Annotated in this window: 63 protein-coding genes (2 of these 63 cut by a window edge); 39 read left to right on the top strand and 24 right to left on the bottom strand. The window is 66.8% G+C overall.

The genetic code is table 11. The features are described from left to right. From ubiB to ACSFCA_RS07445, 13 genes are all read left to right on the top strand, one after another. On the top strand, nt 1-109 hold the 3' portion of the coding sequence (ubiB, locus tag ACSFCA_RS07505) for a ubiquinone biosynthesis regulatory protein kinase UbiB (RefSeq protein ID WP_258353250.1). It extends 1,457 nt beyond the left edge of the window; the window shows 109 of its 1,566 coding nt (coding positions 1,458-1,566); the start codon falls outside the window, past its left edge; the stop codon is at nt 107-109. A 13-nt stretch (nt 110-122) separates the two neighbouring features. Next, nucleotides 123-1,571 (top strand): high affinity choline transporter 1, encoded by a 1,449-nt coding sequence (locus ACSFCA_RS07500; RefSeq protein WP_435459361.1) that lies wholly within the window; start codon nt 123-125, stop codon nt 1,569-1,571. Nucleotides 1,572-1,673: 102 nt separating this feature from the next. Beyond that, nucleotides 1,674-2,009 (top strand): FmdB family zinc ribbon protein, encoded by a 336-nt coding sequence (locus ACSFCA_RS07495; protein ID WP_258353251.1) that lies wholly within the window; start codon nt 1,674-1,676, stop codon nt 2,007-2,009. A gap of 9 nt (nt 2,010-2,018) precedes the next feature. After that, entirely contained in the window at nt 2,019-2,651 is a 633-nt protein-coding gene (locus ACSFCA_RS07490; RefSeq protein WP_258353252.1) for a DUF502 domain-containing protein, read from the top strand. A gap of 38 nt (nt 2,652-2,689) precedes the next feature. Continuing rightward, on the top strand, nt 2,690-4,495 hold the full coding sequence (gene aspS, locus ACSFCA_RS07485; protein ID WP_093057480.1) for an aspartate--tRNA ligase: 1,806 nt from the start codon (nt 2,690-2,692) through the stop codon (nt 4,493-4,495). A gap of 15 nt (nt 4,496-4,510) precedes the next feature. Further along, nucleotides 4,511-4,987 carry a dihydroneopterin triphosphate diphosphatase gene (gene nudB, locus ACSFCA_RS07480; RefSeq protein ID WP_093057481.1) on the top strand — a complete coding sequence of 159 codons (477 nt, stop codon included), beginning with the start codon at nt 4,511-4,513 and terminating at the stop codon, nt 4,985-4,987. Beyond that, nucleotides 4,984-5,748 (top strand): endonuclease/exonuclease/phosphatase family protein, encoded by a 765-nt coding sequence (locus ACSFCA_RS07475; protein ID WP_435459362.1) that lies wholly within the window; start codon nt 4,984-4,986, stop codon nt 5,746-5,748. The genes nudB and ACSFCA_RS07475 overlap by 4 nt, the downstream gene beginning before the upstream one ends. Nucleotides 5,749-5,821: 73 nt before the next feature. Next, nucleotides 5,822-6,553, top strand: a complete 732-nt coding sequence (gene folE, locus ACSFCA_RS07470) for a GTP cyclohydrolase I (RefSeq protein ID WP_093057483.1) — start codon at nt 5,822-5,824, stop codon at nt 6,551-6,553. Between the two features lie 3 nt (nt 6,554-6,556). Then, nucleotides 6,557-6,979: a BLUF domain-containing protein gene (locus ACSFCA_RS07465; protein WP_093057484.1), complete on the top strand. Its 423-nt coding sequence runs from the start codon at nt 6,557-6,559 to the stop codon at nt 6,977-6,979. Nucleotides 6,980-6,989: 10 nt separating this feature from the next. Next, on the top strand, nt 6,990-7,871 hold the full coding sequence (locus ACSFCA_RS07460) for an EamA family transporter (RefSeq protein ID WP_258353254.1): 882 nt from the start codon (nt 6,990-6,992) through the stop codon (nt 7,869-7,871). Between the two features lie 4 nt (nt 7,872-7,875). Next, complete coding sequence (locus tag ACSFCA_RS07455) at nt 7,876-8,700, top strand: DUF429 domain-containing protein (protein ID WP_435459363.1); 825 nt, start codon at nt 7,876-7,878, stop codon at nt 8,698-8,700. 124 nt (nt 8,701-8,824) lie between these two features. Further along, complete coding sequence (locus tag ACSFCA_RS07450) at nt 8,825-9,022, top strand: CsbD family protein (RefSeq protein WP_258353256.1); 198 nt, start codon at nt 8,825-8,827, stop codon at nt 9,020-9,022. 65 nt (nt 9,023-9,087) lie between these two features. Continuing rightward, on the top strand, nt 9,088-9,606 hold the full coding sequence (locus ACSFCA_RS07445; RefSeq protein ID WP_435459364.1) for a BON domain-containing protein: 519 nt from the start codon (nt 9,088-9,090) through the stop codon (nt 9,604-9,606). Nucleotides 9,607-9,704: 98 nt separating this feature from the next. On the opposite strand, the gene ACSFCA_RS07440 is transcribed toward ACSFCA_RS07445, so the two are convergent. The 6 genes from ACSFCA_RS07440 to ACSFCA_RS07415 all read right to left on the bottom strand — a co-directional run bounded on the left by ACSFCA_RS07440 (nt 9,705) and on the right by ACSFCA_RS07415 (nt 13,288). Next, on the bottom strand, nt 9,705-10,259 hold the full coding sequence (locus tag ACSFCA_RS07440; protein ID WP_093058056.1) for a ferritin-like domain-containing protein: 555 nt from the start codon (nt 10,257-10,259) through the stop codon (nt 9,705-9,707). After that, entirely contained in the window at nt 10,256-10,762 is a 507-nt protein-coding gene (locus ACSFCA_RS07435) for a hypothetical protein (RefSeq protein ID WP_435459365.1), read from the bottom strand. The genes ACSFCA_RS07440 and ACSFCA_RS07435 overlap by 4 nt, the downstream gene beginning before the upstream one ends. Then, nucleotides 10,749-11,132: a hypothetical protein gene (locus tag ACSFCA_RS07430; RefSeq protein WP_258353259.1), complete on the bottom strand. Its 384-nt coding sequence runs from the start codon at nt 11,130-11,132 to the stop codon at nt 10,749-10,751. The genes ACSFCA_RS07435 and ACSFCA_RS07430 overlap by 14 nt, the downstream gene beginning before the upstream one ends. Nucleotides 11,133-11,173: 41 nt before the next feature. Next, nucleotides 11,174-11,551 (bottom strand): hypothetical protein, encoded by a 378-nt coding sequence (locus tag ACSFCA_RS07425; RefSeq protein WP_093058053.1) that lies wholly within the window; start codon nt 11,549-11,551, stop codon nt 11,174-11,176. A gap of 53 nt (nt 11,552-11,604) precedes the next feature. Next, nucleotides 11,605-11,769 (bottom strand): DUF1328 domain-containing protein, encoded by a 165-nt coding sequence (locus tag ACSFCA_RS07420; RefSeq protein WP_007837165.1) that lies wholly within the window; start codon nt 11,767-11,769, stop codon nt 11,605-11,607. A 199-nt stretch (nt 11,770-11,968) separates the two neighbouring features. Further along, nucleotides 11,969-13,288: a CHASE3 domain-containing protein gene (locus ACSFCA_RS07415; protein WP_435459366.1), complete on the bottom strand. Its 1,320-nt coding sequence runs from the start codon at nt 13,286-13,288 to the stop codon at nt 11,969-11,971. A 131-nt stretch (nt 13,289-13,419) separates the two neighbouring features. Here ACSFCA_RS07415 and ACSFCA_RS07410 point away from each other — a divergent pair, with 131 nt between their 5' ends. Next, nucleotides 13,420-14,052 carry a response regulator gene (locus tag ACSFCA_RS07410; RefSeq protein WP_007837167.1) on the top strand — a complete coding sequence of 211 codons (633 nt, stop codon included), beginning with the start codon at nt 13,420-13,422 and terminating at the stop codon, nt 14,050-14,052. A gap of 52 nt (nt 14,053-14,104) precedes the next feature. Here ACSFCA_RS07410 and ACSFCA_RS07405 read toward each other — a convergent pair whose 3' ends face one another. Continuing rightward, nucleotides 14,105-14,518 carry a response regulator gene (locus tag ACSFCA_RS07405; RefSeq protein ID WP_258353261.1) on the bottom strand — a complete coding sequence of 138 codons (414 nt, stop codon included), beginning with the start codon at nt 14,516-14,518 and terminating at the stop codon, nt 14,105-14,107. Nucleotides 14,519-14,764: 246 nt separating this feature from the next. Between ACSFCA_RS07405 and ACSFCA_RS07400 the strand changes: the two genes are divergently transcribed. Further along, nucleotides 14,765-16,783: an AsmA family protein gene (locus ACSFCA_RS07400; protein ID WP_435459367.1), complete on the top strand. Its 2,019-nt coding sequence runs from the start codon at nt 14,765-14,767 to the stop codon at nt 16,781-16,783. On the opposite strand, the gene ACSFCA_RS07395 is transcribed toward ACSFCA_RS07400, so the two are convergent. From ACSFCA_RS07395 to gpmA, 3 genes are all read right to left on the bottom strand, one after another. Further along, nucleotides 16,780-17,544, bottom strand: coding sequence for a HesA/MoeB/ThiF family protein (locus tag ACSFCA_RS07395; protein WP_258353263.1), 765 nt, complete (start codon nt 17,542-17,544; stop codon nt 16,780-16,782). The two genes, ACSFCA_RS07400 and ACSFCA_RS07395, sit on opposite strands and share 4 nt — an antisense overlap. Nucleotides 17,545-17,557: 13 nt before the next feature. After that, entirely contained in the window at nt 17,558-19,000 is a 1,443-nt protein-coding gene (locus tag ACSFCA_RS07390; RefSeq protein WP_258355242.1) for a S41 family peptidase, read from the bottom strand. Between the two features lie 124 nt (nt 19,001-19,124). After that, the gene (gene gpmA / locus ACSFCA_RS07385) at nt 19,125-19,868 is read right to left on the bottom strand and encodes a 2,3-diphosphoglycerate-dependent phosphoglycerate mutase (protein ID WP_093058049.1); all 744 of its coding nucleotides are present in this window, start codon (nt 19,866-19,868) and stop codon (nt 19,125-19,127) included. Nucleotides 19,869-19,973: 105 nt separating this feature from the next. On the opposite strand from gpmA, the gene ACSFCA_RS07380 reads away from it, so the two are divergent. From ACSFCA_RS07380 to nadA, 6 genes are all read left to right on the top strand, one after another. Further along, the gene (locus ACSFCA_RS07380; protein WP_371127403.1) at nt 19,974-20,357 is read left to right on the top strand and encodes a rhodanese-like domain-containing protein; all 384 of its coding nucleotides are present in this window, start codon (nt 19,974-19,976) and stop codon (nt 20,355-20,357) included. 21 nt (nt 20,358-20,378) lie between these two features. Next, nucleotides 20,379-20,639, top strand: coding sequence for a glutaredoxin 3 (gene grxC, locus ACSFCA_RS07375; RefSeq protein ID WP_258353264.1), 261 nt, complete (start codon nt 20,379-20,381; stop codon nt 20,637-20,639). Between the two features lie 127 nt (nt 20,640-20,766). Then, the gene (gene secB / locus ACSFCA_RS07370; RefSeq protein ID WP_435459368.1) at nt 20,767-21,231 is read left to right on the top strand and encodes a protein-export chaperone SecB; all 465 of its coding nucleotides are present in this window, start codon (nt 20,767-20,769) and stop codon (nt 21,229-21,231) included. 34 nt (nt 21,232-21,265) lie between these two features. After that, nucleotides 21,266-22,306, top strand: coding sequence for an NAD(P)H-dependent glycerol-3-phosphate dehydrogenase (locus tag ACSFCA_RS07365; protein ID WP_435459369.1), 1,041 nt, complete (start codon nt 21,266-21,268; stop codon nt 22,304-22,306). Between the two features lie 25 nt (nt 22,307-22,331). Then, the gene (gene nadC / locus ACSFCA_RS07360; RefSeq protein ID WP_435459370.1) at nt 22,332-23,210 is read left to right on the top strand and encodes a carboxylating nicotinate-nucleotide diphosphorylase; all 879 of its coding nucleotides are present in this window, start codon (nt 22,332-22,334) and stop codon (nt 23,208-23,210) included. Between the two features lie 7 nt (nt 23,211-23,217). Beyond that, nucleotides 23,218-24,336, top strand: coding sequence for a quinolinate synthase NadA (gene nadA, locus ACSFCA_RS07355; protein WP_258353267.1), 1,119 nt, complete (start codon nt 23,218-23,220; stop codon nt 24,334-24,336). Between the two features lie 127 nt (nt 24,337-24,463). On the opposite strand, the gene ACSFCA_RS07350 is transcribed toward nadA, so the two are convergent. The 7 genes from ACSFCA_RS07350 to ACSFCA_RS07320 form a co-directional block, all read right to left on the bottom strand. Beyond that, entirely contained in the window at nt 24,464-24,826 is a 363-nt protein-coding gene (locus ACSFCA_RS07350; protein ID WP_435459371.1) for a 6-pyruvoyl trahydropterin synthase family protein, read from the bottom strand. A 38-nt stretch (nt 24,827-24,864) separates the two neighbouring features. After that, on the bottom strand, nt 24,865-25,503 hold the full coding sequence (gene queE, locus ACSFCA_RS07345) for a 7-carboxy-7-deazaguanine synthase (protein ID WP_435459372.1): 639 nt from the start codon (nt 25,501-25,503) through the stop codon (nt 24,865-24,867). Continuing rightward, entirely contained in the window at nt 25,500-26,339 is an 840-nt protein-coding gene (panC, locus tag ACSFCA_RS07340; RefSeq protein ID WP_435459373.1) for a pantoate--beta-alanine ligase, read from the bottom strand. The genes queE and panC overlap by 4 nt, the downstream gene beginning before the upstream one ends. Nucleotides 26,340-26,354: 15 nt before the next feature. Continuing rightward, nucleotides 26,355-27,251, bottom strand: coding sequence for a 3-methyl-2-oxobutanoate hydroxymethyltransferase (gene panB, locus ACSFCA_RS07335; RefSeq protein ID WP_435459374.1), 897 nt, complete (start codon nt 27,249-27,251; stop codon nt 26,355-26,357). 68 nt (nt 27,252-27,319) lie between these two features. Beyond that, nucleotides 27,320-28,894: an L-aspartate oxidase gene (gene nadB, locus ACSFCA_RS07330; protein ID WP_435459435.1), complete on the bottom strand. Its 1,575-nt coding sequence runs from the start codon at nt 28,892-28,894 to the stop codon at nt 27,320-27,322. Between the two features lie 33 nt (nt 28,895-28,927). Further along, nucleotides 28,928-29,764: a segregation and condensation protein A gene (locus tag ACSFCA_RS07325; protein ID WP_093058037.1), complete on the bottom strand. Its 837-nt coding sequence runs from the start codon at nt 29,762-29,764 to the stop codon at nt 28,928-28,930. Nucleotides 29,765-29,839: 75 nt separating this feature from the next. Beyond that, the gene (locus ACSFCA_RS07320; RefSeq protein ID WP_258353272.1) at nt 29,840-30,046 is read right to left on the bottom strand and encodes a DUF3460 family protein; all 207 of its coding nucleotides are present in this window, start codon (nt 30,044-30,046) and stop codon (nt 29,840-29,842) included. A gap of 69 nt (nt 30,047-30,115) precedes the next feature. On the opposite strand from ACSFCA_RS07320, the gene ACSFCA_RS07315 reads away from it, so the two are divergent. Next, on the top strand, nt 30,116-30,592 hold the full coding sequence (locus ACSFCA_RS07315; protein WP_093178701.1) for an outer membrane protein assembly factor BamE: 477 nt from the start codon (nt 30,116-30,118) through the stop codon (nt 30,590-30,592). Nucleotides 30,593-30,604: 12 nt separating this feature from the next. Here ACSFCA_RS07315 and ACSFCA_RS07310 read toward each other — a convergent pair whose 3' ends face one another. Continuing rightward, nucleotides 30,605-32,284, bottom strand: a complete 1,680-nt coding sequence (locus ACSFCA_RS07310) for a SulP family inorganic anion transporter (protein ID WP_435459375.1) — start codon at nt 32,282-32,284, stop codon at nt 30,605-30,607. 160 nt (nt 32,285-32,444) lie between these two features. On the opposite strand from ACSFCA_RS07310, the gene ACSFCA_RS07305 reads away from it, so the two are divergent. Further along, nucleotides 32,445-34,160, top strand: a complete 1,716-nt coding sequence (locus ACSFCA_RS07305; protein ID WP_435459376.1) for an enoyl-CoA hydratase-related protein — start codon at nt 32,445-32,447, stop codon at nt 34,158-34,160. A gap of 20 nt (nt 34,161-34,180) precedes the next feature. Here the strand turns inward: ACSFCA_RS07305 and ACSFCA_RS07300 are convergent, their stop codons facing one another. Then, nucleotides 34,181-34,384, bottom strand: coding sequence for a hypothetical protein (locus tag ACSFCA_RS07300; RefSeq protein WP_258353276.1), 204 nt, complete (start codon nt 34,382-34,384; stop codon nt 34,181-34,183). Between the two features lie 36 nt (nt 34,385-34,420). Then, complete coding sequence (metG, locus tag ACSFCA_RS07295; protein WP_435459377.1) at nt 34,421-36,511, bottom strand: methionine--tRNA ligase; 2,091 nt, start codon at nt 36,509-36,511, stop codon at nt 34,421-34,423. A 102-nt stretch (nt 36,512-36,613) separates the two neighbouring features. Here metG and ACSFCA_RS07290 point away from each other — a divergent pair, with 102 nt between their 5' ends. The 6 genes from ACSFCA_RS07290 (at nt 36,614) to ACSFCA_RS07265 (ending at nt 40,859) form a co-directional block, all read left to right on the top strand. Next, nucleotides 36,614-37,249 carry an LbetaH domain-containing protein gene (locus ACSFCA_RS07290; protein WP_435459378.1) on the top strand — a complete coding sequence of 212 codons (636 nt, stop codon included), beginning with the start codon at nt 36,614-36,616 and terminating at the stop codon, nt 37,247-37,249. 32 nt (nt 37,250-37,281) lie between these two features. Then, complete coding sequence (locus ACSFCA_RS07285; protein WP_093077415.1) at nt 37,282-37,704, top strand: hypothetical protein; 423 nt, start codon at nt 37,282-37,284, stop codon at nt 37,702-37,704. Between the two features lie 74 nt (nt 37,705-37,778). Further along, complete coding sequence (locus tag ACSFCA_RS07280) at nt 37,779-38,813, top strand: isocitrate/isopropylmalate dehydrogenase family protein (RefSeq protein WP_435459379.1); 1,035 nt, start codon at nt 37,779-37,781, stop codon at nt 38,811-38,813. Between the two features lie 28 nt (nt 38,814-38,841). After that, nucleotides 38,842-39,543, top strand: a complete 702-nt coding sequence (locus ACSFCA_RS07275) for a phosphodiester glycosidase family protein (protein WP_435459380.1) — start codon at nt 38,842-38,844, stop codon at nt 39,541-39,543. 47 nt (nt 39,544-39,590) lie between these two features. Then, complete coding sequence (locus ACSFCA_RS07270) at nt 39,591-40,268, top strand: YceH family protein (protein WP_435459381.1); 678 nt, start codon at nt 39,591-39,593, stop codon at nt 40,266-40,268. Nucleotides 40,269-40,355: 87 nt separating this feature from the next. Further along, nucleotides 40,356-40,859 (top strand): hypothetical protein, encoded by a 504-nt coding sequence (locus ACSFCA_RS07265; protein ID WP_258353282.1) that lies wholly within the window; start codon nt 40,356-40,358, stop codon nt 40,857-40,859. Here ACSFCA_RS07265 and ACSFCA_RS07260 read toward each other — a convergent pair. Further along, entirely contained in the window at nt 40,828-41,298 is a 471-nt protein-coding gene (locus ACSFCA_RS07260) for an Lrp/AsnC family transcriptional regulator (RefSeq protein ID WP_258353283.1), read from the bottom strand. The genes ACSFCA_RS07265 and ACSFCA_RS07260 overlap by 32 nt on opposite strands. Before the next feature lie 84 nt (nt 41,299-41,382). Between ACSFCA_RS07260 and ACSFCA_RS07255 the strand changes: the two genes are divergently transcribed. Both ACSFCA_RS07255 and ACSFCA_RS07250 read left to right on the top strand, forming a co-directional pair. Beyond that, nucleotides 41,383-42,570 (top strand): M20 aminoacylase family protein, encoded by a 1,188-nt coding sequence (locus ACSFCA_RS07255; protein ID WP_435459382.1) that lies wholly within the window; start codon nt 41,383-41,385, stop codon nt 42,568-42,570. Nucleotides 42,571-42,575: 5 nt separating this feature from the next. Further along, the gene (locus ACSFCA_RS07250; RefSeq protein WP_435459383.1) at nt 42,576-43,820 is read left to right on the top strand and encodes a diaminopropionate ammonia-lyase; all 1,245 of its coding nucleotides are present in this window, start codon (nt 42,576-42,578) and stop codon (nt 43,818-43,820) included. A gap of 18 nt (nt 43,821-43,838) precedes the next feature. On the opposite strand, the gene ACSFCA_RS07245 is transcribed toward ACSFCA_RS07250, so the two are convergent. Next, nucleotides 43,839-45,035 carry a patatin-like phospholipase family protein gene (locus ACSFCA_RS07245; RefSeq protein ID WP_258353286.1) on the bottom strand — a complete coding sequence of 399 codons (1,197 nt, stop codon included), beginning with the start codon at nt 45,033-45,035 and terminating at the stop codon, nt 43,839-43,841. 75 nt (nt 45,036-45,110) lie between these two features. Here ACSFCA_RS07245 and apbC point away from each other — a divergent pair, with 75 nt between their 5' ends. The 3 genes from apbC to ACSFCA_RS07230 all read left to right on the top strand — a co-directional run bounded on the left by apbC (nt 45,111) and on the right by ACSFCA_RS07230 (nt 48,995). Continuing rightward, nucleotides 45,111-46,202 carry an iron-sulfur cluster carrier protein ApbC gene (gene apbC, locus ACSFCA_RS07240; RefSeq protein ID WP_435459384.1) on the top strand — a complete coding sequence of 364 codons (1,092 nt, stop codon included), beginning with the start codon at nt 45,111-45,113 and terminating at the stop codon, nt 46,200-46,202. A gap of 14 nt (nt 46,203-46,216) precedes the next feature. After that, nucleotides 46,217-47,161: a LysR family transcriptional regulator gene (locus tag ACSFCA_RS07235; RefSeq protein ID WP_435459385.1), complete on the top strand. Its 945-nt coding sequence runs from the start codon at nt 46,217-46,219 to the stop codon at nt 47,159-47,161. A 136-nt stretch (nt 47,162-47,297) separates the two neighbouring features. Next, on the top strand, nt 47,298-48,995 hold the full coding sequence (locus tag ACSFCA_RS07230) for an OFA family MFS transporter (protein ID WP_258353289.1): 1,698 nt from the start codon (nt 47,298-47,300) through the stop codon (nt 48,993-48,995). A gap of 12 nt (nt 48,996-49,007) precedes the next feature. Here ACSFCA_RS07230 and ACSFCA_RS07225 read toward each other — a convergent pair whose 3' ends face one another. Next, the gene (locus ACSFCA_RS07225; protein ID WP_435459386.1) at nt 49,008-49,550 is read right to left on the bottom strand and encodes a hypothetical protein; all 543 of its coding nucleotides are present in this window, start codon (nt 49,548-49,550) and stop codon (nt 49,008-49,010) included. A 111-nt stretch (nt 49,551-49,661) separates the two neighbouring features. On the opposite strand from ACSFCA_RS07225, the gene ACSFCA_RS07220 reads away from it, so the two are divergent. After that, nucleotides 49,662-50,009, top strand: coding sequence for a winged helix-turn-helix domain-containing protein (locus tag ACSFCA_RS07220; RefSeq protein WP_093058016.1), 348 nt, complete (start codon nt 49,662-49,664; stop codon nt 50,007-50,009). Next, nucleotides 50,006-50,503, top strand: a complete 498-nt coding sequence (tsaA, locus tag ACSFCA_RS07215) for a tRNA (N6-threonylcarbamoyladenosine(37)-N6)-methyltransferase TrmO (RefSeq protein WP_435459387.1) — start codon at nt 50,006-50,008, stop codon at nt 50,501-50,503. The genes ACSFCA_RS07220 and tsaA overlap by 4 nt, the downstream gene beginning before the upstream one ends. A gap of 166 nt (nt 50,504-50,669) precedes the next feature. Here the strand turns inward: tsaA and ACSFCA_RS07210 are convergent, their stop codons facing one another. Next, nucleotides 50,670-50,912, bottom strand: a complete 243-nt coding sequence (locus ACSFCA_RS07210) for a hypothetical protein (protein WP_093077393.1) — start codon at nt 50,910-50,912, stop codon at nt 50,670-50,672. Nucleotides 50,913-51,020: 108 nt separating this feature from the next. On the opposite strand from ACSFCA_RS07210, the gene modB reads away from it, so the two are divergent. The 3 genes in view from modB to ACSFCA_RS07195 are tightly spaced (at most 27 nt apart) and all read left to right on the top strand, a layout consistent with a single transcriptional unit that may run on beyond the window. Further along, the gene (gene modB / locus ACSFCA_RS07205) at nt 51,021-51,704 is read left to right on the top strand and encodes a molybdate ABC transporter permease subunit (RefSeq protein WP_258353293.1); all 684 of its coding nucleotides are present in this window, start codon (nt 51,021-51,023) and stop codon (nt 51,702-51,704) included. A 27-nt stretch (nt 51,705-51,731) separates the two neighbouring features. Beyond that, nucleotides 51,732-52,481 (top strand): molybdate ABC transporter substrate-binding protein, encoded by a 750-nt coding sequence (gene modA, locus ACSFCA_RS07200; protein WP_435459388.1) that lies wholly within the window; start codon nt 51,732-51,734, stop codon nt 52,479-52,481. After that, on the top strand, nt 52,478-52,579 hold the beginning of the coding sequence (locus tag ACSFCA_RS07195; RefSeq protein WP_258353295.1) for an ABC transporter ATP-binding protein. It continues 687 nt past the right edge of the window; only the first 102 of its 789 coding nucleotides appear in the window; it begins with the start codon at nt 52,478-52,480; its stop codon lies off the right edge, out of view. Before modA ends, ACSFCA_RS07195 begins: the two co-directional genes overlap by 4 nt.

Here is a 52,579-nt window from a genome sequence, read left to right as displayed (position 1 = left end):
TCAGCAGAAGCGCACCAACCGGTTGCTGCAAATCATCGTCAGTAGTGGCATAGGTTTTGTATTGGGGTTGCTCGTAATGCAAGTGCTGATGCGCGTGCGCTTTTTCTAGAGGAGTCTCCGCCGTGTTGTTGACGCTGGTCATCGTCTATCTGCTGGTCACCATCGCAATCGGCCTCTATGCCGCCAAGCGGGTGAAGAACACCACCGACTTCGCCATTGCCGGGCGGCACCTGCCGCTCTTCATGATCGTCACGACCACCTTTGCCACGTGGTTCGGCTCCGAAACGGTGCTCGGCATACCGGCCAAGTTCATCGAGGGCGGGCTCAACGGCGTGGTCGAAGACCCGTTCGGCGCGGGCACCTGCCTGATCCTGGTGGGCCTGTTCTTCGCGGGCAAGCTCTACCGGATGACGCTGCTGACCATCAGCGACTACTACCGCGAGCGCTACGGCCGCACGGTGGAAGTGGCCTGCTCGCTCATCATCATGCTGAGCTACCTGGGCTGGGTGTCGGCGCAGGTCACGGCGCTGGGGCTGGTGTTCAACCTGCTGTCGGGCGACGCCATCAGCATCCCGGTGGGCATGGTGATCGGGGTGGTCTCGATCCTGGCCTACACGCTGTTCGGCGGCATGTGGTCGGTGGCGGTGACCGACTTCATGCAGATGATCATCCTGGTAGCTGGCCTGGCCGTCATCGCGATGTTCGCGGGCAACATGGCCGGCGGCGCCGACAAGGTGGTGGCCTTTGCCGTGAGCAAGGATCTCTTCAAGTTCTGGCCCGAGCCGAGCTGGCACGACATGGTGTTCTTCTTTGCGGCCGCCATCACGATGATGCTGGGCTCTATTCCGCAGCAGGACGTGTTCCAGCGCGTGATGTCGGCCAACAGCGTGAAGGCGGCCCAGCGCGGCCCGGTGATCGGTGGCGTGGCGTACATCCTGTTCGCCTTTGTGCCGATGTTCCTGGTGGCCAGCGCGTTGCTGATCATGCCGGAGCAAACCGCCACGCTGCTGAAGGAAGATCCGCAGAAGGTGCTGCCCACGCTGGTGCTGCAGAAGATGCCGTTCGTGATGCAGGTGCTGTTCTTTGGTGCGCTGCTGTCTGCCATCAAGTCGACCGCCTCGGCCACCTTGCTGGCGCCCAGCGTCACTTTCACCGAGAACATCTGGCGCCAGTTCCGCCCGGCCGGCACCGACCGCCAGAACCTCATGACGATGCGCATCACGGTGCTGCTGTTCAGTGCCGCCGTGCTGGCCTACGCGATCCGCATGCAGGGCACGCCGATCTACGAACTGGTGTCGGGTGCCTACCAGGTGCCGCTGGTGGGGGCCTTCGTGCCGCTGGTGTGCGGCCTGTACTGGCGCCGCGCCAGCACCCAGGGAGCAGTCGCTTCGATCGTCCTGGGCATCGGCGTGTGGCTGCTGTTTCTGTGGATGCCCTGGGGCAGAGCGTTCCCGGCCCAGTTGGCGGGCGTGCTCTGCTCGTTCGTGGGCATGGTGGCCGGCTCGCTGCTGCCGCAATGGTTGGCGAACACTCACACGCCGCACCGCCCGCTGGCCACCGAGCCAGCCTGAAGCCCGGGCTCGGCGGTCGGGCTGGGCGCCCTTTGGCAGGGGCACCCCTATAATCGAGGGCTTTGCGAGCGGCAGCTGCGCCGCTTTTTGACCTCATTTCCCATGCCCATCTACGCCTACAAGTGCAGCGCCTGCGGCTTTGCCAAAGACGCCCTGCAAAAGATGTCCGACGCGCCCCTGACGGTGTGTCCGGCGTGCGGTGCGAGCGCATTCGAAAAGCAGGTCACGGCCGCCGGCTTCCAGCTCAAGGGCTCGGGCTGGTACGTGACTGATTTCCGTGAGGGCGGCGGCAAGAAGGCCGAGCCTGCCACGGCGCCCGTGTCGAGTGACGGTGCCAAGTCCACCGAATCTTCCTCTTCCGCCGCCGCGCCGAGCCCCGCTCCGGCGCCCGCGGCACCGGCCCCAGCGCCGGCTGCTGCTGCCAAGAGCGGCGACTGATCGAACACCATGCTCGCCCTGCGCAAATGGTTGCTGTCCGGCCTGCTGGTCATCGTGCCGCTGGTCATCACGCTCGGCGTGCTGAACTGGATCATCGGCACGCTCGACCAGACGCTGTGGCTGCTGCCCGAGCAATGGCAGGTCTGGCTCAGCGACCACAAGGTGCGCGGCCTGGGCGTGCTGCTCACGCTGGCGATCCTGCTGGTGGTGGGTGCCACCGCCAGCAACTTCGTCGGCAAGCGCCTGCTCGGCTGGGGCGACGCCGTGGTACGGCGCATTCCGGTGGTGCGCTCGATCTACTCCAGCGTCAAGCAGGTGTCGGACACGCTGTTCTCCGAGAACGGCAATGCCTTTCGCACCGCGGTGCTGATCCAATGGCCGCGCGAAGGCGTGTGGACCATCGCCTTCGTCACCGGTGCGCCCGGCAACGAAGTCGCTGAACACCTCGGCGAAGAGGAATTCCTCAGCGTCTACGTGCCGACCACGCCCAACCCCACGGGCGGCTACTTCGTGATGCTCAAGCGCAGCGACTGCATCGAACTGAAGATGAGCGTGGACGAAGCGCTCAAGTACATCGTCTCGATGGGGGTGGTCGTTCCAGGCGGCCCCACCACGGTGGCGGTGAAATCTTCCAACTCATAAAAAACGAACGCGCCCACAAGGCGCCGGAATGGATTCCTATGGCCATGCGTACTCACTATTGCGGTCTCGTGACCGAAGCCCTGCTGGGCCAAACCGTCACCCTGTGCGGCTGGGTCAACCGTCGTCGCGACCACGGCGGCGTGATCTTCATCGACGTGCGTGACCGCGAAGGTTATGTGCAGGTGGTGTGCGACCCCGATCGCGCCTCCACCTTCGCCGTGGCCGAGAACCTGCGCAACGAGTTCTGCGTGCAGATCACGGGCCTGGTGCGCGCGCGCCCCGAAGGCACGACCAACGACCAGCTCAAGAGCGGCAAGATCGAAGTGCTGTGCCACGAACTGAAGGTGCTGAACCCGTCGGTCACGCCCCCGTTCCTGCTGGACGACGACAACCTGTCGGAAACCACCCGCCTCACGCACCGCGTGCTCGACCTGCGCCGCCCGGCCATGCAGCGCAACATGATGCTGCGCTACAAGGTGACGATGGAAACGCGCAAGTTCCTCGATGCCAACGGCTTCATCGACATCGAGACGCCAATGCTCGGCAAGTCCACGCCCGAAGGCGCGCGCGACTACCTCGTGCCCAGCCGCGTGCACGACGGCAGCTTCTTCGCGCTGCCGCAGTCGCCCCAGCTGTTCAAGCAGCTGCTGATGGTGGCCGGCTACGACCGCTACTACCAGATCGTGAAGTGCTTCCGCGACGAAGACCTGCGCGCCGACCGCCAGCCCGAATTCACGCAGATCGACATCGAGACCTCGTTCCTCGCCGAAGAGGAAATCCGCGAGATGTTCGAAGGCATGATCCGCAACGTGTTCCGCAACGCCGCTGGCATCGACCTGCCGGTGTTCCCGACCATGACGTATGCCGACGCAATGTTCAAGTACGGCTCGGACAAGCCCGACCTGCGCGTGAAGCTCGAATTCACCGAGCTGACGGAACTGATGAAGCGCGTCGAGTTCAAGGTGTTCTCGAATGCCGCCACCATGACCGGCGGCCGCGTGGTGGCGCTGCGTGTGCCCGGCGGCGGCGCCGAAGGCGGCCTGTCGCGCGGCGAAATCGACGCGTACCAGGAGTTCGTCAAGATCTATGGCGCCAAGGGCCTGGCCTATATCAAGGTCAACGACGCGCAAGCCGGCCGCGAAGGCCTGCAGAGCCCGATCGTGAAGAACCTCGACGACAGCACGCTGGCCGAGATCATCGCCCGCACGGGTGCGCGCAACGGCGACATCCTGTTCTTCGGCGCCGACAAGGAAAAGGTCGTCAACGACGCCATCGGCGCGCTGCGCGTCAAGATCGGCCACAGCGCCTTTGGCAAGAAGGCGGGCCTCTTCGACGACCGTTGGGCACCGCTGTGGGTGGTGGACTTCCCGATGTTCGAGTTCGACGAGGAAGGCCAGCGCTGGAGCGCCGTGCACCATCCGTTCACCGCTCCGAAGGATGGCCATGAAGACCTCATGGACACCGCTCCCGAGAAGTGCATTGCCAAGGCCTACGACATGGTGCTCAACGGCATCGAAATGGGCGGCGGCTCGGTGCGTATCCACCGCGAGGAAGTGCAGAGCAAGGTGTTCCGCGCGCTGAAGATCAGCGCCGAAGACGCGCAGCTCAAGTTCGGCTTCCTGCTGGACGCGCTGCAGTACGGCGCGCCGCCGCACGGCGGCATTGCCATCGGCCTGGACCGCCTCGTCATGCTCATGACCGGCGCCGAGTCGATCCGCGACGTGATCGCCTTCCCCAAGACCCAGCGCGCGCAAGACCTGCTGACGCAGGCGCCGAGCCCGGTTGACGAGAAGCAGCTTCGCGAGCTGCACATCAAGCTGCGCAACACGCCCCAAGCTGCCTGATGCTCTGAGGCTCCCATGACGACCAGCCCTCGACCCTGGAAGATCCCGGAGTCGGTGCTGGTCGTGATCCACACGCCGGCGCTCGATGTGCTGCTGATCCGGCGTGCGGATGCCGAGACCGACTTCTGGCAGTCGGTCACCGGCAGCAAGGACGCAGCCGACGAGCCGCTCGCGCTCACCGCGGCGCGCGAGGTGGCCGAGGAAACCGGCATCCAGTGCGGCGAAGGCACGGCGCTGGCCTCGCAACTGGTCGACTGGCAGCTGCGCAACGTCTACGAGATCTATCCGCGCTGGCGCGCCCGCTACGCGCCCGGTATCACCCACAACACCGAGCACCTGTTCGGCCTGTGCGTGCCTGAGCGCATTACGCCCACACTCGACCCGCGCGAGCACACCGACTGGCGCTGGCTGCCGTATCACGAAGCGGCGGATGCCTGCTTTTCCCCATCGAATGCCGAAGCCATTCTGTTGCTGCCAGAATTTGCGCGATGAACCAGCCGGCAGCAGCAACGCAGAACCTCCGGGTCGCGACGTACAACATCCACAAGGGTGTTCAAGGCATCGGACCCGCACGGCGGCTCGAAATCCACAACCTCGGCCACGCCATCGAGCAGCTCGACGCCGACATCGTCTGCTTGCAGGAAGTGCGCAAGATGAACCGGCAGGCGGCCGCCCGTTTCGCGCGCTGGCCCGAGTTGCCGCAGGCCGATTTCCTCGCGCCCGAGGGCTACACCGCCGTCTACGAAACCAATGCCGTCACGCGCCACGGCGAGCACGGCAATGCGCTGCTCACGCGCTGGCCGGTGCTGCGAATCAACCATCAGGATATTTCCGACCACCGCTTCGAACAGCGCGGGCTGCTGCACGTGGTGATCGACGTGGAGGGCCGTCGGGTGCACACCATCGTGGTGCATCTGGGGCTCATCAAGGGCAGCCGGGTTCGGCAGATTGCCCGCCTGCGCGAGTTCATCGACCGCGAGGTGCCGCCCGACGAGGCCGTCGTGGTGGCGGGCGACTTCAACGACTGGGGCGCGCGCATGCGCTATGCCATGAACGCCATGGGCCTGCGCGACACCAGCGACCTGCGCGGTCCGCGCACGCTCACTTACCCCTCGCGCCTGCCGGTGGCGCAGCTCGACTTCGTCTACGGACGCAGGCTGGAGCCGCTGGCCTGCAACGTGCCGCGCGGCCCCATCTGGGCCCGCATGTCCGACCACCTGCCGCTGGTGGCCGATTTCACGCTCCTCAATTGATAGCATTGCTCCAAGAAGGGACGGGCGTTGCGGGCCCGAATGTCTGGAGCCATTCACTGGTACGATCCCCGCCATGCTGAGGAAAACCGACGTCGACCCGCGCCCCGATCGAAACGACGATGACGAGGGTACGCCCGTCTCCGTGAAGATCCGTGAGCGCCTCACCGCGGCGCGCAAGCGCTTCAACGCCAACGACAACATCGCCGAGTTCATCGAGCCCGGTGAGCTGGAGGCCTTGCTCGACGAGGTCGAGGTCAAGATGAAGGGCGTGCTCCAGAGCCTGGTCATCGACGTCGAGAACGACCACAACACCGACAACACCGCACGGCGCGTCGCCAAGATGTACCTGAACGAGGTGTTCCGGGGCCGCTACGTGGCGCCGCCCTCGCTCACCGAGTTTCCCAACGCCGAGCACCTGAACGAGCTGATGATCGTCGGCCCGATCACCGTGCGCAGCGCCTGCTCGCACCACTTCTGCCCGATCATCGGCAAGCTCTGGATCGGGGTGATGCCCAACGAGCACACCAACGTGATCGGCCTGTCGAAGTACGCACGCCTGGCCGAGTGGGTCATGGGTCGTCCCCAGATCCAGGAAGAAGCCGTGGTGCAACTGGCCGACCTGATCCAGGAAAAGACGCAGCCCGACGGCCTCGCGCTGGTCATGGAAGCCGAGCATTTCTGCATGGCCTGGCGCGGCGTGAAGGAAATGGACAGCAAGATGATCAACTCCGTGATGCGCGGCGTGTTTCTCAAAGACCCGAGCCTGCGCCGCGAATTCCTTTCTCTCCTTCCCCGAAAGAGCTGAGCCATGCTGGTCCGACTTCTCTACGCCAGCCGCGCCGTCGACACCAGCCCCGAGGCCATCGAGGCGATCCTCGCGCAATCGCGCACGCACAACACGACCTGCGGCATCACCGGCATCCTCTGCTACGGCGCCGGCACCTTCCTGCAGGCCATCGAAGGTGGCCGCATGGCCATCAGCGAGCTCTACGGCCACATCCAGCGCGATGCGCGCCACAAGGATGTGGTGCTGCTGCACTACGAAGAGATTTCCGAGCGCCGTTTCGGCGGCTGGACGATGGGGCAGGTCAACCTGTCGAAGCTCAACGCATCGACGCTGCTGAAGTACTCCGAAAAGCCCGAGCTCAACCCGTATGCGGTGTCGGGCAAGGTTTCGCTGGCGCTGCTCGAAGAGCTGATGGCCACTGCCGCCATCGTCGGTCGCCACTAGTCCGGCAGGGGTGCCACTCTCCGCATTCGCGCTGATCCTGCTCGCCGGGATCGTTCACGCAGGCTGGAACATCGCCGCCAAGAAGGCGAATGGCGATGCACGTTTCAGCTTCCAGACCAGCGTATTCAACATGCTCATCTGGGCGCCCGTGGGCATCACGCTGGGCTGGAACGTGGTGCCAGGCTGGGGCCTGACCGAGTGGGGCTTCGTCGTGCTCAGCGGCGTGCTGCACATCTTCTATTTCATCGTGCTGCTGCGCGGCTATCGCAAGTCTGACCTCACGGTGGTCTACCCGCTCGCGCGCGGCTCGGGGCCGCTGCTGTCGTCGCTGGTGGCGGTGCTCTTCCTGGGCGAGAAGATCAGCCTGGTTGGCGTGGCAGGCATTGCAGGCGTGGTGGGCGGCGTGTTTCTCGTTGCGGGTGGGCCCAAGCTGTGGCGCAAGGCGCATGACCCGGCGCAGCGCGAGCGCGTGCACAAGGGCATCCGCTACGGTGTGCTGACCGGTGGCTTCATCGCGGCGTACACCGTGACCGACAGCTACGCAGTCAAGTTTCTCGCGATGTCGCCGATCCTGCTCGACTACTTCGGCAATCTCGTGCGCATGGTGCTGCTGGCGCCCGTTGCGCTGAAGGACCGCGCGACCACCGCGCGCATGTGGCGCGAGCAGTGGAAGTACGCGCTGCTGGTTGCGGCGGTCAGCCCGGTGTCGTATGTGCTCGTGCTGTACGCGGTGCAGCAGGCGCCGATCTCGCACGTCGCGCCGGCGCGCGAGGTCTCGATGCTGTTCGCCGCACTGATCGGCGGCCACCTGCTGCGCGAAGGCGACCGGCTGCTGCGGCTGCTGGGCGCGCTGTTCATCGCTGCCGGGGTGGTGGCGCTCGCGATGGGCTGAAGCCATGGTGCTGTTCGGCTGCGACTTCTCCAGCGCGCCGACGGCACGCAAGCCGATCGTGATTGGGGTTGGTGAACTGGCCGGTGCCGACCGCGTCAGGCTGACCAGCCTGCATCGCTTCGCGACGCTCGACGCATGGGGCGAATGGCTGTGCGCCACGCCGTCCTGGACCGGCGGTTTCGACTTTCCCTTCAGCCTGCCGCGCGAACTCGTCGAGCATCTGCGATGGCCGTTGCAGTGGGAGCCGCTGATGGCTCACTACGCCAGCCTGAGCCGTGCCGAAATCCGCGAGACCTTCGCCGCGTTCTGCGCGGCGCGCCCGGTCGGCGGCAAGTTCGCGCACCGTGCGACGGACGGGCCGGCGGGCTCCAGCCCTTCGATGAAGTGGGTCAACCCGCCGGTGGCGTACATGCTCCATGCGGGCGTGCCGCGCCTGCTGGCGGCCGGTGCGCGCATTCCTGGCCTGCACGCAGGCAGCGGTGCCGACCGCATTGCGCTGGAGGCCTATCCCGGCCTGCTGGCGCGCGAGCTGATCGGGCGCCGCAGCTACAAGAGCGACGACCTGCAGAAGCAGACGTCCGAGCGGCACGCCGCACGCGATGACCTGCTGGCCGCGCTCGAGGCAGGGACAACCCGCCTCGGCCTGCGGCTTTCCATCACCAAGCCGCAGCGCGCCGAACTGCTGGCCGATGCCCGCGGAGATGACATCGACGCGGTGCTGTGCCTCCTGCAGGCAGCCTGGGGCCTGCAGCGCGCCGGCAGCCCCGGTTTGGGCCACGGCCTGCCGGAGGGGCTCGACCCGCTTGAAGGATGGATCGTCAGCGCCTGAGCCTTGTTGTCCTACACCGCTTCGGGCTTCCGTCGGCATTCGCCGTCACCGGCCGGGGCCTAGATTGAAATCAGTGGGTCATTTCGGCCCACGGATTTCACTACCCGAACAGGAAGGAAGCGACATGAACAAGGACCAAGTGGCAGGCCGCGTCGAGGAAGCCAAGGGCAAGCTGAAGGAAGCCGCCGGCAAGGTCGTCGGTAACGAAAAGCTCGAGGGCGAGGGCATTGCCGACCAGGCTGCCGGCAAGGTGCAGAAGACCTACGGCGACGTCAAGGAAAAGGCCAAGGACGCGATCAAGTCGGGCGCCGACAAGTTGTGACCGAACAGGGCGGCGGGCACACCCCGCAGCCCTTTTCCATCTCCGTGAGTGACTGGAGGATTCCCATGAACAAATCGAATCAACACATCGCCATGCCGCATTCGCGCGCGTGGCTTGCCGTGCTCGTGGCCGGCGCGGCGCTGACGCTGGCCGCCTGCGACAAGTCCGACAACCGCACTGCGGGCGAGAAGCTCGACAGCGCAGTGGCAAAGACCGAGCAGGCCGCCGATACAGCGGCCGCCAAAACCGGCCAGGCCGTCAAGGACGCCACGGCCAAGGTCGAGTCGTCCGGCACCACTGCCGAGGTGAAGGAAGGCATGGCCAATGCCAAGGAAGCTGCCAAGGACGCCGGTGCAGCGGTGAGCGCGACGGTGAACGATGCCGCCATCACGGCTTCCGTGTCCGCGGGCCTGGCCAAGGATCCGGACCTGAGCGCGATCAAGATCAACGTCGACACCAAGGCCGGCGCGGTGAGCCTGAAGGGCCCGGCACCCACGGCGGCAGCCAAGGCGCGCGCCGAAGAGATCGCCAAGGGCGTGCAGGGCGTGACGTCGGTGGACAACCAGCTCGAAGTGAAGGGCTGATCGATCGCCCTGGCGAGCTTTACTCGTCCGCCCATGAAAAAGCCCGGTCGAACCGGGCTTTTTCATGGGCGGGGCACGCAGCCCTCGATTGGTTCAGTTCAGTGACCGAGCCAGTCCTTCAGCTCGTCGGCATGCTCTTCCTCGTCCGAGAGGATGTCTTCGAGCATGCGGCGCGTGGTCGGATCCTTGTCGCCGATCAGCGCGATCATCTGGCGATACGACTCCACCGCGATGCGCTCCGCGATCAGGTTGGCGCGCACCATCGATTGCAGGTCGGTCGACTCGTCGTAAGCCGCATGGCTGCGCTCCAGCAGGTGCGAGGGCGCAAAGTCGGGCTCCCCGCCGAGCTGCACGATGCGCTCGGCAATGCGGTCGGCATGGCCCGACTCTTCGTTGGCATGCACCAGGAACTCGTCGGCGATGGCGGGCGACTCGACGCCGTTGGCGGTGAAGTAGTGGCGCTTGTAGCGCAGCACGCAGACCAGCTCGGTGGCCAGCGCATCGTTCAGCAACTGGACGACGTCGTCGCGCCAGGGGCCGTAGCTGGGGGTGACGGCGCCGTCGTCGAGGCTCTTGCGCGCGGCATCGAGGCCGCCTTGGTCGAGCACCAGGTGCTTGTGTCCGTTGGTCTTAGAGGAAACATCGGCTTTCATGGAGGGTCCTTTCGTGGGGGGCTTGGGGTCTTCTGCATCAACGTGTTGACCAGGTCAGCCACGTCGGATGTCTTCAGTACCGCCGCCAGCACGGCCGTGGCCGACAACAGTCGCCATGGCCTGACGAGCACCAGCACCGCGCCGGTGGCAGCGGCCGCCGCCATCAGCTTGGCCGGCTCCTTGCGCGCGTAGTGCTCGAGCAGCGGACGCGCCAGCTGGCCGACCGCATGCGCGGGATGCCGGCGCCACCAGCGCTCCACCACGCTGCGGCCCACACCGAGCCACACGTTGTTTCTTCCTCCTCCTTCTCTTCTTTCTCTTTCTCCTCGCGGGTTGCGCGGGTGCTGGTCATGCGGCGGCGCAGCCGAGGTTTCGTGCTGCGCATATTCCAGATCGTCGTTGTCGGGTGCGTCCGCGCCGTCGTTCAGCTGCCGCACAAGCGCGCGGCGCGAGAGGGCCAGGCGCTGCTGCGGAGTAAGGAGATGACGTTCAGCGTTGGCCATGGCGGGCTCCGGTGTCGCGCAAGGCCTGCAGGTCGGCGTCGAGCTGAGAGCGCAGGTCGTCGAAACCGTAGCCTGGCACGGGCCGCGTCGCATACCACGCGCAAATGGCCGCGATCACCACCGCCACGGCCGGCACGGCCACCAGCACCCAGTGAAAGCTGCCGTGCATCACGCCGAGCAGCACGGCCACGCCTATGAGCCCGAGGGCCAGCGTGGCGCTGGCCACTGCCAGCAAGGCCGCGACGAGCCGGGCGACGAGGCCGCGCCCCGCCTGCGCGGATTCCTGGCGGACGAGGGCGGCGTAGTTGGCGAGATGTTCAGCAACGAGATCCGGATGCCCGAGCACCGTGGAAAAAATCGGATGAAGCATGGTGCCGGGAACCGGTGCAGCGACGGAAATTCAGCGGCGAATCAATAGTCGTCCCGGCTGCGGCGGCTGGCCAGCACGATGAGTGCCGTGATAGCTGCGCCGGCGGCTGCGGCCAGCAGCACCGAGCGCACCGGCTGGTCGGAGATGTAGCGGCCGGTGACGTCGGCGGCCTGTTCGATGCGGCGCTGTGCACGCGCGCTGGTGGTGGACGCGGCGTCCAGGCCGCGCTGAACGGCTTGCTGCACGCGGGCTGCCAGCTGCTCGACGCCCGGTTCGGCATCGCGTTGCAGGTCGCGGACCTTTTCGCCCGCCGCATTCACCGCGTTCTGTGCGTAGGCGCGGGTGGTTTCGACCGCTTCACGCGCGGTCTGGCGCACGTCGTCGGCGAGTTGCGAGGGAGTCTTGGTCGTCGTGTTCATGTGAGGTCCTTTCCGGAAAAATGAAATGCGCAAGCCTGTTGATCGTAACGACGCTACTTGCGTCGTAGCAAGCCGGCAAGGAAGCTCGCAATAGCGAGGATCGCGAAGATCACGAAAAGGATCTTGGCAATGCCCACCGCGCTGGCGGCGATGCCGCCGAACCCGAACAGGGCTGCGATCAGGGCGATGACCAGAAACACCACGGCGTAATGCAGCATGTGGAACTCCTTCGAGGCTTGCCTCGTCGTTATGAAAAACCATCGCATCCGCAGCCTCGCGCAGAGGCTTCGGATGGCATGGGTGCAACCTTAAGTGGGGGCATGCCCTCGACCTGTCAGCGGCCAGGGGCGGGGTGCGTAGGAGATGGCCGAGTCGCTCTGCGCCGGTATGTGCAGAAGTGCCGCTCCTGCAGGCGGCTCAGGCCGGCTTGACGACGGGGAGCATGGCGCTCAGGCGGGTGCCCTTGCCTGGCGTCGACGAGACCGTGAGCTTGCCGCGCGCCGCCTCCACCCGGTGCCGCATGCCCGCGAGGCCGTGCGTCGACGGGCGCATGCGCTGCGTGTCGAAGCCCTTGCCGTTGTCTGCCACTTCCACGATGACGTGGTTGTCGTAGTTCTTCAGCACGATGGTGGCTTCGCTGGCCTCGGCGTACTTGCTGATGTTGGTGAGGCTTTCCTGGACCATGCGGTAGATGGTGAGCTGGCGCGACTCGTCCATGGTCACCGGCTCCAGCACCATCTCGACCTGCAGGCCGGAGCGTTCCCCGAACTCGCGCCCCAGGATTTCCAGCGAGGCGACCAGCCCCAGGTTGGAGAGCGAAGACGGCCGTAGGTCTTCGATGATGCGGCGCTTGAGCGCGATGCCGCTGTTGAGCAGGTCGGTCAGGTGTTGCAGCCGCTGGATCGCGTCAGGCGAGTCCGCCAGCCGCGACTTCAGCCGCGCCACGTCCAGCTTGGCGGCGGTGAGCAGAGAGCCCAGCTCGTCGTGCAGCTCGCGCGCAAGATAGCCGCGCTCGGTCTCGCGCACGTCCTGCAGGTGGGTGGCCAGCTCGGCCAGCGAGGCGGTGCGCTCGCGCACCTCGTCTTCCAGCGCATTGCGCTCGCGCTGCAAGGCCTCCTGCTGGCGCTCGCCGATGGAGTGCAGCGCGTGCGTCTGGCGCAGGTACAGGAAGAAGGCGAAGAGCGCTGCCAGCGCCACGATGGCGGTGCCGATGCGCGCCAGCTGCAGCGAGCGCAGCACCTGCTCCTGGCTCTGGTGCAGGGTGACGTTGCTGATCTTCACCAGCTCGCCCGCCGTCGCGCGGATGGAGTCCATCTCCTCGCGGCCCACGTCGGTCGTGATGACGAACTTCCAGGCGTCTTCCTTGCCGTCCTGGCGCAGCCGCACGCTCATGTCCATCTCGGCCACCTTGCGCAGCACGTGCTTCGACAGCTCGGCCAGCTGGGTGAGTTCAGCCGGGCGGCCGGCGTACAGCCGGCGCAGGGTCGCGAGCTGGCCGTCGACCTGCTTGACCGCGTCGTCATAGGGTTTTCGGTAGCTCGCCTCGCCGGTCAGCAGGTAGCCTCTTTGGCCGGTTTCGGCATCCAGCATGTTCTGCAGGATCTGGTTGAGCGCGCCCCGCATCTGCTGCGCCTCGTCGATGTCGGCGAGGGCGCGGCTCGACTGCCGGTAGCCGGCCTCGTTGATGCCGACGAGGGCCAGCGCAGCCAGCGCCGCGAGCAGCAGGCTCACGGCCATTCTTGGAGGGGCTAACCAGTGCATGAAACTTTCGAGGCTGCGTACTACGCAAGTTCGTGAATAATTGACAACAATCAGGGACCCGGTATGTTGCGACCCGCATGTCCGCAACACAACGAAGAAAGTAACAGATGATCAAAATCGGAATTGTGGACGACCACGCCATCGTGCGATCGGGCCTCCGGCAGTTCTTCTCCGAGCACGTGGACCTGCGCGTGGCGGGTGAAGCAGCCAGCGGCCGCGAGGCCATCGAGCTGGTGCGCACCACGGAGCTGGACGTTCTGGTCATGGACCTTTCGATGCCCGGTCAAAGCGGTATCGACGCGCTCGCCATGATCCGCGCCAAGGCGCCGGACGTGGGCATCCTCATACTGAGCGGATACCCCGAAGAGCACTACGCGATGAACCTGATCCGCCAGGGCGCGAGCGGCTACCTCAACAAGGAGTGCGATCCCATCGAGATCGTCAACGCCATCCGCACCATCTCGCTGGGCCGCCGCTACATCACGCCCGCCGTGGCTGAACTGCTGGCCCGCCAGCTTGACCGCAAGGACGACGCCGCGCCGCACGAGCAGCTCTCGGAGCGTGAGTTCCAGGTGTTCCTGAAGCTCGCCAAGGGCGAGACTGCCGGCGACATCGCCAAGACGCTGTCGCTGTCGGTGAAGACGGTGAGCACCTACCGCACGCGCCTGATGGAGAAGATGAACCTCTCCTCCAACAGCGACCTCACCTACTACGCGCTGAAGAACAAGCTGATCGACTGAGATCGGCCAGGGAGCGGAAAGAGTGGGGAGGGGGCCCAACGCGGCTTCTTCCTCAACCCGCCCCGGGAGCCCCGGGCGAGGGGTGCAAGGCCTTGGCCTGCAAGATGCAGAAGTCGACCAGCGCGTCGATTTCGTTCGACTTGTCGAACACCGCGTCGACCCCGAACTCGGCGCAGCGCCGCCGGATGTCGGGCGTCGCATAGTTGCTGAGCACCACCACTTTCTGCACCGGTTTGCGCGACTGGCAGGCCTGGAGCACGCCCAGGCCACTGCCCTGCTTGAGAAAGAGATCGACGATGACGAGGTCCCACTCGCCATCGTGGCCGAGCAGCCATGCGCGTGCGCCGCTTTCGGTTTCGGCAAAGCCGACGACCGTGGTGGAGGTGAGTTCTTCCAGCGTGCCAATGAGGTTTTCACGGATCGTGAGGTTGTCTTCGACGACGTAGGTCTGCAATCTGGAATCCATGCCGAACCGCGCTTCCTCTGAGGTTGGCAGGCGCATCCGCAGCGCCCCTCTGGTGCAAATGCCTGCCAGCGTGGACTTTGAGGCGTTGCGGTGGCAGATCATGCAAGCTTCGGCGCGTGGCTCTTGTAGGCGGGTTCCGACGCATGCATCCGCGAAGCCTGCAAGGTGCATTCGTAGGCAATGCCTCACGGTTTCTGCGGCCCACCGCCGACCCGGGCGGCGCGATCATCCGAGTTACAACGACCCATGGCAACGAACGCAATGAACATCCTGCGCAACCGACCGCTCTGGCAGAAGCTGGTGGCTTGCGTCGTGCTGCTGTTCGCGGCGCTGGTCATCGGGCTTGCCTTCTTTCCCTGGGACATGCTGCGCGAGCCGGTCAACCGCTATGTCAGCGAGAAGACCGGGCGCAAGTTCGAGATCACGCGGCGGCTCGACGTGGGCCTTGGCTGGCGGCAGGCCACGGTCAAGTTCGACGGCATCGAGTTCGCCAACCCCTCGTGGGCGCGCGACCCTTACCTGGTCAAGGCAGACCGCGCCGAGTTCGACATCCGCATCTGGCCGCTGATCGCCAGCAAGATCGTCATTCCGCGGCTCGCGCTCTTCTCGCCCACGCTGGGCCTGCAGATGGAGGCGGACGGGCGCCGCACCTGGGCGCTCGGCAAGGACACCTCCGATGGCGGCACCGTGCCCAGCATTGGCCTGATGCAGGTCGACACCGGCGCGGTCGACTTCCTGGCCAAGCACCTGGGAGTCGACCTGCACGCCGACCTGAGCTACGACAGCAGCCGCGGCGAGATGCCGCTCAATTACCGCATCAAGGGCCGCTACAAGGGGCAGCCGCTGACCGCCAGCGGACGCACCGGCAACGTGCTGCAGATCAACGCCGCGGGTGCGCCGCCGTTTCCGATGGAGATCAACGCGGCCGCCGGCCAGACACAGCTGAAGGCCGCCGGCACCGTGGCCGAGCTGTCGGGGCTCGACGGCATCGACGCAAAGTTCGAGATCAAGGGCCAGACGCTGGGCGCCCTGTTCCCGTTGCTGGGCATCGCGCTGCCGCAGACCTCGCCCTATGCCCTGAGCGGCAACCTGGGCAAGCGCGGCAAGCTGTGGGCAGCCACCGGCCTCAAGGGCAGGCTGGGCCTGTCCGACATCGCCGGCGACATGCGCTTCGACCAGGCCGGCCAGCTTCCGCATCTGGCGGGCGACCTGCGCTCGCGCGTGATGGACATGGACGACCTCGGCCCGCTGATCGGCCTGCCGCCCACGGCGCGCACCGCCAGCACCGTGGAAGGCGTAGCCCCGCCGCCCACCATCACCCAGGTCAAGCGTCCGGGCGGCAAGGTGCTGCCCACGGCGCCGCTCGACTTCGAGCGCCTGCGCGCGATGAATGCCGACGTGAAATACACGGCAGACCGCATCCAGAACGTGCGCGACATCCCGCTCGATCGCGGCAGCGTGCAGGTCAAGCTGGCCGATGGCGTGCTCACGCTCGACCCGCTCGATCTGGGCGTGGCCGGAGGCAAGCTGGGCGGTGCGATCCGCATCGACGCATCGAAGAACCCGGCGGACATCCGCGCTTCGCTCGACGTGCGGGCGATGCAGCTCGCCCGCCTGTTCCCCAAGCTCGAAACCACGGGCAACAGCGTGGGGCGACTGGACGGGCGCATCAACCTCTCGGGTTCCGGCAACAGCGTGGCCAACTGGCTGGGCGGCGCGTCGGGCGACGTAGCGGTCATTTCGGGGCGTGGCCAGTTCGGCAACCTGCTGCCGGTGTTCGCGACGCTGGTGGGCGGCGACATCATCAAGTTCCTGCTGCGCGGCGATCGCAACGTCGAGCTGCGCTGCGCGGCCTTGGCCTTCGACGTGAACAAGGGGCTGATGACTGGACGCACGCTCGTGGTGGACACGACCAACGCCGTGTTCATCGCGACTGGCCAGGCCAACCTGGCGACCGAGGGGCTCGATTTCGTGGTCCGGCCGGAGCCCAAGAGCAAGAGCATCCTGTCGATTCGTACGCCGCTGGTGGTGAGCGGCACTCTCGGCGATCCGAAGGGCGGCGTGGAGGTTGGGCCCCTTGCCGGGCGCGGGCTGGCCGCGTTGGCGCTGGGCGCCATCAATCCGCTGCTGGCGCTGGCCGCGACCATCGAGCCCGGTCCGGGCGTGGATTCCGATTGCAAGGGCGTGCTGGCGCAGGCCAACAAGCCCACGGCCGGGGCGGCGGCCAACGGCGCTGCCCGCGCAAAAGGGGCAAAGCAGCCCTAGAGGGGAAGAGCGGGGCGCTGCGCGCAGACGCTGCAGTGCGGGTCGCGCGCCACGCGCAGCGTGTCGAAAGAGGTGCTGCGCCCGTCGAACATCAACAGCTTGCCCGCCAGCGACGGGCCGATGCCGGCAAGCAGCTTCAACGCCTCGCTGGCCTGCAGCGTGCCGATGGTTCCGACCACGGGGCCGAACACTCCGAGCACTGCACAGCGCGTTTCCTCGAAATCCGCATCGGGCGGGAACAGGCAGGCATAGCAGGGTGAGGCGGCGTCACGCGTGTCGTAAACGCTCAGCTGGCCATCGAAGCGGATCGCCGCGCCCGCCACCAGCGGCTTGCCGTGGGCCACGCAGGCGCGGTTGACGGCCTGCCGGGTGGCGAAGTTGTCGCAGCAGTCGACCACCACGTCGGCCTGTGCGACCAAGCGCGACAGCAGCGCCTCGTCGGCGCGCAGGGCGTGGGTTTCGATGGCGATGTCGGGGTTGATGTCGCGCATGGCCTGCGCGGCGGATTCGACCTTGGCGAGGCCCACACGCGCGTGGGTGTGGGCGACCTGGCGCTGGAGATTGGTGAGGTCGACCTCGTCGTCGTCGACCAGCACGATGTGGCCGACCCCCGCTGCCGCAAGGTACAAGGCCACCGGCGAACCCAGTCCGCCGGCGCCTATGACGAGAACCCGTCCGGCACTGACGCGCTCTTGCCCGTCGATGCCGAATTCCTCCAGGAGGATGTGGCGCGAATAGCGCAGCAGCTGGCTATCTTCCATGCGCCACCGGCTCTCAGTTCTCTTTCTTCTCTTCCTTGTTGTCGACGATGACCTGCGTCTTGCTGACCAGCACCGGCTGGCCCTTCAGGCGATTGAGCGCCTGCACCAGCGGGAAGTCCTTGTCGGTGCCGAACTCGGGCACCTTGCGGTCCTGCGGCGGCTTCTTGGCTTCTTCCTCGAGGCGCTTGCGGGCTTCGTCGCGGGCCTTTTCGCGTTCCGGATCCTTGACTTCGGGGCCCTGACCGCTGGCCAAGTGCTTTTCGAGGTCGGCCTCGCGCATGCGCAGGGCGGCAAACGGGCTGCCTTCGGCACTTTCGTCGATCAGCACGTTGGGCACGATGCCCTTGGCCTGGATCGAGGTGCCGCTCGGCGTGTAGTAACGCGCCGTGGTGATCTTCAGGCCGGTATCCGGGCCGAGCGGGCGCACTGTCTGCACCGAGCCCTTGCCGAAGGTCTGGCTGCCCATGATGGTCGCGCGCTTGTGGTCTTGCAGAGCACCGGCGACGATTTCGCTGGCCGAGGCCGAGCCTTCGTTCACCAGTACCACCAGCGGCACGCTCTTGAGCGCGGCCGGCAGGCTGCGTAGCGGGTCGCTGCCCGAACGGCGCTGGTAGAACTCCGGCGCCGCCTTGTAGACCGACTTGCTTTCGGCCAGCTGGCCGTCGGTGGTGACTACCGTGACGTTCTCGGGCAGGAAGGCCGACGACACTGCCACAGCCGCGTCGAGCAGACCGCCCGGGTCGTTGCGCAGGTCGAGCACCAGGCCCTTGAGGTTCGGGTCTTCCTTGTACAGGTCGTCGATCTTCTTGACGAAGTCGTCGACGGTGCGTTCCTGGAACTGCGACAGGCGGATCCAGCCGTAGCCGGGCTCCATCATCTTGCCGCGGACCGACTGCGTGCGGATCTCTTCGCGCGTGATCGTGACCGGGAAGGTTCGGCTCTCGTCCTTGCGGAAGATGGTCAGCAGCACCTTGGTGTTGGCTTCGCCGCGCATGCGCTTGACCGCCTCGTTCAGCGACAGGCCGCGCACGGCGGTGTCGTCGATCTTGGTGATCAGGTCATTGGGCTTCAGGCCGGCGCGGAAAGCCGGGGAGCCTTCGATGGGCGAGACGACCTTGATGAGGCCGTCTTCCTGCGAAATCTCGATGCCCACGCCGACGAAACGGCCGGTGGTGCCTTCCCTGAATTCCTTGAAGGACTTCTTGTCGAAGTACTGGGAATGCGGGTCGAGCCCGGCAACCATGCCCGAAATGGCGTCGGAGATGAGCTTTTTCTCGTCGACCGGCTCGACGTAGTCGCTCTTGACCATGCCGAAGACGGCAGCGAGTTGCTGCAATTCCTCGAGCGGCAGTGGCGCAAGCGAACCGCGTGCGACTGTCTGCAACGAGACGGTGGTCAGGACGCCTGCTACGGCGCCGGCGGCGACCCAGCCGGTGATCTTCAGTTTCTGGCCCATCATGAGTGGTTGTCCTTGTCGGCGGCTGTCGAATCAATATACACAGCTTGGAAGCAATTTGTTTGCCGGGGTTCCACGGATGGAGCGCCGGGCAGGGGCATTCAGGGCGGTCTTTACCGTCTTTTCAGCCCTTACCTTGCGATGCCACCGCTGCGGCTGCCTTTTCGGCGGCTGCGGCATCGCCTAGATAGTAGTGGCGCAGGGGCTTGAGGTCATCGTCGAGCTCGTAGACCAGCGGAATGCCGTTCGGGATGTTCAGGCCGACGATGGCGTCGTCGGAGATGCCGTCGAGGTACTTCACCAGCGCCCGGATCGAATTGCCGTGGGCCGCCACGACCAGGCGGCGCCCGGTGCGGATGGCAGGCGCCATCGACTCGTTCCAGAAGGGCAGCACGCGCGCCACCGTGTCTTTCAGGCACTCGGTCAGCGGAATCTGTTCAGGCGCCAGCTTGGCGTATCGCACGTCGCTGCGCTCGCTGCGCGGGTCATCGGCTTCCAGGGGCGGGGGCGGGGTGCCATAGCTGCGGCGCCAGACCAGCACCTGCTCGTCGCCGTACTTCTTGGCGGTTTCGGCCTTGTTCAGGCCTTGCAGGCCGCCGTAATGGCGCTCGTTCAGGCGCCAGGAATGGACCACCGGCAGCCAGGTGCGGTCGAGCTCGTCGAGCGTGTGCCACAGGGTGCGGGTGGCGCGCTTGAGCACGCTCGTGTAGGCAACGTCGAAGTCGTAGCCTTCGGCCTTGAGCAGCCGGCCGGCCTGCTTGGCCTGCTCCACGCCGGTCTCGGTCAGGTCGACATCGGTCCATCCGGTGAAGCGGTTTTCTAGATTCCAGGTGGATTCGCCGTGACGGATCAATACCAGTTTGTGCATGTGGGAGGCCTTTGGCTGCGCTTGCGAAACCTCGCATTCTAAAATCCCCGGTTTGCCATTCAAGGAACCCCCGTGAAATTGATCGAATTCGTCACCGCGAACTGGATGCTGATCCTGATCGCGCTCAGCTCGGGAGCCATGCTGGCCTGGCCGCTGGTGCGGGGGGCGGGCGGCGGAACGCTCACGGCGCAGGGTGCCGTGCAGCTCATCAACCGCGAGCGCGCGGTGCTTGTCGACGTGCGCGAGGCGGAAGAATTCGCCACCGGCCACATGATCGGCGCCAAGAACATTCCCCTGAACCAGCTCGAGGAAAAGCTCACCGGCGCGGTCAAGAACAAGACCGTGCCGCTGCTGCTGGTGTGCGCCACCGGCGCCCGCGCCCAGCGCGCCGTGGCCATGGCCAAGAAGCTGGGCTACGAGCAGGCCCAAGCCGTGGCCGGCGGGCTGAAAGCCTGGAAAGACGCTAACCTGCCCGTTGAAAAGGCCTGAAATCTCCCCGAGATAGAGCGTATGCAAGCAGTCAAGATGTACACCACCGCCGTTTGCCCCTACTGCACGCGTGCGAAGCAAATCCTGAAGTCCAAGGGCGTCGAGCAGATCGAAGAGATCCGCATCGACACCGACCCCCAGGCCCGCAACACCATGATGGAAGTCACCCAGCGCCGCACGGTGCCGCAGATCTTCATCGGTGACACCCACGTGGGCGGCTGCGACGACCTGATGGCACTCGACAGCCGCGGTGGCCTCGTTCCGCTCCTGCAGGGCGCCTGAAACACAAAGCAACCGGCGTCACGGAAGTGGCGCGGTCGCCGGGCGATAATCGCCCGCTCATCCATCTGCAGCCCGCTGCGGGAACCTCTCCCCGGCGGGCATTGTTTTGATCCTCGAAAGTTCAGCCATGGCCGACCAGCAAGCCCAAGATCCCGTTTTCCAGATCCAGCGCGTCTACCTCAAGGACCTGTCGCTCGAACAACCCAATTCGCCCGCGATCCTGCTGGAGCAGGAGCAGCCCACCGTCGACATCCAGCTCGGCGTGGACGCCCAGCCCGTGACCGACGGCATCTTCGAGATCACCGTGTCGGCCACCGTGCAGACCAAGATCGGCGACAAGACCGTGTTCCTGGTCGAAGCCAAGCAGGCCGGCATCTTCGAAATCCGCCACCTGCCGGAAGAGCAGATGGGCGCCATCCTTGGCATCGCCTGCCCGCAGATCGTCTACCCGTACCTGCGCGGCAACGTGGCCGACGTGATCCAGCGCGGCGGCTTCCCGCCCGTGCACCTTGCCGAAATCAACTTCCAGGCGATGTACGAGCAGCAGCAGGCGCAGGCCGCCGGCCAGTCCGCGCCGACCCTGGCGCAGTAAACAGCGCCCAACGCCCTCGATGTCGCCAACGCCGATGAAGATCTGCGTTCATGGCGCCGGTGCCTGGGGCACGGCAGTCGCTGTCAACGCGGCGGCTCGCCACGAGGTCACGCTCTGGGCGCGCGATGCCGCCCAGGCCGACGCCATGTCGGCCGCGCGCGAAAACACCCGCTACCTGCCCGGGCTGGCACTGCCGGCCTCGCTTGCCGTGCGCGCGGGCGACATCGGCCAGGCGCAGGCCGGTGCCGACCTTGTCATCGTGGCCACTCCCATGGCCGCCCTGCGCGAACAGCTCATCGCATTGCGCGGCACCACTGCCGCGGTGGCGTGGCTGTGCAAGGGCGTCGAGCCCGCGCTCGACACTTCCCCCGCATCCGTCGGCCTGCTCGCCCATGAAATCTGGGCGCAGGTTGCTCCTGATTTGAGAGCGGGCGTGCTCAGCGGCCCCAGCTTCGCGCAAGAGGTCGCCGAAGGGCGCCCGACCGCGCTGGTGGCCGCCAGCCCGCATGCCGCCGTGCGCGACACGCTGGTCGACGCCTTCCACGGCCCCGCGCTGCGCGTCTACGCCAACGAGGACATCGTGGGCGTGGAGGTGGGCGGCGCAGTGAAGAACGTGCTGGCCATCGCCACCGGCCTGTGCGACGGCCTCGCGCTTGGGCTCAACGCCCGCGCGGCGCTCATCACCCGCGGCCTCGCCGAAATGACGCGCTTCGGCCTCGCGTTGGGCGCCCGCGCCGAAACCTTCATGGGCCTTTCGGGCCTGGGCGACCTGGTGCTGACTTCCACCGGCGACCTGTCGCGCAACCGCAAGGTCGGGCTGCTGCTGGCGCAGGGCCGCACGTTGGCGCAGGCTGTCGATTCGCTGGGCCATGTCGCCGAAGGCGTGTACTGCGCCCGCACCGTGGTGCAGCGCGCGCGCGGCCTCGGCATCGAGATGCCGATCGCCGAAGGCGTGGTCGCCTTGCTCGACGGCCGCGTGAGCCCGCAAGATGCGGTGGCCGCCCTGACCGGCCGTGACCCGGTGCCGGAATCCGTGCCGCCCGGCGCCGCGGCTTCCCCTCGCCATTCCTCTTGATAAAAAAACGCAGAGACAAAGAGCCATGAGCCTTCGCTTTGATTTTTCAGCGTCGGCCGTGGCCGCGCTGGCCCTGTCCGATGCCACCCGCGCATTGCAGGAAGACGTCGCCGACGGCGACCTCACCGCGTCGCTGGTCGACCCCGCCCGCACCGCCCGAGCCCGCGTACTGGCGCGCGAATCCGCCGTCGTGTGCGGCGCACCCTGGGTCGAGGCCACTTTGCGGCAGCTCGATTCGCAAGTGCGCATCCACTGGCTTTGTGCCGAAGGCGAACGCTGCGCGACCGACCAGCCCGTGCTCGAAATCGAAGGCGCCGCCCGCGCGCTGCTGACGGCCGAGCGCACCTCGCTCAATTTCCTGCAGTTGCTGAGCGCGGTCGCCACCAAGACCGCCCTCTACGCCGACGCCGTGCGCGGCACGCGCGCCCGCATCGTCGACACCCGCAAGACCATTCCGGGCCTGCGGCTGGCGCAGAAGTACGCGGTGCGCACCGGCGGTGGCCTGAACCACCGCATTGGCCTCTACGACGCCGTGCTCATCAAGGAAAACCACATCGCCGCAGCCGGTGGCGTGGCTGCGGCCCTGCGCGCAGTGGCGCCGGTGGCCTCGCAAGCCGCCTTCGTCGAGGTCGAGGTCGAAACCTTGGCCCAGCTGCGCGAAGCGCTGGAAGCCGGCGCGCGCATGGTGCTGCTCGACAACATGGACCTGCCCACGCTGCGCGAGGCTGTGCGCATCAACGACGAAGCCGGCGAAGACCGCAAGGCCGTGCTGGAGATATCCGGTGGCGTCACACTGGACGGTCTGCGTGCCCTGGCCGAAACCGGTGTAGACCGCATCTCGGTCGGCGCATTGACCAAGGATGTCAAAGCCATCGACTACTCGATGCGTTTCCAGGAAGGCTGATCCGCCCATGTCGTCTCCGGTCATCGACGTCGACTACGAGCAGCCTGCCGCAAAGGCCGGCGCAGTCTGCGACACGCGCCACGCCTGGGCCCGAGTGCCGGTCGAGCCTTCGCCCGACGAGCGCATCGCGCTGAAGGAGCGCATTCGCCGCCTGCTGCGCGAGCGCAACGCGGTGATGGTGTCGCACTTCTACGTGCACCCTGACCTGCAGGACCTTGCCGAGGAAACCGGCGGCATCGTGAGCGATTCGCTCGAAATGGCGCGCTTCGGCCGCGACCACGCCGCGCAGACGCTGGTGGTGTCGGGCGTTCGCTTCATGGGCGAGACCTCGAAGATCCTCTCGCCCGAAAAGCGCGTGCTGATGCCCGACCTCGACGCGAACTGCTCACTCGACCTGGGCTGCCCGGTCGAACAGTTCAGCGCCTTCTGCGACCAGCACCCCGACCGCACCGTGGTCGTCTACGCCAACACCAGCGCGGCCGTGAAGGCACGCGCCGACTGGCTGGTCACCTCCAGCTGCGCGCTCGACGTGGTGAACGCGCTGCACGCGGCGGGACAGAAGATTCTCTGGGGCCCCGACCGCCACCTGGGCGACTACATCCAGCGCCAGACCGGCGCGGACATGGTCAGCTGGAACGGCGCCTGCATCGTGCACGACGAGTTCAAGGCGCTGGAGCTCGAACTGCTCATGAAGGAGCATCCGAAGGCGAAGGTGCTGGTGCACCCGGAGTCGCCGTCTGACGTGATTGCGCTGGCGGATGCGGTGGGCTCCACCTCGGCCATCCTGAACGCGGCGCAGCGCATGGACGCCAGCGAATTCATCGTTGCCACCGACAGCGGCATGCTGCACAAGCTGCGCACGCTGAACCCCGGCAAGACCTTCATCGAGGCGCCCACGGCGGGCAACGGCGGTACCTGCAAGAGCTGCGCGCATTGCCCATGGATGGCGATGAACGGGCTGGTCGAGCTGGCGAATGCGCTGGAAACGGGCGCGGGCGAGATTCACGTCGACCCGGTGCTGGGGTTGAGGGCGCGGGTGCCGATCGACCGGATGCTGGCGTTTACCGCCGGGCTGAAGAACGGGCAGGCGCCGGGTAGCCTGGTCGCTGGCATCGGCGCCGCCTGAAGCGTTGTTCCCTCTCCCGCTTGCGGGAGAGGGCTAGGGTGAGGGCGAGGGCCTCACAACATCGCGCGGCCTTTGATGCTGCTCACCCTCACCCCAACCCTCTCCCCAAGGGGAGAGGGAGCAAGACCTAGAAGTCCACAGTGCAGGAGTCGCCCAGCGCCTCGCGCCACACGCGCACGCGCGCCAGCGATGGCTGCAGGTCGGGCAGCGCATCAGCGATGAACACGCACAGGTTCTCCAGCGTCGGCGGATGCAGCCCCGGCACATCGTCCAGCAAGTGATGGTCCAACTGCTCACGCACCTCTTCCAGCCGCCGGCGCAGCAACCCCAGATCGATCACCATCCCCGTCACTGGATCGCGCTCGCCCGCGAGCCACACCTCCGCGTGGTACGTGTGGCCGTGGATACGGCGGCTGCCTTCGACTTCGATCTCGCGCTTCAGCGTGTGAGCGGCGTCGAAGAAAAAGCGTTGGCTGATGGTGAATCGCATCGTCAAAAAAGAAACTCTGGAGGAAAAGGGCCGCCGTCTCAGCGGATCCCGGTGATCTTGTGGGTTTGCACGCTCAGGCGCCAAACCGGCTGCTTCATGCATTCGGCAATGCAAAGCTCGGTGTTCGCGACCCGGTCGGGCCCGTCCATCGGCTGCAGGAAGCGGTGCGTGAACTCGCCGGTGCGCGCCATCGTGTCGAGGTTGAACTCGGTCTGTGGCCATACCAGCTTCAGCTCCTGGCCGCGCTGCTGCACCCACGGCGCGCCGGCCTTGGGGCTGATGCACAGCCAGTCGATGCCTTCGGGCGCCTCGACCGTGCCGTTGCTCTCGACCGCGATGCGGAAGCGCCGCGCGTGCAGCGCGTCGACCAGCGCGGCGTCCACCTGCAGCAGCGGCTCGCCGCCGGTCAGCACCACGAGGCGATGGTCGGCATCTGCGGCGGGCCATTGCGCAGCGATGGTGTCGGCGAGCAGGTCAGCGGTCTTGAATTTGCCGCCCAGCGTGCCGTCGGTGCCCACGAAATCGGTGTCGCAGAAACGGCAGATGGCGGAGGCCCGGTCTTCCTCGCGGCCCGTCCAGAGGTTGCAGCCCGCAAAGCGGCAGAACACGGCTGGCATGCCCGCCTGGCCGCCTTCGCCTTGCAGGGTGTAGAAGATTTCCTTGACGCTGTAAGTCATGAGGCTGGTGTGTCGATCTCGAGGTTGTCGATCAGCCGCGTGGTGCCCAATCGCGCGGCGGCCAGCGCCACCAGCGTGTCGCCGGCGGCCGGTGCCTGCAGGTCGGAGCGGCGGCGCAGCACGAGATAGTCCGGCTGCCAGCCGCGCTCGGTCAGCGTCTGCATGGCCCGCGCTTCGATCGCGGCCAGGTCGCGATCGCCCGAGCGCACCGCCTCGGCCATCGCCTTCAGCGCCTTCGACAGCTGCACCGCCTCGGCGCGTTCGCTCTCGCTCAGGTAGCCGTTGCGCGACGACAGCGCGAGGCCGTCGTCGGCGCGGAAAGTCTCGCTGCCCACGATCTCGATGGGCAGCGCAAACTGCCGCACCATGTGCCGGATCATCATCAGCTGCTGGTAGTCCTTCTTGCCGAACACCGCCACGCGCGGCTGCACGCACTGGAAGAGCTTCATCACCACCGTGCACACGCCGATGAAGAAGCCGGGGCGGAAGTGCCCTTCGAGGATGTCGGCCAGCGCCGGGTCAGGGTGCACCTTGCACGTCTGCGGCTCGGGGTAGAGCGCCTTCTCGTCCGGCGCGAACAGCACGTCGCAGCCGGCTGCGCGCAGCTTCTCGCAGTCACTGTCCCAGGTGCGCGGGTAGGTGTCGAAGTCTTCGTGCGGCAGAAACTGCAGGCGGTTGACGAAGATGCTCGCCACCGTCACGTCGCCCAGCGGCTTGGCCTGCTTCACCAGGGCCAGGTGGCCGTCGTGCAGGTTGCCCATGGTGGGGACGAAGGCGGGGCGCTTGAAGGCGGCCAGGTGGTCGCGAAGTTCGGCGATGGTGTGTGCGATGTACATGAGAGGTTTCCTTCCTTACCAGGCGTGAAGTCGGTCGTCGGGGAAGCTGCCGTCCTTGACGGCCTGCACGTAGGCCTTGAGGGCGGGCAGCACGCCCGGCGCGTCGGCCATGAAGTTGCGCACGAACTTCGGCATCTTCCCGAGGTTGATGCCAAGCATGTCGTGCAACACCAGCACCTGCCCGGCGGTGGCTTTGCCGGCGCCGATGCCGATGGTGGCGCAGTGCTTCAGCTCGGCCGTGAGCTCGGCGGCCAGCGCGGCCGGCACCATCTCGAGCACCAGCATGGCGGCGCCTGCGTCCTGCAGCGCGTGGGCCTGCTGCTTCAGCAGCGCACCGGCGGCGTCGCCCTTGCCCTGCACGCGGTAGCCGCCCAGTGCATGCACCGTCTGCGGCGTCAAGCCGAGGTGGGCGCACACCGGGATGCCGCGCTCGACCAGGAAGCGCACGGTCTCGGTGGTCCAGCCGCCGCCCTCGAGCTCGACCATGTGCGCGCCGGCCTGCATCAGCACCGTGGCGCTACGCAGCGCCTGTTCGCGCGATTCCTGGTAGCTGCCGAAGGGCAGGTCGGCAATCAGCCAGGTCGTGCCTTGCACGCGGCGCAGGCCGCGCGAGACGCTGTCGGTGTGATAGCGCATGGTGTCCAGGCTCACGCCCACCGTGCTGTTCAGGCCCTGGCAGACCATGCCGAGCGAATCGCCGACCAGCAGGCAGTCGATGCCCGCGGCGTCGGCCATCGCCGCGAAGGTGGCGTCGTAGGCCGTGAGCATGGCGATCTTCTCGCCGCGCGCATGCATGTCGGCCAGGCGCGGCAAGCTCACGGGCTTGCGCGAGGCAAGAGGGGAAGCCGGCGGCAGCGTGCCGTAGGGCGAAGCGGGCGGCGTGTCGGTGATTGGGGGCGTGGTGTTCGACATGGTTGGGTTTCTCCCTGCGGGCGTCGGTGGCCGGGCATCCTTGAGTGAAGAAAACGAAGCGGGTAGGGCTATCGGTCGTCCGGCGGCACCAGCACCGTGGGTGCGGTGGGCTCGGCGAGCGAAGGATAGTCGCGGCTGAAATGCAGGCCGCGGCTCTCGTGGCGGGCCTGCGCGGAACGAACGATCAGCTCGGCCACCTGCACCAGGTTGCGCAGTTCGAGCAGGTCGCGCGTGACGTGGAAGTTCGCATAGAACTCCTGGATCTCGGCCTGCAGCAGCGCGATGCGGTGGCTCGCGCGCTCCAGGCGCTTGTTGGTGCGCACGATACCGACGTAGTCCCACATGAAGCGGCGCAGCTCGTCCCAGTTGTGCGAGATGACCACGGCTTCGTCGGCGTCGGTGACGCGGCTGTCGTCCCAGGCGGGCAGCTCGGCGCGCTCGCGTGCCGGCGCGGCGGCGATAGCGCCGGCAGCCGCGCGCGCGAACACCATGCACTCGACCAGCGAGTTGCTGGCGAGCCGGTTGGCGCCGTGCAGGCCGGTGCAGGCGGTCTCGCCGATGGCGTAGAGGCCCGGGATGTCGGTGCGCCCGTTCAGGTCGCTGAGCACGCCGCCACAGGTGTAGTGCGCGGCCGGCACCACGGGGATGGGCTCGCGCGTGATGTCGATGCCCAGCTCCAGGCAGCGCGCCAGGATGTTGGGGAAGTGTTCCTTCAGGAACGCGGCCGGCTGGTGCGAAATGTCGAGGTGCACGCAGTCGAGGCCGTGCTTCTTCATCTCGAAGTCGATCGCACGGGCCACCACGTCGCGCGGCGCGAGTTCTGCGCGCTCGTCGTGCTTCGGCATGAAGCGCGTGCCGTCGGGCAGCTTGAGCACCCCGCCTTCGCCGCGCACCGCCTCGCTGATCAGGAAGGACTTTGCATGTGGGTGATACAGGCAGGTCGGGTGGAACTGGATGAACTCCATGTTCGACACCCGGCAGCCCGCGCGCCACGCGGCGGCAATGCCGTCGCCGGTGGCGGTGTCGGGGTTGGTTGTGTACAGGTACACCTTGCCCGCGCCGCCGGTGGCCAGGATGGTGTGCGGCGCGCGGAAGGCCAGCACCTCGTCGGTCTTGTCGTCGAGCGCGTAGAGGCCCAGGCAGGCCGGGTCATCGAGCCCGATCTTGGGCCCGGTGATCAGGTCGACCAGCGTGTGGTGCTCGAACAGCGTGATGTTCGGCGTGCGCCGCACCCGTTCGATCAGCACCTGCTGCACGGCCGCGCCGGTGGCGTCGGTCACGTGCACGATGCGGCGCTGGCTGTGGCCGCCTTCGCGCGTCAGGTGCAGTCCGCCATCTTCTTCCGAGAAGGGCACGCCCAGCTCGCGCAGCCAGCCGATGGCTTCGGGCGCATGCTCGACCACGAAGCGCGTAGCCTCGGGGTCGCACAGGCCGGCGCCGGCCACCAGCGTGTCTTCCACGTGTGCGTCGAAGCTGTCGCCCGCCGCCAGCACGGCCGCAATGCCGCCTTGCGCCCAGGCGCTGGAGCCGTCGTTCAGCGCGCGTTTGGTCAGCACGGCCACGCGGTGCGTGGGCGCCAGGTGCAGCGCGGCCGAGAGGCCGGCCAGGCCGCTGCCGACGATGAGAACGTCGAAGTCGCGCACGACGGAAGTCACTGGGGATGGGGACCGGTTGGGTCAGGCTGGCGAATAAGCCAATCTGACGTAGATAGGGGCGAAGGCTTCCGCCTGCGTGATTTCGATCAGCGTCTCCTTCGCGAGCTCCAGCATCGCGATGAAGGTGACGATCAGCACGGGCGTTCCGCGCGACACGTCGAACAGCTTCTCGAACTCGACGAAGCGCTGTCCCTGCAGGTGGCGCAGCACGATGCTCATGTGCTCGCGCACGTTGAGCTCTTCACGGGAGATCTTGTGGTGCTGCACGAGCTTGGCGCGCTTCATGATGTCGGCCCACGCGTCGCGCAGCTCGACCACGTCCACGTCGGGAAAGCGCGGCTTCAGCGACTGCTCGATGTAGACCTGCGCCTTCCAGAAGTCGCGTCCGTACGTGGGCGTGGCGCTGAGGGCGGCGGCCTGCAGCTTGGTCTGCTCGTATTCGAGCAGCCGGCGCACGAGCTCGGCGCGCGGGTCTTCAGCCTCTTCGCCGTCGGCCACCTTCTTGGGCGGCAGCAGCATGCGCGACTTGATCTCGATCAGCATCGCGGCCATCAGCAGGTACTCGGCCGCGAGTTCGAGGTTGGTCTGGCGAATCTCGTCGACGTAGCTCAGGTACTGCCGCGTGAGCCCCGCCATCGGGATGTCGAGGATGTTGAAGTTCTGCTTGCGGATCAGGTAGAGCAGCAAGTCCAGCGGGCCTTCGAAGGCCTCCAGGAACACCTGCAGCGCCTCGGGCGGGATGTACAGGTCCTTCGGCATCGCGAACAGCGGCTCGCCATAGAGCCTCGCGAGCGCGACCTGGTCGACCACGTCGGGCATGTCGACCACCAGCGTGCCGTTGTCCTCGTCGCTCTTCATCGGGCTGTTGCTATCGTTTCAATAGCGACCAGCGCAATGCAGACGGGCGCGTGCTGCCAAATCGGCATCGGGGAATTACTTGGCCTGGGTCTGGTAGACGTACGGCTGCATCGGAATGCGGGCTTCGCTGTATTCCTCGAGCAGGCTGCGGTCGAGGTGCTTGTCCCAGAGGAGGGCGCGGCCGGCGCGCTGCTCGGCTTCCAGCGTTGGCTTCTTTTCCTTCATCTCCTCGATGAAGTTCGTGATCTCGGAGGTGTAGTGGGGGCGGCGGAAGATGGACATAGACTGGACCTTTATGACGCGAATTTTACCGGGGACGGCATGAAGCAACGGCGAGGATGGCAGATCGGCATGGCAACAGGGTTTCTGGCGGCGGTGATGGCTCTCGTGGGATGCGACTCGAAGAACATCTCCGAGCTTGAAGAAGGCGTGTCCACAGAGGCCGACGTACGCGCCCGTTTCGGCCAGCCCGAGAACGTCTGGGACGCACCCGGCGGTGGCCGGGTGTTCGAGTACAACCGCCAGCCGGCGGGCCAGAAGAACTACATGATCACCATCGGTGCCGACGGCAAGATGAGCGCGCTACGCCAGGTGCTCACGCCCGAGAACTTCGCCAAAGTGCAGCCCGGCATGATGATGGAAGACCTGCGCAAGATGCTGGGCAAGCCCGCCAAGGTCACGCCCTATGCGCTCAAGCGCGAGACCGAATGGGAATGGCGCTGGGTGCAACCGCCGAACTCGGCCATGGTCTTCACCGCCACGCTGAACGACGACCAGCGCGTGGTGCGCAGCGGCTCCTCGCCTGACCGGGGCACCGAAGCGCCGTAGCTTCCCTAGAGGCTACGCGCCGTGCGACGCGCCGGGCTGGCCCGTCGTCAATTCCTCGGCAAAGCCCGAACGCACCAGCACCTCGAGCGGCTGCGGCTGCAGCGACTCGATGCGCAACAACCCGTCGCGCGCCAGCACCGCCCGGTGCAATTGCCGCAGCGCATCGACACCGGTGGCGTCGAGGTAAATGAGGTGCGTGGCGTCCAGCACCAGCGTCATGCCGCGCGGCGCGCGCTCCGCGGCGTTCACCGCCTCGTCGAGCTTGGCCGCCGCGCCGAAGAACAGCGCGCCGTAGAGCCGGTAGGTGAGCACCGGCGGCTGCAGCGTGACCAGCTCGACGCTGAACAGTCCGCTCATGCGCCGGATGAAGAGGGCGCAGGCCAGCACGATGCCCACCTGCACCGCCACCGTCAGGTCGAACACCACCGTGAGGAAGAATGTGCCCAGCATCAGCAGCCGGTAGTGCCGGCTGAAATGCCGCAGCTGCGTGGGCGTGAACTCGCGCCATTCGCCCATGTTCAGGCCCACGAACACCAGGATGCCCGCCAGCACGGCCAGCGGCACGTGGCGCGCCAGCGGCGCAGCCAGCAGCACCACCGCCAGCAGCGTGATCGCATGCACGATGCCCGCGATCGGCGAGGTGCCGCCCGAACGAATGTTGGTGACCGTGCGCGCGATGGTGCCGGTAGCCGGCATGCCGCCGAAGAAGGGTGTGACGATGTTCGCGATGCCTTGTGCCATCAGCTCCTGGTTGGGGTCGTGGCGCGGCTGGCCGCTGAGCTGGTCGGATACGCGCGCGCACAGCAGCGACTCGATGGCGCCGAGCAGCGCGATGGTCAGCGTCGGCGTCACGAGCTGCTTCACCGTCTCCCACGAGAAATCGGGCAGCGCAAAAGCCGGCACGCCTTCAGGAATGCCGCCGAAGCGCGTGCCGATGGTTTCCACCGGCAGCTCGAAGCCCCATGACACCAGCGTGAGCGTGACCAGCGCCACGATGGGCCCCGGCATGCGCGCGCCCACCTGCACGGCACGCGTGCGCGCCACGCGGCCAGCAACGCGCAGCACCGCGGTGCCCACCTTCGAGTCGCTGCGCAGCAGCAGCGGCCACAGCAGCAGCCCTGCCACGCAGGCGATGCCGAGCCCGAAGGCGTAGGGATTGAAAGTGCCGATCTGCAGCGCCATCGCGTGCAGCTGCGAGAACACGTCGGCCGGCATCTTCGCCACAGTCAGCCCGAGCAGGTCTTTGAGCTGCGACAGCAGGATCAGCACCGCGATGCCGTTGGTGAAGCCCACCACGATCGACAGCGGCACGAAGCGCACCAGCCGCCCCAGCCCGAACAGCCCCGCCATGAACAGCAGCACGCCCGCGCAGGCGGTGGCAATCAGCAGGTTGGCCACCCCGTAGCGCTCGACGATGCCGTAGACGATCACGATGAACGCTCCCGCCGGCCCGCCGATCTGCACCGCCGAGCCGCCCAGCAGCGAGATCAGGAAGCCCGCGATGATCGCCGTCCAGATGCCCGCCTCGGGCTTGAGCCCCGAGGCGATGGCAAAGGCCATGGCCAGCGGCAGCGCCACGATGCCGACCGTGGCGCCCGCGCCCAGGTCCTTGAAGAAGCGCTCGCGGTCGTACCCCGCGAGCGCGTCCATCAGGCGTGGGCGGAAGCGGGTGAGATTCAGCGGGGAATGCATGAGTCGTTCATTGTGGACTGCCCCCCAGCCGTGCAGCAGGCCGCACAAGCGGTGAGTCATGCCGATGCGAACTTTCGCTCAACTTATCCGGAACAAAGGATCCCGATACATTTTTGACATTCATTGACATTTCGTCACCGAAATTACCGAGGCCCGTCCGATGCACATCCTGCTTGTCGCAAGCGCGTTCAACAGCCTGACGCAACGGGTTCTCGCCGAACTCCAGGACCGCGGCCACACCGTCGGGGTGGAGCTGGCCCTCGGCAATGACGAGGCCCTGCGCGAAGCCGTGCAGCTGCATTCGCCCCAGCTCATCGTGGCGCCGATGCTGACCAGCGCCATTCCCCAGGACATCTGGAGCGCCCACACCTGCCTGATCGTGCATCCCGGCCCGCCGGGCGACCGGGGGCCCTCGTCGCTCGACTGGACGCTGCAGGGCGGCGTCGAAAGCTGGGGCGTCACCGTGCTCGAGGCCGTGGCCGAGATGGATGCGGGCGATGTCTGGGCGTGGTCGCCGCTGAAGGTGCCGCCGCTGGCCGGCAAGAGCGACCTCTACCGCGGCGAGGTGGCCGACGCCGCGCTCGACGCGGTGCTGCTCGCGGTGGAACGCTTCGCATCGGGCAAGCACAAGCCCCGCAAGCAGAAGGCCGCCGCCCTGGCCGCCGGCTGGCGGCCTTTCATGAAGCAGGCGCAGCGCCGCATCGACTGGGCGACCGACACGACCGAGTTTGTGTTGCGCCAGTTGCGCGCGGCCGATTCGCAGCCCGGCGTGCTCGATGAACTGCTGGGCGTGCAGTGGTACCTGCACGGCGGCCATCCCGAAGACGAACTGCGCGGCAACAAGCCCGGCGAACTGATCGCCACCCGCGCCGGTGCCATCTGCCGAGCCACTGTCGACGGCGCGGTGTGGATCGCGCAACTGCGGCCCTGGCGCGAGCCCGGCTCACGGCTGCCCAGCTACAAGCTGCCGGCCGTGCAGGCGCTCGGCGAGCTGCTGCCCTTCGAAGTGCCGGAGGTGCCGGCGCCACTGCAGTTGCCGGCCGGACGCCGCACCTGGTCCGACATCCGCTACAGCGAGCATGGCGCGGTCGGCGTGCTGAACTTCTCATTTCCAGGCGGTGCGATGAGCACCGCGCAGTGCCGCCGGCTGCTGGAGGCCTACCGCTTCGCCTGCACCCGTCCGACCTCGGTGCTGGTGCTCGGCGGCCTGCGCGACTTTTTCTCGAACGGCATCCACCTGAACGTGATCGAGGGGGCCGACGACCCTGCCGAGGAGTCGTGGGCCAACATCCACGCGATGAACGACCTTGTCGAGGCGGTGCTCACCACCACCGACCGCCTCACCGTGTCGGCACTCGGCGGCAACGCCGCGGCCGGCGGCGTGATGCTCGCGCTGGCGGCCGACGAAGTGTGGTGCCGCGACGGCGCTGTGCTCAACCCGCACTACAAGCTGATGGGCCTCTACGGCTCCGAGTACTGGACCTACATCCTGCCGCGTCGCGTGGGCGAGAGCGAGGCGCTGCGGCTCACGCATTCGACGCTGCCGGTGAGCGCGAAGCGCGCGGTCGAACTTGGCATGGCAGAGAGTGTGTTGCAGGCCGCGCCGGAGGAACTGGGCGATGAAGTGCTCCGGCTCGCCGCGCAGCTTGCCGCCTCGCCGGACCTGGCCGAGCGCATCGCGCGGAAGAAGGCGATGCGCGAACAGGACGAATCGGTGAAGCCGCTGCAGCGCTACCGGGACGAAGAGCTGACCCACATGCGCCGCAATTTCTTCGACGCCCGCGAGCCGCACGCGGGTCTGAGGTCCGCGTTCGTGCGCAAGGAGAAGGCGTCGCACACGCCGCCGCATGTGGCCCGGCTGGGCCTGGCGGACTGAGTTCCTACTTGCCTGCTTGCTTACTGGCTGTCGGGAATCACCGCATCGGCCGCCGCGCCCACGGCCTTGCCGGTGATGCGCGCGGTGCCGATGGCCGCGTCGGCCGCCAGCCCGACAGCGCCGGCGCCCACGCTCACGGCAGTGCTCGCCACCGACACCACAGCGCATCCGCTCAGCAGGGCCGAGAGCGACAGCAGCAGAAGGGCGCGATACAGCGTGGTCATGAGGTGGTCCTTGCTTCTCGTGTTCTGTCGTGCCGGTCAGCGAACCCGCATGCCCGGCGTTGCGCCCGGCCAGGGTTCGAGCACGTGGATGCCCGGGTTGGTCTTTTCGTCGCCATGGCTCGCAGCCAGCACCATGCCTTCGCTGACGCCGAACTTCATCTTGCGCGGCGCAAGGTTCGCGACCAGCACCGTGAGCTTGCCCACGAGCTGTTCGGGCTGGTAGGCCGAGGCGATGCCGCTGAACACGTTGCGGGTTTTTCCTTCACCGGCGTCGAGCGTCAGGCGCAGCAGCTTGGTCGAGCCTTCGACCTTCTCGCAGGCCACGATCTTCGCGATGCGCAGGTCGATCTTCGCGAAGTCGTCGATGGTGATGGTGGGCGCGATGGCTTCACCGCCCGGCAGCGATTCTTCTGCCACGGCGGCGGCCGGTGCGGGCTCGGGCGCGTCGAACAGCTTGTCGACCAGCTTGGCGTCGGCACGCTGCATCAGGTGCTTGTACTCGCCGATGGCGTGGCCTGCGGGCAGCGACTGCGCGGCGTCCGTCCAGACCAGCGGCGAGATCTTCAGGAAGGCCTCGACGTTCACGGCCAGCGCCGGCAGCACCGGCTTCAGGTACAGCGTGAGCAGGCGGAAGGCCTCGATGCACACGGTGCACACGTCGTGCAGCCGCGCCTCGGCGCCTTCCTTCTTGGCCAGCTCCCAGGGCTTGTTCTGGTCGACGTACTCGTTCACCTTGTCGGCCAGTGCCATCACCTCGCGCAGCGCGCGGGCGTAGTCGCGGCCGTCGTACAGCGTGTGCAGCTGCGAGGCCGCATCGCGCAGCGCGAACAGCAGCGCGTCGCCGTCGGCCGACACCTCGCCCAGCTTGCCGTCGAAGCGCTTGCCGATGAAGCCCGCGGCGCGGCTCGCGATGTTGATGTACTTGCCCACGAGGTCGCTGTTGACGCGCGCGACGAAGTCTTCGGGGTTGAAGTCGATGTCCTCGTTGCGGCCGTTGAGCTTGGCGGCGATGTAGTAGCGCAGCCATTCGGGGTCGAGCCCGATCGACAGGTACTTGAGCGGGTCGATGCCGGTGCCGCGGCTCTTGCTCATCTTCTCGCCGCTCACCGTGAGGTGGCCGTGCACATATACCGCGTCGGGCGCCTTGCGGCCGCTGAAGTGCAGCATCGCGGGCCAGAACAGCGTGTGGAAGGTGATGATGTCCTTGCCGATGAAGTGCACCTGCTCCAGGTCGGGGTCGGCCATGTATTCGGTGTACGAGATGCCGTCGCCGCCGAGTTCGATGCAGCGCTTGTCGAGCAGGTTCTTCAGCGAGGCCAGGTAGCCCACGGGCGCGTCGAGCCACACGTAGAAGTACTTGCCCGGCGCATCGGGAATCTCGATGCCGAAGTAGGGCGCATCGCGGCTGATGTCCCAGTCGCCGAGGCCGCCCTTGCCTTCGTCGTCCTTGTAGAGCCATTCGCGGATCTTGTTCTGCACCTCGGGCTGCACGTGGCCCGCGGCGGCGGTCCATTCCTTCAGGTAGGCCTCGCAGCGCGGGTCCGAGAGCTTGAAGAAGAAGTGCTCGGAGCTGCGCAGCTCGGGCTTGGCACCCGACAGGGCCGAGTAGGGGTTGATCAGCTCGGTGGGCGCGTACACGGCGCCGCACACCTCGCAGTTGTCGCCGTACTGGTCCTTCGAATGGCAGTTTGGGCACTCGCCCTTGATGAAGCGGTCGGCCAGGAACATGCCCTTTGCGGGGTCGTAGAACTGCTCGACGCTCTTGGTGGCAATCAAGCCGTTGGCGCGCAGGTCGCGGTAGATGTCCTGCGCGAGCTGGTGGTTCTCGGGCGCGTCGGTCGAGTGCCAGTTGTCGAAGGAGATGTAGTAGCCGTCGAGATACGGCTTGCGGCCCGCCGCGATCTCGGCCACGAAGGCCTGCGGCGTCACGCCGGCCTTGTCGGCCGCGATGGTGATGGCCGCGCCGTGCGCGTCGTCGGCGCAGACGAAGTTGACCTCGGCGCCATTCATTCGCTGGTTCCGCACCCAGATGTCGGCCTGGATGTACTCCATCATGTGGCCGATATGGAACTTGCCGTTGGCATACGGCAGGGCGGTGGTGACGAAGAGCTTGCGCGGGGCGGACATCGGGAAGGGCGCTTTCGGGAGTGGCTGACTGGACTGACTGACGGGAACCGGGCATTTTAGGTGGCGGCGTCCCGGGAGGTGTTCGATGGCAGCATCGACCCCATGACGCATGCCATCGAACTCGCCGCCTACATCGCCGGATTCACCAAATCACCCCTGGCGCCATGGGCTGCCTCGCTGCCCTGGGAACTGCCGCCGCGCGCCCCTGAAATCGTGCGCCGGTTGCTGGCCGGGCTGCCCGCCGGCGACTATGCCGTCGAGGGCGAAGTGGCCGTTCACCGCAGCGCCCGGGTCGAGCCGGGCGCGGTGCTCAAGGGCCCGCTGATCCTCGGGGCGGACTGTTTCGTGGCCGCCGGCGCCTACCTGCGGGGCGGCAACTGGGTCGATGCCCGCTGCACCATCGGGCCGGGCGTGGAGCTGAAATCGTCCTTCGTCTTCGCGGGCACGGCGCTCGCGCACTTCAACTTCGTCGGCGACTCGGTGCTGGGCGCGGGCGTCAACATGGAAGCCGGCAGCATCATCTGCAACCACCGCAACGAGCGGGCCGGCAAGGAAATCTTTGTGAGAAGCGGTGAGGGCGGCTCGCTGCAGGGTACGGGCTGCGAGAAGTTCGGTGCGCTCGTCGGCGATGGGGCGCGCATCGGAGCCAATGCGGTGATCGCGCCCGGTGCTCTGCTTGTGCCGGGCCGCGTCGTGGACCGCATGACGCTGGTGGACGAGGAATTGCCCGGCCGATAAAGTCGAGGCGACAAACAGGGAGGAAGAAGACTATGTCTGACGATCGCTTTGCCCCACCGACAGCGGAAGTGCTGATGCCTGTCGTCGCGCCGCAAGTGCCAGATGCCATACGCAAGAAGATCCGTCTTGCCTGGGGCGCCGGCCTGGTTTCGGCGGCGGTGACGCTCATCTTCGTTCTGATCGCGGTTTCGGGGACGAGCCTGCTCGGCTTCGGTCTCGCGCAACTGCTGGACGTCGCGGTGATCCTGGGGCTGTCCTTCGGGATTTACAGGAAGAGCCGTGTTTGCGCGGTACTGATGCTGCTCTACTTCATCTATTCCAAGTTCCTGATGATGCGCATCGGCGGTATCAGCGGTGGCAACGTGTTCACTTCGCTGCTCTTCCTCTATTTCTACGTACAGGGCGTCATCGGCACCTTCGCGTACCACAAACACCTCAAGCAGAAGGTGCCTTGAGCGTGGGGGCACTCGGCACTGTCTCGCACGCGACGTATGCTCCAGCCCCCGATACAGAAAGCGAGACGCAGCCGATGACCACCCCCTCCATTCCCGCAACCCTGATCCCTGGCGACGGCATCGGCCCCGAAATTGTCGACGCCACGCTCGCCGCGCTCGATGCGCTGAAGGCGCCCTTCACCTGGGACACGCAGATCGCCGGCCTGGGCGGCGTCAAAGCATCGGGCGATCCGCTGCCGCAGGCCACGCTGGAGAGCATCCGCCGCACCCGCCTGGCCCTGAAAGGCCCGCTGGAGACGCCTTCGGGCGGCGGCTACCGCTCGTCGAACGTGCGGCTGCGCGAGGAATTCCAGCTGTACGCCAACCTGCGCCCCGCGCGCACCATCATTCCCGGCGGCCGCTTCGACAAGATCGACCTTGTGGTCGTGCGCGAGAACCTCGAGGGCCTCTACATCGGCCACGAGCACTACGTGCCCATCGACGGCGACCCGCACGCCGTGGCCATGGCCACCGGCATCAACACCCGCCAGGGCAGCCGCCGCCTGCTCGAATACGCCTTCGAGACGGCAGTGGCCACGGGCCGCAAGAAGGTCACGATCGTGCACAAGGCCAACATCATGAAGGCGCTCACGGGCATCTTCCTGGAAACCGGCCTGGACCTCTACGAGAAGAAGTACAAGGGCAAGTTCGAGCTCGACACGGTCATCATCGACGCCTGCGCGATGAAGCTGGTGCTCAACCCCTGGCAGTTCGACATGCTGGTCACCACCAACCTGTTCGGCGACATCCTGTCCGACCTCGTGGCCGGCCTGGTCGGCGGCCTTGGCATGGCGCCCGGCGCCAACATCGGCGCCGACGCCGCGATCTTCGAGGCGGTGCACGGCTCCGCGCCCGACATCGCCGGCAAGGGCATCGCCAACCCCACCGCACTGCTGCTGGCGGCCGCGCTGATGCTCGACCATGTGAAGCTGCCCGAGTTGGCCACGCGCCTGCGCACGGCCATCGACGAGACGCTGAACATCGACAAGGTGCGCACGGGCGACCTCGGCGGCACGGCAGGCACGGCGGCGTTCACGAAGGCGCTGGTCAGCCGCATCAACGGCGGTTGAGCACGACAGCGGGGCTCGCGGGCGCTGCATGAGAAGAAGGCTTCTGCTGCTCCTGGGGGCTCTGCTGTTCGCAGGCTTCGCGGCGGCCGACCCGCGCTTCACCGTGGTGAAGGTCGATCTGCGCACCGAGCGGCTCGAACTGTTCCTGCGCGACGACGCGGGCGTGCCGTTCAAGCGCTTCGACCGGCTCGATGCCTGGCTGAAGGAGCGCCACCGGCAGTTGGGCTTCGCGGTGAACGCCGGCATGTACCACGAGGACTTTTCCCCGGTTGGCCTGCTGGTGCGCAATGGCCGCGAAGAGGCACCGCTCAACCTGGCCGACGGTGCCGGCAATTTCTTCCTCAAGCCCAACGGTGTATTTCTCGTGTCGGACACGGGGCCGCGCGTGGTCGAGTCGTCGGAATACCCGGCGCTGGCGCAGGGCGTGCGCCTGGCGACGCAGTCGGGCCCGCTGCTGCTGCGCCGCGGCGTCGTGCACCCTGCCTTCATTCCCCATTCCGATTCGCGCAAGATCCGCAACGGCGTCGGCGTGATCGGTCACACGGCGATCTTCGTCATCAGCGAGACGCCGGTGAATTTCTACGAGTTCGCGCTCTACTTCCGCGATGTGCTCCACTGCCGTGACGCGCTGTACCTCGACGGCACGGTCTCGGCACTGCATTCGACGGCGCTGCACAGAAGCGACTTCGTGCGGGAACTGGGGCCTATCCTTGGCGTCGCGTCGCCCTGAGTGCGGCGTCTGCCTGCCTTCTGCGTTTCATCATCGATCCCCGAGCCATGTCCACCACACCGCTGCCCGTCCTGTCCCTTCTCGAAACCCGTGTCCTCGGCGTGCTGGCCGAAAAGCAGCGCACCGTGCCCGACAGCTACCCGCTCACGCTCAATTCACTGGTGTCGGGCTGCAACCAGAAGACCAGCCGCAACCCCGTGCTCGAGCTTGCCGAGTCGCAGGTGCAGGCCGCCATCGACAGCCTGAAGGGCTATAGCCTCGTCGCCGAAACCAGCGGCGGGCGCGCCTTTCGCTACGAGCACAACATCGATCGCGTGCTGCGCATCCCGTCGCAGTCGGTCATTCTGCTCACCGTGCTGATGCTGCGCGGGCCGCAGACGGCGGGCGAACTGCGCATCGCCTGCGACCGCATGCACAACTTCGCCGACATCTCGTCGGTCGAAGGTTTTCTGAATGAACTTGCGGAACGGCAGGCGGGGGCGCTGGTGGTGAAGCTGGCGCGTTTGCCCGGCGCGCGAGAGAGCCGCTGGGCGCATCTGCTGAGCGGTGCGCCGGCGGAAGAGGTGGCTGGGCCGTCCGATGTGCCTTATGCCGCGCACGACGTGTCGCTGGGCGAGGTCGCGGCGCTGAAGGCCAATGTGGTGCGGCTAGAAGCCGAAGTGGCGTCGTTGAAGGCGTTGCTGGGACGGGTGTGTTCGGAGCTGGGAATTTCCGAAGAGGGTTGATCGCACCACTTCACGCGGGCTTCACGCGGCCCGCACATTCGGTGTCTAACTTCGGCCCCCATTGCACACATCAATGGAGCACCGGCCATGGACAACGGACCCATCGGACACACCGCAGCGTGGCGCGACCACATGCCCTTCGACGACATCACCCGGCGCGCACTCGCGTGTCTTGCCCTCCTGGCGGGCATTGCGAGCCTCTACGCGTTTTTCTGGTGGGCCGCGTCAGCCACCGGCTTCTTCTTTTTCGAGGGCTATCGCCATACCTGGGAGGGCCTGGGCACGGCACTCGCGTTCCGGGACATGGACACGGCGTATTACCTGCTGAGCTGGGTCTTTTCTGTGTTCGGCGGGCTGTTCGGCTGGGCCGCGCTGATTGGGTTTGCCGCAACGCACCGGCGCGGTTGGGATGCGGTCTCGCGCTGGATCAAGATCGGCTGTGCGGTCGGCGCGGCGGCTGGGCTGGCGTTCGAGCCCGGCCGGCTGCTGGCGCTGGGCCCCATCGTCTGCGTGATGGCGCTGCTGTTGCGGTCGATGCTGATGCCGGCAAGGGCCGCGATCAGCCCGAGGCAACAGGCACATCAAGGCTGAGCTTCACGGCGTCCATCGTGACCAGCGTGCGAAATCGCTTCACGTTGTTGCTCTGGAAGAAAAGCTGCCGCGTCAGTGCCGTGTATTGCGCCATGTCGCGCACCACGAAGACGAGGATGAAGTCCCACTCGCCCGTCACGTAGTAGCACTGCTGCACCTGCGGGCAGTCCCTGAAGCTTTGCTTCATCGCGTCGAGCAACTCGATCTGCTCGCTCTCAGTTTCCACCTCCGCCACGATGGTCAGCGGGTGGCCCAGCGCGGCGGGCGACAGTACGGCGCCGTAGTGCTGGATCACGCCCTCGTCGCGCATGCGCTTGAGCCGCCGGTTGACGGCCGCGGTCGACAGGTGCACGCGCTCGCCCAGTTCGCTCTGCGGCATGCGGCTGTCCGCCTGGATCAGCTCCAGCAGGCGAAGGTCGAGGGTGTCGAGGGGCGTCATGAAGTGGGAAGTGACGCAAAAACGTTGCGTCGAAGGCGGCAATTTTGCGCGCCCATACCGCCGCATTGTCAATAGCATCTCGCCATGAACCTCACCGATGCACCCTTGCGCGAAACGCTCACCGGCTGGCGGCGGCAACTGCACGCCATTCCCGAAACCGGCTTCGAGGAAGCGAAAACCTCGGCCTTCGTCACCCGGGTGCTGAAGGCGCTGGGCCTCGATGTGCACACCGGCATCGGCGGCACTGGCCTCGTGGCCAACCTGAAGGTGGGCAGCGGCAAGGGCGTTATCGGCCTGCGCGCCGAGATGGACGCGCTCAACATCACCGAGCTGCCCGCCGACCGCGCCTACGCATCCGGCACACCCGGCAAGATGCACGCCTGCGGCCACGACGGCCATATGTCGATCATCCTCGGCGCGGCGCAACTGCTGCGCGAGCGGCAGGATTTCGACGGCACCGTGCGCTTCATCTTCCAGCCGGCGGAGGAACACGGCCGCGGCGCGAAGGCGATGATGGACGACGGCCTGTTCGAGCGCTTTCCGGTCGACGAGATCTACGGCCTGCACAACATGCCCGGCATGCGCGTCGGCACCATCGCCACGCGCGTGGGCGGCCTCATGGCGAGCGAAGACAACTTCGTGATCCACGTGAAGGGCCGCGGCACGCATGCAGCGCGGCCGCACATGGGCATCGACCCGATCGTCATCGGCGCGCAGATCGTGCTGGCGCTGCAGAGCATTGTTTCGCGCACGCTCGACCCGGGCGCGCAGGCGGTGGTCTCGTGCACCGAGTTCATCACCGATGGCATCCGCAACGCGATTCCGTCAAACGTGGTGATCAAGGGCGACACGCGCAGCTACGACCCGGCGGTGCAGCAGATGCTGGCCAAGCGCATGCGCGAGATCAGCGAGGGCATCTGCCGCATGCATGGTGCCGAATGCGAATTCAGCTACACGCACGAGTTCGCGCCCACCGTGAACTGGGCCGAATGCGTGCCAACGGCGGTTGCCGCCGCCACGGCCATCGTGGGCGCCGGGAACGTCGATGCCAACGTGGCGCCGATGATGATTTCGGAAGACTTCGGTGCGTTCCTGAAGGCCGTGCCCGGCGCCTTCGTGTTCCTGGGCAACGGCGCCGAGGGCGAACCGGGCGGCACGCCGCTGCACAACGGCAGCTACGACTTCAACGACGAGGTGCTCGCAACGGGCGCCCGCTATTTCGCGGAGATCGTCCGCCTGCGCCTTCCCCGGCACAACGAAACAAGAGACTGACCGGCATGCTGTTCACCAACCCCCAGGCGCGGCGTAGCGCTTATGACGAATCGTTGAGCGAGGTGATGAACATCGCGCGCGGCCAGGAGAGCCGGCAGTGGCTGTCGCACTGGAACCAGCTCGCGCCGCACCCCACGCCGGCATGGCCGCTGCCTCGACTGGCGGCGCAGCTGGGCATCGGCCAGGTGGTCGTCAAGGACGAATCGAAACGCTCGGCGCTCGGCAGCTTCAAGGTGCTGGGCGCGCCCATTGCGCTGCTGCGGCTCGTGCTGCGCCGATGGCCCGGCCGTGGGTGGACGCCTGCCGATCTGCTGGCAGGCAGGCATGCGGCATCGCTGCGCGACTTCGTGGTCGTCAGCGCCACCGACGGCAACCACGGCCGCGCGCTCGCCGCGGCGGCTCAGAGCATCGGCTGCCGCTGCGTGATCGTGCTGCATGCCCAAGTCAGCGAGGAGCGCGAAACGCCGATTGCCGCGCTGGGCGCGGAGATCGTGCGCATCGCCGGCAACTACGACGAGTCGGTCGAGGAGGCCGCGCGCCTTGCCCGCGTCAACGGATGGGAGGTGGTCTCGGACACCTCCTACGACGGCTACGAAGAGGTGCCGCGCGATGTGATGCAGGGCTACGGCATCCTGGCCGACGAGTTGCTGGAAGACGTTGCCGCCGACGCGCCATGCCCGTTCACCCACGTCATCGTGCAGGGCGGCGTGGGCGGGCTGGCCGCGGGCGTCGTCAGCCATTTCTGGGAGCGCTACGGCGCGGCGCGGCCGATCTTCATCGTGGTGGAGCCCGAGCAGGCCGACTGCCTGCTGCAAAGCGCGCGCAGCGGCCGGCCGGACCGAGCAACGGGTTCGGTCGACTCGGTGATGGCGGGACTGGCCTGCGGCGAAACCTCGCCGCTCGCATGGCGCTTTCTTCAACCGGCCGTCGACCTGTTCATGACCGTGACCGACGTGCAGGCCGAACACGCGATGCGCACGCTCGCGAGCGGCGAGGCGGGCGACGTGCCCGTGCTGAGCGGTGAATCCGGCGCGGCCGGCCTGGCGGCGCTGCAGGTGCTGGCGGCCGACCCGGAAGGCCGCAGCGCTGCCGGCTTGGGCGCCGATGCGCGCGTGCTGCTGATCAGCACTGAAGGCGCGACCGCACCCGGTGTGTATCGCGCATTGACGGGTCGTTCGGGCGAGGAGGTCGTGGCGGCGCAACGGCAGTGGCTGGCGCGCGAGGGCATGTTCGAGCAGGCCGCCATATAAGCGAAGCGGCCAGACCCCTCAGCCCACGTCCCAGCCGAAGAAGCGCAGCACCTCGTCGCGTTGCTTCATCGCATCGGCGCGCCCCAGCGCCATCAGCTCGCGCGTGTAGCCCGACTCGAACAGCAGGTAGCTCGCGAGCGCGCCGCCCTTCACATCGGCCGCCACCTTCGAGCCGCCCAGCAGGTGCCGCACTGCGCCGGGCAGGGCGTCGACGTGGCGCCCCGCGATCACGTCGAGGCGCTCCGACGGCGAGATCACCAGCAGATCGAGCGGACGCAGCGCGCTCGCCGCGCGCGCCTCTTCGGGAATCAGCCCGAGCGTGTGGTTGATGCGCCGCAGCCGCTCGATGTCCACCGCCAGCGCATCGAGAAAAATGCTCGACAGCGCATGGCCCGCGATCTGCGCCATCGTCGGATAGCCGCTGTGGGTGTTGGGCGCGTCGGTGTCGCGCGGCTCGTGCATGCGGCCCGCGCCGATCACCACGATGCGCTGCGCGCCGAGATGGATGGCTGCTGCAATCGGCGCCGACTGGCGCATCGAGCCGTCGCCGAAGTACTCGGTGTGGCCCTGCATCGGCAAGGCCGTGGCCGGAAACACGAAGGGAATGGCCGACGACGCCAGCAGGTGCGTGTGCGTGATGCGGTCGCGCACCGACAGGCGCTGCGAGCGCACCCACGGCTCCATCGGCACGGCCGCCTCGAAGAAGGTGACGTGTTCGCCCGAGCTGTAGCTCGATGCGGTCACGGCCAGCGCCTGCAGGTGGCCTTCCTTCATGAGCTGCGGTAGCCGGTCGAGCGGCACCATGCTCCGCAGCAGCTCAGCCAGCGGCGTGTTGTCGAGCAGCGATTTCGGCTTGATGCGCATCCAGTTGGCCGCGAAGCGCCCGAGCCCGAGCAGCATGCGCCAGCGCGCGCCGCTGCCAATGACCGAGAGCGAATCGGCGCGGTACACCTGCTCGGCGCGGAACTGGCCCCAGACCTCGGCGATGTGCGCCACCACGTGGTCGAAGTTGTCGCAGCCGCAGGCCAACGCGGCCGCGTTGATGGCGCCGGCCGAAGTGCCGGTGATGACCTGAAAGGGGTTGCCCGTGCCGGCGGAGGGGCCGACGGAGCGCCGGATCTCGGCAATGGCCTCCAGCACGCCCACCTGGTAGGCGGCCCGGGCGCCGCCCCCGGTGAGCAGGAGGCCGGTGGCGACGGGGCTTGTCTCTGGCATTTTTGGTTATTGGGAGGCTGTTCGATGCTGGCTCGGAGAGCGCACTAGACTACCCGCCATTCAGGAGTTAGATCAATGGCACTCACCCCAGATGGGCTCATGGACGCGCTCAAGGCCGTCGCGGACCCTAACACCGGCAAGCAATTCGTGGCGACCCGGTCGCTCAAGAACCTCCAGATCTCGGAGAGCGACGTCTCGTTCGACCTCGAACTCGGCTACCCGGCGAAGAGCCAGCACGCGGCCATCCGCAAGGCGCTGGTGGCTGCCGCCAAGGCGGTGCCGGGCGTGGAGAACGTGTCGGTCAACATCGTCACCAAGGTCATCAGCCACGCGGTGCAGCGCGGCGTGCAGTTGATGCCCAACGTCAAGAACATCATCGCGGTGGCCTCGGGCAAGGGCGGCGTGGGCAAGAGCACCACGGCGGCCAACCTGGCGCTGGCGCTGGCGTCCGAGGGCACCACCGTCGGCCTGCTCGACGCCGACATCTACGGCCCCAGCCAGCCCATGATGATGGGCATCGAAGGCCGCCCCGACAGCGCCGACGGCAAGACCATGGAACCCATGGAGCGCCACGGCGTGCAGGTCATGTCCATCGGCTTCCTGGTCGACCAGGACCAAGCCATGATCTGGCGCGGCCCCATGGCCACGCAGGCGCTGGAGCAGCTGCTGCGCCAGACCAACTGGAAAGACCTCGACTACCTCATCGTCGACATGCCCCCGGGCACCGGCGACATCCAGCTCACGCTGAGCCAGCGCGTGCCGATGACGGGCGCGGTGATCGTCACCACGCCGCAGGACATCGCGCTGCTCGACGCGAAGAAGGGCATCAAGATGTTCGAGAAGGTCGGCGTGCCGATCCTCGGCATCGTCGAGAACATGGCGGTGCACATCTGCTCGAACTGCGGCCATGCCGAACACATCTTTGGCGCGGACGGCGGCAAGAAGATGGCGGCCGAGTACCAGATGGAATACCTCGGCGCACTGCCACTGGACATCAAGATCCGGCTGCAGGCAGACAGTGGGGCGCCTACTGTGGTGTCCGATCCGGAAGGCGACGTTGCCGGCATCTACAAGGCTGTGGCGCGTCGCGTGGCCGTTGGCATCGCCGAAAAGGCCAAGGACTTTTCGGCGAAGTTTCCGACTATCTCGATCAGCAAGAACACGTAGGGAATGGCGTTCCGATGAACCTGCTCGCCTCGATGCGCTACCTGGTCGCGCTGAACGAGCACAAGCACTTCGGCCGCGCGGCGCAGGCCTGCCACATCACGCAGCCTGCGCTGTCGAATGCACTGCGTGCGCTGGAGACCGAGTTCGGCGTCGTCATCGTCAAGCGTGCCCGCGTGTACGTCGGCCTCACGCACGAGGGTGAGCGCGTGCTGGCCACGGCGCAACGCATGCTGCGCGACAACGAAGTGCTGCTGCAAGAGCTGCGCAGCGACGTGGACAACCCGCATGGACGCCTGCGCATGGCCGCAGTGCCCACGGCGATACCGATGCTCTCGCGCTTTGCGGCCATGCTGCAGCAGCGGCACCCGGGTATCGTGCCGGCCGTGCTGTCGATGAGTTCGCAAGACCTGGAAACAGGACTCGAAAGCCTCTCGATCGACCTCGCGCTCGGCTACACCGAGCGCATGCATCTGCCTGGCATCAAGCTCACGGCCTGGCCGCAGAGCATCGAGCACTACTTCCTGCTGCGCCGCGCGAAAACGGCTTCGGCCGATGAGCTGCGCATCGGCGAGCCCATCTCGTGGGCCGAGGCCGGCAAGCTGCCGCTGTGCCTGCTCACCTCCGACATGCACAACCGCGCCATCGTCGATCAGGCGCTGCGCGAGGCCGGCGTGCCTGTGATGCCGGCCATCGAAACCAATTCGGTGCTCACGCTGGCGCTGGCGGTGAGCGCGGGCACGGTCAACAGCGTGCTGCCCGGTGGCATGGTCGCGGCCGTGCGCAGCCACCGCGAGCTGGAAGCGCTGCCGCTGATGGCGCCGGACGTGCGCACGCCCATCGGCTTCATGACACAGGACGGCGTGCGCGCCTCGCGTGCGCTCGAGGCGGCGCTGGCCTTTCTGCAGACGCTCGAGTGGCAGGAGCAATTGCAGCAGCACAGCGGCGCGCTCGGCGAATGACAGGAACCAAAGGCCTAATCATTTAGTTATTGAATCAGGCCATGCCCTGATCGAATTTGACGGAGATTTAACCGTTAGCTCACACTCCGCGACCCGGATTAGCAATAACTTACACATCCGGCGAACAAGGAGAAATATGGCAGGTTCATCTGCAGGCGTTCTCGATGGAGAACGCGTCGTTGGGGGAGGGGCGCAGACGCAACCCGGCTTCCTGGAAAAAGAACGCATCATCGCGGGCCCCGGCTTCAATCGCTGGCTGGTTCCGCCGGCTGCATTGGCCATTCATCTGTGCATTGGCATGGCGTACGGCTTCTCGGTGTTCTGGCTGCCGCTGTCGAAGGCGCTCGGCACCGCCGGCACCGGCGCACAAGCCTGCGCCAAGGACATGAGCTTCTTCGCCGAGCTCTTCGCCACCAACTGCGACTGGCGCGTGGCCACGCTCGGCTGGATGTACACCCTGTTCTTCGTCTTCCTCGGCTGCTCGGCGGCCCTGTGGGGCGGCTGGCTCGAACGCGCGGGCCCGCGCAAGGCCGGTGTGGTGTCGGCGATTTGCTGGTGCGGCGGCATGCTGCTGTCGGCGGTGGGCATCCACCTGCACCAGTTCTGGCTGATGATCCTCGGCTCGGGCGTGATCGGCGGCATTGGCCTCGGGCTGGGCTACATCTCGCCGGTGAGCACGCTGATCAAGTGGTTCCCCGACCGCCGCGGCATGGCGACCGGCATGGCCATCATGGGCTTCGGCGGCGGCGCGATGATCGGCTCGCCGCTGGCGGTCGACCTGATGAAGCGTTTTTCCACGGCCACTGATGTTGGCGTGATGCAGACCTTCGTGGTCATGGCGCTCGGCTACTTTGTGTTCATGATGGCCGGCGCGCTGGGCTACCGCGTGCCGCCCTCGGGCTGGAAGCCCGAAGGCTGGACTCCGCCTCCGGCGCAGACCACCAACACCATGATCACGCAGCGCCACGTGCACGTGAAAAAGGTCTGGGGCATTCCGCAGTTCTGGCTCGTGTGGCTGGTGCTGTGCATGAACGTGAGCGCGGGCATCGGCGTGATCGGCATGGCCTCGCCCATGCTGCAGGAAGTGTTCGGCGGCGCGCTGATCGACCTGCCGGCCAAGTACGGCCAGCTCGACAAGACCCAGCTCGCGGCCATCGCGGTGGTGGCAGGCGGCTTCACGGCGCTGCTGTCGCTGTTCAACATCGGCGGGCGCTTCGTGTGGGCCAGCCTGTCGGACAAGCTGGGCCGCAAGCTCACCTACACGGTGTTCTTCGTGCTCGGCGGCATCCTGTACGCGAGCATTCCCTCGTCGGCCGGCGCGGGCAGCAAGCTGCTGTTTGTGGGCGCGTGCTGCGTGATCGTGTCGATGTACGGCGGCGGCTTCGCCACGGTGCCGGCCTACCTGGCCGACCTGTTCGGCACGCAGTTCGTGGGCGCCATCCATGGCCGCCTGCTCACGGCGTGGGCCACGGCCGGCATCCTCGGCCCGGTGGTCGTGAACTACATGCGCGAGTACCAGCTGGGCCTGGGCCTGCCGCGCGAGCAGGTCTACAACCAGACCATGTACATCCTCGTGGGCATGCTGGTGATCGGCTTCATCGCCAACCTGCTGGTGCGCCCGGTGGCCGACAAGCACTTCATGACCGACGACGAACTGGCCGTCGAGAAGAAGCTGGCGCACGAGAAGGCCTCGGCGGCCGAAGTGGGCAGCGGCTCGGGCCGTGCCGACACGGTGAGCCCGGCGGTGGTGGCGCTGGCCTGGGTGGCGGTGGGTATTCCGCTGGCCTGGGGTGTGTACAAGACCCTGATCAGCGCGGCCAAGTTCTTCGGCTGATCCTCTGAGCGATCAGCGGCCCGAGGGCTGTGCGGCGAACACTTCGATCGCCGCCAGCCGGGCCACCGAACGGCCCGGCTTCACATCGCCGGCCATCACCAGCCGCGCCATGCCGTTGCGACCCAGCGGCGCGCCGTTCAGGCTGTAGGCAACCAGCGCCATGCGGTTGCCGGATTCGGGTGCGATCTCCGCGAGCGAGACCACCGCACGGTAGCCGTCGCTGCCGACCACCACCGCATACATCGAGAGCACCGGGTTGCGCACCGTGGTGTCCGGCTTGAGGCCGACCGACGCATCGTTCAGCAGGGTCCACAGGCTCACGCCGGTGTAGGTGTTGCTGCCGGCCGTCAGCGTGACGGCGGGCAGTGCCTGCAGGGCTGCGAGGTCGAAGGTGGCGCGCTTGCCGACGATGCCCGAGACGGTGAAGAAGGGCGAGATGCCTTCGTTGGTGGCGGCCGTAACGTGCGGCGTCATGGCGCCTGTCTGTGGGCTGCCGCCGGCACAACCTGCGAGCACGGTCAACAGGGACAACAGGAACAGGGTGCGGTCTTTCACTGGAACTCCTCGTTTCCCCGGGCGGGTAGCGTCGTATTCATTCTTGCATAGCGCTGACAGCCCACCGCGGCGGACAATGGCGGCCCGCATTGGTTTACGCTTGGCGCCAACATGAAATCCAAAGTCCAGTTCCGTCTGCGCGTCTACCGGGACGACACCATCGCCATCGGTCCCGGCAAGATCGCCGTGCTCGAAGCCGTGGCCGAGACCGGCTCGATCTCGGCGGCTGCCCGGCTGCTGGGCATGTCGTATCGCAGGGCCTGGATGCTGATCGACGAGATGAACCAGTCGCTCGCCTCGCCGGCCGTGAACACCGCCGCTGGCGGCTCGCGCGGCGGCGGTACGGCGCTGACGCCGGTGGGCGAGGAAATCGTCAAGCACTACCGCGCCATCGAGAACGCGGCGCGCCTCGCCACGGCCGCCGATATCCGCGCGCTGACGCGCCTGCTGGCGCCATGAGCTCCGAGGCCGCCGCCGATGTCGTCTGCCGCCCGGTCGGCCTGGTGCGCAGCCGCTTCACTGAGGCCACCGGCATGCCGATCCAGACGGCCGGCGCGCCCGAAGAAACCGGGCGCGTCGAAGTGTTCGCCGAGTTCACGCCGGGCCTGCGCGACATCGAGGGCTTCGACTACCTGATCCTCGTCACCCATCTGCATCAGTGCGCGCACGAGCGGCTGGAGGTGGTGCCCTTTCTGGACAACGCATCGCACGGCGTCTTCGCCACACGCGCGCCCGCGCGGCCGAACCGGCTGGGCCTGTCGATCGTGCGGCTCACCTCGGTGGAGGGCACGACGCTGCACTTCAGCGGCAACGACATGATGGACGGCACGCCCGTGCTCGACATCAAGCCCTACGTGCCGAAGTTCGACGTGCGCGAGACCGACCGCATCGGCTGGTTCGGCGCCAGGCTCGATCGGCTGCCGCGCACCCGCTCCGACGGCAGGATGGGCTGATCGGGCGGAGCGTTTTCCGGCGGGTCCTGCCAGCCTTGCCAGCACGCCTGCCTGCCGCACCAGCGTTTCGTCGAAACAGCGTTCGCCGCTCAGCAGGTTGCCGAGCGCCGCGCCGGCAAAACTTCGAGGATGCGCTCCGCACCCGTCATGTGCCGCTACATGCGTGTCACTGCTCCCGGTGGTCGACCCACACCGCCTGGCGGCGCAGCACCTCGCCGATGTCGCCGGCATCGGCCGTTGCCACGAAGAAGGACTGGCTCGCCCCGTCGGGGCCGGTGATGGACAGCACGAAGCCCTCTGCATCCATGGCGCGCTCGATGCGCCATTCCTGCACCTGCGTCACGTGGTGGCGAAGCTCCGGCCGGCCGGAGATCGAGCGAACAACGGTGTCGTGGATGGAAGGGCGCATGGGTGGGATATCTCCTACGCTGTATTCCTCAGTATATGAAGACTCATGGCTTTGCGCACCCCCGTGAGAACCTTAGGGCTCATCGTGTAACAATCTCGCCGTATTTTCATGAACACGACGAACTCGCTCATCGCTTCGACCGACTGGTTCCCGCTGGTGCTGTCGCTCAAGGTTGCCGCCGTGGCGACCCTGCTGGCGCTGATCGTCGGCGTGGCGCTGGGCTGGGTGTTTGCGCGCAAGAAGTTCTTTGGCCGCACCGTGCTCGAGGCCGTCTTCATGCTGCCGCTGGTGCTGCCGCCCACGGTGATCGGCTACGCGATCCTCGTGGCGGCCGGGCGCCGCAGCCCGCTGGGCGCGTGGCTGCGCGAGCATCTCGACTACACCATCATCTTCAGCTGGCACGGCGCCGTGGTGGCCTCTGCCGTGGTCGCGCTGCCGCTGGTGCTCAAGTCGGCCAGCGCGGCGTTCTCGGGCGTCGACCGCTCGCTCGAAGCCGCGGCCAGCACGCTGCGGCAGTCGCCGTTCTCGGTTTTCCTGCGTGTCACGCTGCCGCTGGCCTGGCCTGGCATTTTGGCCGGCACGCTGCTCGCGTTCGCGCGTGCCATGGGCGAATTCGGCGCGTCGCTGATGGTGGCCGGCTCCATCCCCAAGCAGACGCAGACGCTGTCGATGGCCATTTATGACGCGGTGCAGGCAGGGCACGACGACCTCGCTCTGCTGCTGGTCATCGTGACTTCGCTGCTGTCGATCACCGTGCTGGTGCTGTCGAACCGCTTCTTTTCTCTTCGCTGATTTCGTTTCAACAATCTGGAGTTGTCCATGCGTCCGTTTCGCCTTCTGTCGTTGATTCTTGCACTCGCCTTGCCGCTGGTTGCGGGCGCCCAGCAGATCACCGTGTCCGCCGCTGCCAGCCTGACCGACGCGTTCAAGGAAATCGGCCCCAAGTTCGAGGCGGCCAAGGCGGGGTCCACGGTGCGCTTCAACTTCGCGGCCTCGGGCGTGCTGCTGCAGCAGATCGGCCAGGGCGCACCGGTGGACGTGTTCGCCAGCGCCGACCAGGAAACGATGAACCGCGGCGTCGAGCAGAAGGCGATCGACGCCGCCACGCGAAAAGACTTCGTCACCAACAGCCTAGTGCTCATCGAGCCGGCCAAGGAAGGCGTGGGCCTCAAGACGTTGCAGGACCTGGGCGGCGCCGGCGTGAAGAAGATCGCCGTCGGCAAGGTCGCCACCGTGCCGGTCGGCCGCTACACCAAGCAGGTGCTGGACAACGCCAACCTCTGGACCACGCTCGAACCCAAGTTCGTACAGGCCGACAGCGTGCGCCAGGTGCTCGACTACGTGAGCCGCGGCGAGGTCGAGGCCGGCTTCGTCTACCGCACCGACGCGGCCGTGGCCGGCGACAAGGTGAAGATCGCCTTCACGCCCACCGGCCACACGCCCGTGACCTACCCCATCGCCGTGGTCGCCGAGAGCAAGCAGAAAGCGCTGGCCGGCGACTTCATCGCCTTCCTCTCGACGCCTGCCGCGCAGGAAGTGCTCACGCGCTACGGATTCGGCAAGCCATGATCGATGTCGATCTGAAGCTCACGGTGGCCGACGGCCGCCGGCGCTTCGATCTGGCGGTGCGTTTCGCGACGGACGTGCCCTTTGCCGCGCTCTACGGC

It is taken from the genome of Variovorax multivorans (genome assembly GCF_051216835.1).
GTDB lineage: Bacteria > Pseudomonadota > Gammaproteobacteria > Burkholderiales > Burkholderiaceae_C > Variovorax.
Note: the sequence above shows the minus strand (reverse complement) of the source record. Positions and strands in the feature narration are given on the sequence as shown.

Excerpts from the sequence above, each read along its gene's own strand:
- ACSFCA_RS07495 (WP_258353251.1), top strand. The coding sequence starts at position 1,674 with ATGCCCATCTACGCCTACAAGTGCAGCGCCTGCGGCTTTGCCAAAGAC.
- ACSFCA_RS07490 (WP_258353252.1), top strand. The coding sequence starts at position 2,019 with ATGCTCGCCCTGCGCAAATGGTTGCTGTCCGGCCTGCTGGTCATCGTG.
- aspS (WP_093057480.1), top strand. The coding sequence starts at position 2,690 with ATGGCCATGCGTACTCACTATTGCGGTCTCGTGACCGAAGCCCTGCTG.
- nudB (WP_093057481.1), top strand. The coding sequence starts at position 4,511 with ATGACGACCAGCCCTCGACCCTGGAAGATCCCGGAGTCGGTGCTGGTC.
- ACSFCA_RS07475 (WP_435459362.1), top strand. The coding sequence starts at position 4,984 with ATGAACCAGCCGGCAGCAGCAACGCAGAACCTCCGGGTCGCGACGTAC.
- folE (WP_093057483.1), top strand. The coding sequence starts at position 5,822 with ATGCTGAGGAAAACCGACGTCGACCCGCGCCCCGATCGAAACGACGAT.
- ACSFCA_RS07465 (WP_093057484.1), top strand. The coding sequence starts at position 6,557 with ATGCTGGTCCGACTTCTCTACGCCAGCCGCGCCGTCGACACCAGCCCC.
- ACSFCA_RS07455 (WP_435459363.1), top strand. The coding sequence starts at position 7,876 with ATGGTGCTGTTCGGCTGCGACTTCTCCAGCGCGCCGACGGCACGCAAG.
- ACSFCA_RS07450 (WP_258353256.1), top strand. The coding sequence starts at position 8,825 with ATGAACAAGGACCAAGTGGCAGGCCGCGTCGAGGAAGCCAAGGGCAAG.
- ACSFCA_RS07445 (WP_435459364.1), top strand. The coding sequence starts at position 9,088 with ATGAACAAATCGAATCAACACATCGCCATGCCGCATTCGCGCGCGTGG.
- ACSFCA_RS07440 (WP_093058056.1), bottom strand. The coding sequence starts at position 10,259 with ATGAAAGCCGATGTTTCCTCTAAGACCAACGGACACAAGCACCTGGTG.
- ACSFCA_RS07435 (WP_435459365.1), bottom strand. The coding sequence starts at position 10,762 with ATGGCCAACGCTGAACGTCATCTCCTTACTCCGCAGCAGCGCCTGGCC.
- ACSFCA_RS07430 (WP_258353259.1), bottom strand. The coding sequence starts at position 11,132 with ATGCTTCATCCGATTTTTTCCACGGTGCTCGGGCATCCGGATCTCGTT.
- ACSFCA_RS07425 (WP_093058053.1), bottom strand. The coding sequence starts at position 11,551 with ATGAACACGACGACCAAGACTCCCTCGCAACTCGCCGACGACGTGCGC.
- ACSFCA_RS07420 (WP_007837165.1), bottom strand. The coding sequence starts at position 11,769 with ATGCTGCATTACGCCGTGGTGTTTCTGGTCATCGCCCTGATCGCAGCC.
- ACSFCA_RS07415 (WP_435459366.1), bottom strand. The coding sequence starts at position 13,288 with ATGGCCGTGAGCCTGCTGCTCGCGGCGCTGGCTGCGCTGGCCCTCGTC.
- ACSFCA_RS07410 (WP_007837167.1), top strand. The coding sequence starts at position 13,420 with ATGATCAAAATCGGAATTGTGGACGACCACGCCATCGTGCGATCGGGC.
- ACSFCA_RS07405 (WP_258353261.1), bottom strand. The coding sequence starts at position 14,518 with ATGGATTCCAGATTGCAGACCTACGTCGTCGAAGACAACCTCACGATC.
- ACSFCA_RS07400 (WP_435459367.1), top strand. The coding sequence starts at position 14,765 with ATGGCAACGAACGCAATGAACATCCTGCGCAACCGACCGCTCTGGCAG.
- ACSFCA_RS07395 (WP_258353263.1), bottom strand. The coding sequence starts at position 17,544 with ATGGAAGATAGCCAGCTGCTGCGCTATTCGCGCCACATCCTCCTGGAG.
- ACSFCA_RS07390 (WP_258355242.1), bottom strand. The coding sequence starts at position 19,000 with ATGGGCCAGAAACTGAAGATCACCGGCTGGGTCGCCGCCGGCGCCGTA.
- gpmA (WP_093058049.1), bottom strand. The coding sequence starts at position 19,868 with ATGCACAAACTGGTATTGATCCGTCACGGCGAATCCACCTGGAATCTA.
- ACSFCA_RS07380 (WP_371127403.1), top strand. The coding sequence starts at position 19,974 with ATGCTGATCCTGATCGCGCTCAGCTCGGGAGCCATGCTGGCCTGGCCG.
- grxC (WP_258353264.1), top strand. The coding sequence starts at position 20,379 with ATGCAAGCAGTCAAGATGTACACCACCGCCGTTTGCCCCTACTGCACG.
- secB (WP_435459368.1), top strand. The coding sequence starts at position 20,767 with ATGGCCGACCAGCAAGCCCAAGATCCCGTTTTCCAGATCCAGCGCGTC.
- ACSFCA_RS07365 (WP_435459369.1), top strand. The coding sequence starts at position 21,266 with ATGAAGATCTGCGTTCATGGCGCCGGTGCCTGGGGCACGGCAGTCGCT.
- nadC (WP_435459370.1), top strand. The coding sequence starts at position 22,332 with ATGAGCCTTCGCTTTGATTTTTCAGCGTCGGCCGTGGCCGCGCTGGCC.
- nadA (WP_258353267.1), top strand. The coding sequence starts at position 23,218 with ATGTCGTCTCCGGTCATCGACGTCGACTACGAGCAGCCTGCCGCAAAG.
- ACSFCA_RS07350 (WP_435459371.1), bottom strand. The coding sequence starts at position 24,826 with ATGCGATTCACCATCAGCCAACGCTTTTTCTTCGACGCCGCTCACACG.
- queE (WP_435459372.1), bottom strand. The coding sequence starts at position 25,503 with ATGACTTACAGCGTCAAGGAAATCTTCTACACCCTGCAAGGCGAAGGC.
- panC (WP_435459373.1), bottom strand. The coding sequence starts at position 26,339 with ATGTACATCGCACACACCATCGCCGAACTTCGCGACCACCTGGCCGCC.
- panB (WP_435459374.1), bottom strand. The coding sequence starts at position 27,251 with ATGTCGAACACCACGCCCCCAATCACCGACACGCCGCCCGCTTCGCCC.
- ACSFCA_RS07325 (WP_093058037.1), bottom strand. The coding sequence starts at position 29,764 with ATGAAGAGCGACGAGGACAACGGCACGCTGGTGGTCGACATGCCCGAC.
- ACSFCA_RS07320 (WP_258353272.1), bottom strand. The coding sequence starts at position 30,046 with ATGTCCATCTTCCGCCGCCCCCACTACACCTCCGAGATCACGAACTTC.
- ACSFCA_RS07315 (WP_093178701.1), top strand. The coding sequence starts at position 30,116 with ATGGCAACAGGGTTTCTGGCGGCGGTGATGGCTCTCGTGGGATGCGAC.
- ACSFCA_RS07310 (WP_435459375.1), bottom strand. The coding sequence starts at position 32,284 with ATGCATTCCCCGCTGAATCTCACCCGCTTCCGCCCACGCCTGATGGAC.
- ACSFCA_RS07305 (WP_435459376.1), top strand. The coding sequence starts at position 32,445 with ATGCACATCCTGCTTGTCGCAAGCGCGTTCAACAGCCTGACGCAACGG.
- ACSFCA_RS07300 (WP_258353276.1), bottom strand. The coding sequence starts at position 34,384 with ATGACCACGCTGTATCGCGCCCTTCTGCTGCTGTCGCTCTCGGCCCTG.
- metG (WP_435459377.1), bottom strand. The coding sequence starts at position 36,511 with ATGTCCGCCCCGCGCAAGCTCTTCGTCACCACCGCCCTGCCGTATGCC.
- ACSFCA_RS07290 (WP_435459378.1), top strand. The coding sequence starts at position 36,614 with ATGACGCATGCCATCGAACTCGCCGCCTACATCGCCGGATTCACCAAA.
- ACSFCA_RS07285 (WP_093077415.1), top strand. The coding sequence starts at position 37,282 with ATGTCTGACGATCGCTTTGCCCCACCGACAGCGGAAGTGCTGATGCCT.
- ACSFCA_RS07280 (WP_435459379.1), top strand. The coding sequence starts at position 37,779 with ATGACCACCCCCTCCATTCCCGCAACCCTGATCCCTGGCGACGGCATC.
- ACSFCA_RS07275 (WP_435459380.1), top strand. The coding sequence starts at position 38,842 with ATGAGAAGAAGGCTTCTGCTGCTCCTGGGGGCTCTGCTGTTCGCAGGC.
- ACSFCA_RS07270 (WP_435459381.1), top strand. The coding sequence starts at position 39,591 with ATGTCCACCACACCGCTGCCCGTCCTGTCCCTTCTCGAAACCCGTGTC.
- ACSFCA_RS07265 (WP_258353282.1), top strand. The coding sequence starts at position 40,356 with ATGGACAACGGACCCATCGGACACACCGCAGCGTGGCGCGACCACATG.
- ACSFCA_RS07260 (WP_258353283.1), bottom strand. The coding sequence starts at position 41,298 with ATGACGCCCCTCGACACCCTCGACCTTCGCCTGCTGGAGCTGATCCAG.
- ACSFCA_RS07255 (WP_435459382.1), top strand. The coding sequence starts at position 41,383 with ATGAACCTCACCGATGCACCCTTGCGCGAAACGCTCACCGGCTGGCGG.
- ACSFCA_RS07250 (WP_435459383.1), top strand. The coding sequence starts at position 42,576 with ATGCTGTTCACCAACCCCCAGGCGCGGCGTAGCGCTTATGACGAATCG.
- ACSFCA_RS07245 (WP_258353286.1), bottom strand. The coding sequence starts at position 45,035 with ATGCCAGAGACAAGCCCCGTCGCCACCGGCCTCCTGCTCACCGGGGGC.
- apbC (WP_435459384.1), top strand. The coding sequence starts at position 45,111 with ATGGCACTCACCCCAGATGGGCTCATGGACGCGCTCAAGGCCGTCGCG.
- ACSFCA_RS07235 (WP_435459385.1), top strand. The coding sequence starts at position 46,217 with ATGAACCTGCTCGCCTCGATGCGCTACCTGGTCGCGCTGAACGAGCAC.
- ACSFCA_RS07230 (WP_258353289.1), top strand. The coding sequence starts at position 47,298 with ATGGCAGGTTCATCTGCAGGCGTTCTCGATGGAGAACGCGTCGTTGGG.
- ACSFCA_RS07220 (WP_093058016.1), top strand. The coding sequence starts at position 49,662 with ATGAAATCCAAAGTCCAGTTCCGTCTGCGCGTCTACCGGGACGACACC.
- tsaA (WP_435459387.1), top strand. The coding sequence starts at position 50,006 with ATGAGCTCCGAGGCCGCCGCCGATGTCGTCTGCCGCCCGGTCGGCCTG.
- ACSFCA_RS07210 (WP_093077393.1), bottom strand. The coding sequence starts at position 50,912 with ATGCGCCCTTCCATCCACGACACCGTTGTTCGCTCGATCTCCGGCCGG.
- modB (WP_258353293.1), top strand. The coding sequence starts at position 51,021 with ATGAACACGACGAACTCGCTCATCGCTTCGACCGACTGGTTCCCGCTG.
- modA (WP_435459388.1), top strand. The coding sequence starts at position 51,732 with ATGCGTCCGTTTCGCCTTCTGTCGTTGATTCTTGCACTCGCCTTGCCG.